The sequence below is a fragment of the Thalassococcus sp. genome, assembly GCF_982780845.1.
Map to the genome: position 1 here is coordinate 281651 of NZ_CEYADA010000001.1, position 56278 is coordinate 337928.

The 56278-nt window shown below is 59.0% G+C and carries 53 protein-coding genes and 1 tRNA gene (2 of these 54 cut by a window edge); 25 read left to right on the top strand and 29 right to left on the bottom strand.

What is annotated here, in order from left to right:
• The 3 genes in view from AC4FIA_RS01395 to AC4FIA_RS01405 are tightly spaced (at most 55 nt apart) and all read right to left on the bottom strand, a layout consistent with a single transcriptional unit that may run on beyond the window.
• Positions 1–211, bottom strand: partial view of an HNH endonuclease gene (locus tag AC4FIA_RS01395; RefSeq protein WP_490364422.1) — the 5' end (the start) only. It extends 683 nt beyond the left edge of the window; only the first 211 of its 894 coding nucleotides appear in the window; it begins with the start codon at positions 209–211; the stop codon falls past the left edge of the window.
• Between the two features lie 55 nt (positions 212–266).
• Positions 267–968: a response regulator gene (locus AC4FIA_RS01400; protein ID WP_488049433.1), complete on the bottom strand. Its 702-nt coding sequence runs from the start codon at positions 966–968 to the stop codon at positions 267–269.
• Positions 968–1477 (bottom strand): MarR family winged helix-turn-helix transcriptional regulator, encoded by a 510-nt coding sequence (locus AC4FIA_RS01405; RefSeq protein WP_103910504.1) that lies wholly within the window; start codon positions 1475–1477, stop codon positions 968–970. Before AC4FIA_RS01405 ends, AC4FIA_RS01400 begins: the two co-directional genes overlap by 1 nt.
• A gap of 160 nt (positions 1478–1637) precedes the next feature.
• Between AC4FIA_RS01405 and AC4FIA_RS01410 the strand changes: the two genes are divergently transcribed.
• A complete protein-coding gene (locus tag AC4FIA_RS01410) occupies positions 1638–2507 on the top strand; it encodes a branched-chain amino acid aminotransferase (RefSeq protein ID WP_103910505.1) in 870 nt (289 codons plus the stop codon).
• Here the strand turns inward: AC4FIA_RS01410 and AC4FIA_RS01415 are convergent.
• From AC4FIA_RS01415 to AC4FIA_RS01440, 6 genes are all read right to left on the bottom strand, one after another.
• Complete coding sequence (locus AC4FIA_RS01415; protein ID WP_490364423.1) at positions 2504–3478, bottom strand: phosphatase domain-containing protein; 975 nt, start codon at positions 3476–3478, stop codon at positions 2504–2506. The two genes, AC4FIA_RS01410 and AC4FIA_RS01415, sit on opposite strands and share 4 nt — an antisense overlap.
• A gap of 5 nt (positions 3479–3483) precedes the next feature.
• Positions 3484–4659: an ABC transporter permease gene (locus tag AC4FIA_RS01420; RefSeq protein ID WP_103910507.1), complete on the bottom strand. Its 1176-nt coding sequence runs from the start codon at positions 4657–4659 to the stop codon at positions 3484–3486.
• Between the two features lie 4 nt (positions 4660–4663).
• The gene (locus tag AC4FIA_RS01425) at positions 4664–6307 is read right to left on the bottom strand and encodes an ABC transporter permease (RefSeq protein WP_490364424.1); all 1644 of its coding nucleotides are present in this window, start codon (positions 6305–6307) and stop codon (positions 4664–4666) included.
• A 92-nt stretch (positions 6308–6399) separates the two neighbouring features.
• The gene (locus AC4FIA_RS01430; RefSeq protein WP_103910509.1) at positions 6400–7518 is read right to left on the bottom strand and encodes an extracellular solute-binding protein; all 1119 of its coding nucleotides are present in this window, start codon (positions 7516–7518) and stop codon (positions 6400–6402) included.
• 121 nt (positions 7519–7639) lie between these two features.
• The gene (locus tag AC4FIA_RS01435; RefSeq protein WP_103910510.1) at positions 7640–8743 is read right to left on the bottom strand and encodes an ABC transporter ATP-binding protein; all 1104 of its coding nucleotides are present in this window, start codon (positions 8741–8743) and stop codon (positions 7640–7642) included.
• Between the two features lie 332 nt (positions 8744–9075).
• Complete coding sequence (locus tag AC4FIA_RS01440; protein ID WP_490364425.1) at positions 9076–9858, bottom strand: MBL fold metallo-hydrolase; 783 nt, start codon at positions 9856–9858, stop codon at positions 9076–9078.
• A gap of 177 nt (positions 9859–10035) precedes the next feature.
• Between AC4FIA_RS01440 and AC4FIA_RS01445 the strand changes: the two genes are divergently transcribed.
• Together AC4FIA_RS01445 and AC4FIA_RS01450 are read left to right on the top strand one after the other, a co-directional pair.
• Complete coding sequence (locus AC4FIA_RS01445) at positions 10036–10695, top strand: ABC transporter ATP-binding protein (protein WP_103910512.1); 660 nt, start codon at positions 10036–10038, stop codon at positions 10693–10695.
• Positions 10673–12403: a KpsE/RkpR family capsule polysaccharide export protein gene (locus AC4FIA_RS01450; protein ID WP_490364426.1), complete on the top strand. Its 1731-nt coding sequence runs from the start codon at positions 10673–10675 to the stop codon at positions 12401–12403. Before AC4FIA_RS01445 ends, AC4FIA_RS01450 begins: the two co-directional genes overlap by 23 nt.
• A gap of 32 nt (positions 12404–12435) precedes the next feature.
• On the opposite strand, the gene AC4FIA_RS01455 is transcribed toward AC4FIA_RS01450, so the two are convergent.
• Positions 12436–13476 (bottom strand): NAD(P)/FAD-dependent oxidoreductase, encoded by a 1041-nt coding sequence (locus tag AC4FIA_RS01455; protein WP_490364427.1) that lies wholly within the window; start codon positions 13474–13476, stop codon positions 12436–12438.
• A gap of 50 nt (positions 13477–13526) precedes the next feature.
• On the opposite strand from AC4FIA_RS01455, the gene mnmC2 reads away from it, so the two are divergent.
• Positions 13527–14201 (top strand): tRNA (5-methylaminomethyl-2-thiouridine)(34)-methyltransferase MnmC2, encoded by a 675-nt coding sequence (gene mnmC2 / locus AC4FIA_RS01460; RefSeq protein ID WP_490364428.1) that lies wholly within the window; start codon positions 13527–13529, stop codon positions 14199–14201.
• Complete coding sequence (locus AC4FIA_RS01465; RefSeq protein ID WP_490364429.1) at positions 14198–15064, top strand: DMT family transporter; 867 nt, start codon at positions 14198–14200, stop codon at positions 15062–15064. The genes mnmC2 and AC4FIA_RS01465 overlap by 4 nt, the downstream gene beginning before the upstream one ends.
• Here the strand turns inward: AC4FIA_RS01465 and AC4FIA_RS01470 are convergent.
• Positions 15038–16993: a lytic transglycosylase domain-containing protein gene (locus tag AC4FIA_RS01470; RefSeq protein ID WP_490364541.1), complete on the bottom strand. Its 1956-nt coding sequence runs from the start codon at positions 16991–16993 to the stop codon at positions 15038–15040. The two genes, AC4FIA_RS01465 and AC4FIA_RS01470, sit on opposite strands and share 27 nt — an antisense overlap.
• A gap of 133 nt (positions 16994–17126) precedes the next feature.
• Here AC4FIA_RS01470 and dapA point away from each other — a divergent pair, with 133 nt between their 5' ends.
• Entirely contained in the window at positions 17127–18002 is an 876-nt protein-coding gene (gene dapA / locus AC4FIA_RS01475) for a 4-hydroxy-tetrahydrodipicolinate synthase (protein WP_103910517.1), read from the top strand.
• Between the two features lie 98 nt (positions 18003–18100).
• Here the strand turns inward: dapA and AC4FIA_RS01480 are convergent, their stop codons facing one another.
• From AC4FIA_RS01480 to AC4FIA_RS01490, 3 genes are read right to left on the bottom strand one after another with little or no spacing between them, the layout of a single operon-like run.
• A complete protein-coding gene (locus AC4FIA_RS01480) occupies positions 18101–19243 on the bottom strand; it encodes a saccharopine dehydrogenase family protein (protein ID WP_490364430.1) in 1143 nt (380 codons plus the stop codon).
• The gene (locus AC4FIA_RS01485; RefSeq protein WP_490364431.1) at positions 19240–20301 is read right to left on the bottom strand and encodes a saccharopine dehydrogenase; all 1062 of its coding nucleotides are present in this window, start codon (positions 20299–20301) and stop codon (positions 19240–19242) included. The genes AC4FIA_RS01480 and AC4FIA_RS01485 overlap by 4 nt, the downstream gene beginning before the upstream one ends.
• Before the next feature lie 52 nt (positions 20302–20353).
• Positions 20354–21013, bottom strand: a complete 660-nt coding sequence (locus tag AC4FIA_RS01490; RefSeq protein ID WP_490364432.1) for a histidine phosphatase family protein — start codon at positions 21011–21013, stop codon at positions 20354–20356.
• 250 nt (positions 21014–21263) lie between these two features.
• On the opposite strand from AC4FIA_RS01490, the gene fdhF reads away from it, so the two are divergent.
• From fdhF to AC4FIA_RS01510, 4 genes are all read left to right on the top strand, one after another.
• Entirely contained in the window at positions 21264–24053 is a 2790-nt protein-coding gene (fdhF, locus tag AC4FIA_RS01495) for a formate dehydrogenase subunit alpha (protein WP_490364433.1), read from the top strand.
• 399 nt (positions 24054–24452) lie between these two features.
• The gene (locus tag AC4FIA_RS01500; RefSeq protein ID WP_490364434.1) at positions 24453–26429 is read left to right on the top strand and encodes an AMP-binding protein; all 1977 of its coding nucleotides are present in this window, start codon (positions 24453–24455) and stop codon (positions 26427–26429) included.
• A 145-nt stretch (positions 26430–26574) separates the two neighbouring features.
• The gene (locus tag AC4FIA_RS01505; RefSeq protein ID WP_103909423.1) at positions 26575–27330 is read left to right on the top strand and encodes an ABC transporter ATP-binding protein; all 756 of its coding nucleotides are present in this window, start codon (positions 26575–26577) and stop codon (positions 27328–27330) included.
• Positions 27331–27347: 17 nt separating this feature from the next.
• Complete coding sequence (locus tag AC4FIA_RS01510; protein ID WP_103909235.1) at positions 27348–28298, top strand: branched-chain amino acid ABC transporter permease; 951 nt, start codon at positions 27348–27350, stop codon at positions 28296–28298.
• Between the two features lie 28 nt (positions 28299–28326).
• Here the strand turns inward: AC4FIA_RS01510 and AC4FIA_RS01515 are convergent, their stop codons facing one another.
• Positions 28327–28533: a hypothetical protein gene (locus AC4FIA_RS01515; protein ID WP_103909236.1), complete on the bottom strand. Its 207-nt coding sequence runs from the start codon at positions 28531–28533 to the stop codon at positions 28327–28329.
• A gap of 187 nt (positions 28534–28720) precedes the next feature.
• Here AC4FIA_RS01515 and AC4FIA_RS01520 point away from each other — a divergent pair, with 187 nt between their 5' ends.
• The 5 genes from AC4FIA_RS01520 to AC4FIA_RS01540 all read left to right on the top strand — a co-directional run bounded on the left by AC4FIA_RS01520 (position 28721) and on the right by AC4FIA_RS01540 (position 35048).
• The gene (locus AC4FIA_RS01520; protein ID WP_103909237.1) at positions 28721–29797 is read left to right on the top strand and encodes a branched-chain amino acid ABC transporter permease; all 1077 of its coding nucleotides are present in this window, start codon (positions 28721–28723) and stop codon (positions 29795–29797) included.
• Between the two features lie 67 nt (positions 29798–29864).
• A complete protein-coding gene (locus tag AC4FIA_RS01525; RefSeq protein WP_490364435.1) occupies positions 29865–31157 on the top strand; it encodes an ABC transporter substrate-binding protein in 1293 nt (430 codons plus the stop codon).
• 69 nt (positions 31158–31226) lie between these two features.
• Entirely contained in the window at positions 31227–32051 is an 825-nt protein-coding gene (locus AC4FIA_RS01530; RefSeq protein ID WP_490364436.1) for an ABC transporter ATP-binding protein, read from the top strand.
• Positions 32052–32168: 117 nt separating this feature from the next.
• Positions 32169–33374, top strand: a complete 1206-nt coding sequence (locus AC4FIA_RS01535) for a phenylacetate--CoA ligase family protein (RefSeq protein WP_490364437.1) — start codon at positions 32169–32171, stop codon at positions 33372–33374.
• 33 nt (positions 33375–33407) lie between these two features.
• Positions 33408–35048, top strand: coding sequence for a peptidoglycan-binding protein (locus tag AC4FIA_RS01540; RefSeq protein WP_287473836.1), 1641 nt, complete (start codon positions 33408–33410; stop codon positions 35046–35048).
• Between the two features lie 116 nt (positions 35049–35164).
• On the opposite strand, the gene ykgO is transcribed toward AC4FIA_RS01540, so the two are convergent.
• Both ykgO and AC4FIA_RS01550 read right to left on the bottom strand, forming a co-directional pair.
• Positions 35165–35290, bottom strand: coding sequence for a type B 50S ribosomal protein L36 (gene ykgO / locus AC4FIA_RS01545; RefSeq protein ID WP_008562923.1), 126 nt, complete (start codon positions 35288–35290; stop codon positions 35165–35167).
• An 86-nt stretch (positions 35291–35376) separates the two neighbouring features.
• Positions 35377–35451: transfer RNA gene (locus AC4FIA_RS01550), tRNA-Val, on the bottom strand.
• A gap of 145 nt (positions 35452–35596) precedes the next feature.
• On the opposite strand from AC4FIA_RS01550, the gene AC4FIA_RS01555 reads away from it, so the two are divergent.
• Entirely contained in the window at positions 35597–36460 is an 864-nt protein-coding gene (locus AC4FIA_RS01555) for an N-formylglutamate amidohydrolase (RefSeq protein ID WP_490364438.1), read from the top strand.
• 18 nt (positions 36461–36478) lie between these two features.
• Here the strand turns inward: AC4FIA_RS01555 and lpxK are convergent, their stop codons facing one another.
• The 8 genes from lpxK to rbfA all read right to left on the bottom strand — a co-directional run bounded on the left by lpxK (position 36479) and on the right by rbfA (position 43535).
• Positions 36479–37468 carry a tetraacyldisaccharide 4'-kinase gene (gene lpxK / locus AC4FIA_RS01560; RefSeq protein WP_490364439.1) on the bottom strand — a complete coding sequence of 330 codons (990 nt, stop codon included), beginning with the start codon at positions 37466–37468 and terminating at the stop codon, positions 36479–36481.
• Positions 37468–38682 (bottom strand): 3-deoxy-D-manno-octulosonic acid transferase, encoded by a 1215-nt coding sequence (locus AC4FIA_RS01565; RefSeq protein WP_490364440.1) that lies wholly within the window; start codon positions 38680–38682, stop codon positions 37468–37470. The genes lpxK and AC4FIA_RS01565 overlap by 1 nt, the downstream gene beginning before the upstream one ends.
• A gap of 2 nt (positions 38683–38684) precedes the next feature.
• The gene (locus AC4FIA_RS01570; RefSeq protein WP_103909242.1) at positions 38685–38924 is read right to left on the bottom strand and encodes a DUF4170 domain-containing protein; all 240 of its coding nucleotides are present in this window, start codon (positions 38922–38924) and stop codon (positions 38685–38687) included.
• Between the two features lie 237 nt (positions 38925–39161).
• Positions 39162–39932, bottom strand: a complete 771-nt coding sequence (locus AC4FIA_RS01575; RefSeq protein ID WP_490364441.1) for a 3'(2'),5'-bisphosphate nucleotidase CysQ — start codon at positions 39930–39932, stop codon at positions 39162–39164.
• Positions 39919–41265: a TldD/PmbA family protein gene (locus tag AC4FIA_RS01580; RefSeq protein WP_490364442.1), complete on the bottom strand. Its 1347-nt coding sequence runs from the start codon at positions 41263–41265 to the stop codon at positions 39919–39921. Before AC4FIA_RS01580 ends, AC4FIA_RS01575 begins: the two co-directional genes overlap by 14 nt.
• Positions 41266–41392: 127 nt before the next feature.
• Positions 41393–42253, bottom strand: a complete 861-nt coding sequence (locus AC4FIA_RS01585) for a hypothetical protein (protein ID WP_490364443.1) — start codon at positions 42251–42253, stop codon at positions 41393–41395.
• A gap of 132 nt (positions 42254–42385) precedes the next feature.
• A complete protein-coding gene (locus AC4FIA_RS01590; RefSeq protein WP_490364444.1) occupies positions 42386–43165 on the bottom strand; it encodes a phosphodiester glycosidase family protein in 780 nt (259 codons plus the stop codon).
• Positions 43140–43535, bottom strand: coding sequence for a 30S ribosome-binding factor RbfA (gene rbfA / locus AC4FIA_RS01595; protein WP_490364445.1), 396 nt, complete (start codon positions 43533–43535; stop codon positions 43140–43142). Before rbfA ends, AC4FIA_RS01590 begins: the two co-directional genes overlap by 26 nt.
• An 89-nt stretch (positions 43536–43624) precedes the next feature.
• On the opposite strand from rbfA, the gene dapB reads away from it, so the two are divergent.
• Entirely contained in the window at positions 43625–44434 is an 810-nt protein-coding gene (gene dapB, locus AC4FIA_RS01600; RefSeq protein ID WP_490364446.1) for a 4-hydroxy-tetrahydrodipicolinate reductase, read from the top strand.
• An 88-nt stretch (positions 44435–44522) separates the two neighbouring features.
• The gene (locus AC4FIA_RS01605; RefSeq protein WP_490364447.1) at positions 44523–44885 is read left to right on the top strand and encodes a dihydrodipicolinate reductase; all 363 of its coding nucleotides are present in this window, start codon (positions 44523–44525) and stop codon (positions 44883–44885) included.
• 5 nt (positions 44886–44890) lie between these two features.
• Here the strand turns inward: AC4FIA_RS01605 and AC4FIA_RS01610 are convergent, their stop codons facing one another.
• Positions 44891–45100: a DUF1674 domain-containing protein gene (locus tag AC4FIA_RS01610; RefSeq protein ID WP_490364448.1), complete on the bottom strand. Its 210-nt coding sequence runs from the start codon at positions 45098–45100 to the stop codon at positions 44891–44893.
• A gap of 82 nt (positions 45101–45182) precedes the next feature.
• On the opposite strand from AC4FIA_RS01610, the gene AC4FIA_RS01615 reads away from it, so the two are divergent.
• The 7 genes from AC4FIA_RS01615 (at position 45183) to AC4FIA_RS01645 (ending at position 53936) form a co-directional block, all read left to right on the top strand.
• A complete protein-coding gene (locus tag AC4FIA_RS01615) occupies positions 45183–46448 on the top strand; it encodes an RsmB/NOP family class I SAM-dependent RNA methyltransferase (protein WP_490364449.1) in 1266 nt (421 codons plus the stop codon).
• A gap of 117 nt (positions 46449–46565) precedes the next feature.
• Complete coding sequence (locus tag AC4FIA_RS01620; protein WP_490364450.1) at positions 46566–48314, top strand: heparinase II/III family protein; 1749 nt, start codon at positions 46566–46568, stop codon at positions 48312–48314.
• Between the two features lie 17 nt (positions 48315–48331).
• Positions 48332–49921 carry a bifunctional phosphoribosylaminoimidazolecarboxamide formyltransferase/IMP cyclohydrolase gene (gene purH, locus AC4FIA_RS01625; protein ID WP_287473800.1) on the top strand — a complete coding sequence of 530 codons (1590 nt, stop codon included), beginning with the start codon at positions 48332–48334 and terminating at the stop codon, positions 49919–49921.
• Between the two features lie 129 nt (positions 49922–50050).
• The gene (lspA, locus tag AC4FIA_RS01630) at positions 50051–50566 is read left to right on the top strand and encodes a signal peptidase II (RefSeq protein WP_490364451.1); all 516 of its coding nucleotides are present in this window, start codon (positions 50051–50053) and stop codon (positions 50564–50566) included.
• A 52-nt stretch (positions 50567–50618) separates the two neighbouring features.
• Positions 50619–51146 carry a DUF3035 domain-containing protein gene (locus AC4FIA_RS01635; protein WP_103909255.1) on the top strand — a complete coding sequence of 176 codons (528 nt, stop codon included), beginning with the start codon at positions 50619–50621 and terminating at the stop codon, positions 51144–51146.
• 106 nt (positions 51147–51252) lie between these two features.
• On the top strand, positions 51253–52599 hold the full coding sequence (locus AC4FIA_RS01640) for a M16 family metallopeptidase (protein WP_490364452.1): 1347 nt from the start codon (positions 51253–51255) through the stop codon (positions 52597–52599).
• Positions 52596–53936, top strand: coding sequence for a M16 family metallopeptidase (locus AC4FIA_RS01645; RefSeq protein WP_490364453.1), 1341 nt, complete (start codon positions 52596–52598; stop codon positions 53934–53936). Before AC4FIA_RS01640 ends, AC4FIA_RS01645 begins: the two co-directional genes overlap by 4 nt.
• 93 nt (positions 53937–54029) lie before the next feature.
• On the opposite strand, the gene AC4FIA_RS01650 is transcribed toward AC4FIA_RS01645, so the two are convergent.
• The 3 genes in view from AC4FIA_RS01650 to AC4FIA_RS01660 are tightly spaced (at most 28 nt apart) and all read right to left on the bottom strand, a layout consistent with a single transcriptional unit that may run on beyond the window.
• On the bottom strand, positions 54030–55154 hold the full coding sequence (locus tag AC4FIA_RS01650) for a CaiB/BaiF CoA transferase family protein (protein ID WP_490364454.1): 1125 nt from the start codon (positions 55152–55154) through the stop codon (positions 54030–54032).
• Positions 55151–55828: a DsbA family protein gene (locus AC4FIA_RS01655; RefSeq protein ID WP_490364455.1), complete on the bottom strand. Its 678-nt coding sequence runs from the start codon at positions 55826–55828 to the stop codon at positions 55151–55153. Before AC4FIA_RS01655 ends, AC4FIA_RS01650 begins: the two co-directional genes overlap by 4 nt.
• A 28-nt stretch (positions 55829–55856) precedes the next feature.
• Positions 55857–56278, bottom strand: the 3' portion of a protein-coding gene (locus tag AC4FIA_RS01660; RefSeq protein ID WP_287473792.1) for a DUF721 domain-containing protein. Its footprint extends 97 nt past the window's final position; the window shows 422 of its 519 coding nt (coding positions 98–519); its start codon lies beyond the right edge, outside the window; it ends in the stop codon at positions 55857–55859.

Genomic DNA, 56278 nt, shown 5'->3' on the forward strand with positions numbered 1-56278 from the left:
TATTTTCCCGCGGATCTCGAATGATTTCCTGCACTTTTGCGACAGCGAAATAGCCGCGCGTGTCTTTTACTTTCGAGGGCTCAAGATAGACGATCCAGTTTCCAACACATTGTTCGACCCTCGACAAATACTGTTTGGGGAATTGATATTGAACCGCCGGCACATCGTCGTATCGCGCGTCATGCCGATGTATGAAAACCCCAAATGCCATTTGCAAATTCCATTCAAGAACAATGCCCTGACTAGTATCCAATCGAACCGAAAAATCAATCCGGCGCGAGCATGTAGCCTGCGCCACGGACGGTTTGCAGGTAGCGCGGTTGTTTGGGGTCGTCTTCGATCTTGCGGCGAAGGCGGGTGATCTGGACGTCGACGGCGCGTTCTTGGGATTGGCCACGGTCGCGGCCCAGTTCCTCAACCAGTTTGGTACGGCTGAGCGGTTCGCCCGGCTGGGCCGAGAAGATGCGCATCAGCTGGCTCTCGGTGGCGGTCAGGCGGACAAGGTCTTCGCCGCGCCACATCTCGCCCCGTTCGGTGTCATAACGGATGGGGCCGAGCGTCATCACCTTGGGTGCGGCCTCGGCCTGCGTGGCCTCGGGCATCCGGCGCAGGATCGCATTGATGCGCAGCAGCAGTTCCTTGGGTTCGAACGGTTTGGCCAGATAGTCGTCTGCGCCCGCCTCAAGCCCCTTGATCCGGTCTTCGGTTTCGGCCCGCGCCGTCAGCAGCATCACAGGCGTCGCGCGGGTCTGGCGGATGTGGTTGCACAGTGACACGCCGTCTTCGCCGGGCATCATCACGTCCAACACGATCAGATCGAAATCCAGACCGGACAGGATGCGTCGGGCATGGGCGGCGTCGCGTGCGGCACTGACCAGAAATCCGTTGCGCATTAGAAATTTCTGCAACAGCCCGCGGATGCGTTCGTCATCATCAACGATCAGAAGGTGCGCATCGGGATCGGTCATTAGCGGGTCTCGCGCATTTTGGTGTAGATGCGACGCATTTCAGGATCCATCATCGCCTCGAGCACCCGTTTAAATCCCTGAACAGCCTCGGGCCCTGCCTGACGATAGGCGGCGCGCATGCGAACGCGCTGAGCGTTCGACAGCTCTTGTTCAAGCGCCTCTCCTTTTTCGGTCAGGTGCAAGTTCCTCTCCCGTTTGTCGGACCGTCCCACGTTGCTCTGCACAAGACCGTCCTCGATCAGGGTTCGCAACACACGATTGAGCGATTGTTTTGTAACACCAAGAATGGCCAGTAAGTTATTAACGGTCGTTCCGGGATTTGCGTTAATGAAGTGCAGCGCGCGGTGGTGGGCGCGGCCATAGGAATAGTTTTGCAGGATTCGGTCGGGATCGGCCGTAAAGCCGCGATAGGCAAAGAACATCGCTTCGATGCCCTGACGCAGCTGGTCATCCGTCAAAAACAGCAGCGTTTCGCCACCCTGAGAGCCGGGAAGATCGGACTCGGACATCGGGATATCCCTTGTTTGCTTCGTTTTTCAGCATTTTAAGTCAGCCTTGTTGACATTCCAAGCACTGACTGGTAGCGAATCTCAGTTTTTCTGCAACTTTATGTCCGAAACGGACGTAGATTGCGCAACTTTCGAAAAAATCAGTCCGAGGAGAGATGAAATGGCTGGTGCATACGATGACCGCGACGGCAAAATCTGGATGGACGGCCAGTTTGTAGACTGGCGTTCCGCGAAGGTGCACGTGCTGACGCACGCAATGCATTACGCCAGCTCTGTCTTCGAAGGCGAACGCGCCTACAACGGCAAGATTTTCAAATCGCGCGAACATTCGGAACGTTTGCACTTTTCCGCAAACGCGCTGGATTTCTCGCTGCCCTATAGCGTTGACGAAATCGAAGCCGCCAAGGCCGCAGTTCTGAAAGAAAATGGTCTGACCGACGCCTACGTTCGTGCGTTTGCATGGCGTGGTGCCGGTTCCGATATGGGTGTCGCGTCCAAAAACAACCCTGTCCGCGTTGCAATCGCGGCGTGGGAGTGGGGCAACTACTATGGCGACGCCAAGATGAAAGGCGCCAAGCTGGACATCGCGAAATGGAAGCGCCCGTCGCCCGAAACGATCCCCAGCCACGCAAAGGCCGCCGGTCTTTACATGATCTGCACCATGTCCAAGCACGCGGCCGAGGCCAAAGGCTGTTCCGACGCGATGATGTTCGACTATCGCGGCTATGTGGCCGAAGCGACCGGCGCGAACATCTTCTTTGTCAAAGACGGTGAAGTGCACACGCCCAAGCCCGACTGCTTCCTGAACGGTCTGACGCGTCAAACCGTCATCGGCATGCTGAAAGAACGCGGCATCACCGTTCACGAACGCCACATCATGCCCGAAGAGCTGGAAGGCTTTGAGCAGTGCTGGCTGACAGGCACCGCGGCCGAGGTTACTCCGGTTGGTCAGATCGGTGACTACACGTTCGAGGTTGGCGCGCTGACGCGTGACATTTCGGACAGCTACGAAAAACTGGTTCGCCTTTAATCGGCGTCTAGCACGGGCCTGAAATCGGGCCCGTGCGCCACCGGAATACCCAGCGACTGGATCGCTTCGATATCCGCCAGATCGCGTTTATCGGCCCCCTTCCCCGGTTCACGGAAAATCACCTGCCTGATACGCCCCGGATGCCGCTTGGCCGCGTCCAGATAGACACGCGTATCGTGCTGGCCGGTATCCCCGATCAGAACAAATTCCAGTTCAGGATGCGCCGCGATCAGCGTGTCGATGGCTGATCCCTTGTGGTTGCCGTGGGTGCCCGAGATGAACTGTTTGTCGCTTAGCCCCAAGTCCCGCAGAAACATCGGCGCGCGTGGCAGGCCCGCACGGGTAAAGATGCGCTGTAGAAAATGATGCAGGTTCCACGGGCTGGACGACACGAAATAGATCGGCGCTTTTTCGTCCGCGAACCGCTGCATCAGTTCAACCGCATCGGGGTAGATATGACGGCTCAGCGCGCTGCCGGTCAGCGACGTCCACAGGTTGCGGAAAATGGAATAGGCGCCGGTTTCCATCACCGTGTCGTCAATGTCTGACACCACCGCATAAGGTGCATCTTTGGGCGGCAGGAAAACCGCCAGATCGGTGTCATCGCCATTTTCGGCGCAGACGTGAACCGTCTGCCAACCCTCCCACGCCGGATCGCGCGGCAGATGCAGAGTAAAATAGCCCTCTTCGTCGGTGATGCCTGTAACGTCGCCCGCTGTGATTGTGACACCGGCGACCTCATCGGTCAGGAACAACGACACCATCTGGCGCAGGTTCGTGATCCAACTGGCGTCCAGTACGGGATTGGTGCGTTTCAGCTTTTTCAGAACCCGCCCACGTAGAACGATGTGTTCGGGCGTGGCAAAGCCCAGATAGGGATCAATGACCACACTATCGGGGCGCTTTTTACGACGCATCCCGTCGAACAGGCGTTCAACGGGATGGAAGATTTTCGCAAGGAAGGCCTTCATCAAGATCAGCTGGGCGACATGCCCCGCAGTCTTTCCGAACGACGGCGCAGCATTTCCACCGTTGCCAGCAAGCAGATCGAGATACCGACAAGGATCGTCGCCGCCGCCAGAATGGTGGGCGAGATCTGTTCACGCAGACCGGTGAACATCTGCCACGGCAGCGTTTGCAGCTTGGCCGAACCGATGAAGATGACCACAACCACTTCGTCGAACGATGTGATGAAGGCGAACAGACCGCCCGAAATCACGCCCGGCAGGATCAGCGGCATCTGCACACGGAAGAACGTCGTGATCGGACCCGCGCCCATGTTCGCCGCCGCACGTGTCAGCGACCGATCAAAGCCGACCAGCGTGGCTGTCACGGTGATAATGACGAACGGGATACCCAGAACCGCGTGGGCCAGAATGACGCCCGGCAAAGTACCGACAATGCCGATCTTCGAGTAGAAGAAATACATGCCCGTGGCCGAGATGATCAGCGGAACAATCATCGGCGAAATCAGGATCGCCATAATCGCACGACGGCCCGGAACGTGGCTCTGGCTCAGGCCGATGGCCGCCAGCGTGCCCAGCGACACCGACAGGATCGTCGCGATTGGCGCAATGATCAGCGAGTTCTTGACCGCGTTGGTCCATTCGGGGTTCGTCAGGAAGTCACGGTAGTGCTTCAGCGAATAGCCCTCGGGGTCCAGACGCAGCATTTCCGGCGTGAAGGTAAAGAAGTCTTCGGCGTTGAACGACAGCGGCATGACCACAATGATCGGCGTGATCAGGAACACCAGAATGGCGCCGACGATCACACGGAAGGTGTAGTGCCACAGAACCTGACCGCTGGTCAGATAGGGCGGCAGCGGGCCACGATAGCGACCGCGACCGATCCAGTAGATGAACCAGCCAAGGAACCAGCCGAACAGACCGGCAACGATAAGGCCGGACAGGCCCGCCACCAGAAAGCCGCCGACGGCGAACAGGATGATCGACGCCCAGCGCATTTCGCGTTCGCGCTGTTTCGGCATCACGTTCAAGGCCACATAGGCAAGAGCCGCGCAGATCAGGGCAACCAGCGGCACAGCCACGAAGGTCGTGCCAAGGCCTGCGTCGATGAAGAAGCCGAAGATGGCCCCCGCCAAAGCAAGTGTTGGCAGGGTCAGGCTTAGGGGTTTGTCATAGATAGGTGTCATTGGCTTACCCCAGCTTCACGTTATCGATGCCGACGATCTTGTCGTAGACGTAGTAGAGCAACAGAACCACACCCAAGAGGATCGTACCCAGCGCAGCCGCCAAGCCCCAGTTGAGCGAGGACGAAATGTGGTAGGCGATCCGGTTCGAGATGAACGTACCTGTCGTACCACCCACGATTTCCGGCGTGATGTAGTAACCGATGGCCAGAATGAACACGAGGATCGACCCAGCGCCGATGCCCGGCACCGACTGCGGGAAGTATACCCGCCAGAACGCTGTCCAGTTGGTTGCCCCAAGGCTTTTGGCGGCGCGCAGATAGGACGGCGGGATGGTCTGCATCACGGAATACAGCGGGAGGATCATAAACGGCAGCAGGATGTGCGTCATGGCGATGATCGTACCCAGCTGGTTGTTGATCATCACAAGGCGCGATTCATCGGCGACCAGACCCATCCAGACCAACACATCGTTGATCACACCTTGTTGCTGCAACATGACCTTCCATGCGGATGTCCGCACCAGAAGCGATGTCCAGAAAGGCAGCAGAACAAGGATCATCAAAAGGTTCGCTGTGCGCGACGGCAGGTTCGCCAACAGCCACGCCACCGGATAGCCCAGCAGGATACAGCTGAAGGTGATGACCAGCGACATGAACATGGTGCGCTTGAACAGGGTGAAGTAAATCTGTTCGTCCTCGTCGCGCATCTGCGGGCCGTCGACGGTTTTCTGCATGTCGATGGCGTTCAGGAAATAACCGTTGGTGTAGGCGGGCGAATACATCTGGATCGTGGTCCAGACCTCGCGGCTGCCCCAGTCTTCGTCGATTTCGATGAAGCCGTCTTTGAAGCTAACGGTTTCGAAACCCGCGACAGCGGCGTCAGCGGTCTTCAGCATTTCGGCCTGCGGGCCTGTGTAGCCCGACACATCCGCCGCCATCAGATCCTGATAAAGCGCGGTGTGGACAACGCCCCACGGCTCTTCTTTCAGCAGGCTCTTTTCGTCTTCGTTGATGGTGAACTTGGCAAACTCGCCATAGATCTCAGCGGTCTTCGGCAGAAGATCGGCGATACCCGGAGCAAGCTTGAACGCAGGCAGGCGATCGCCTTTTTCCCAACCTTCCATCTTGGCGACCCAATCGGGTGCGCCCATCAGTTGGGCCCAAGGCTCGGCCTCGTCCCAGTTTTTGTCCAGATCATCAAACTGGTCGAAATACACATCGGAAATGTCATCAACCTTGCGGCCAGACTGGCGCATAAGGGACGACATACCGGTCATTTCATAGTTCAGACGCGTCCCCAAACGGGTGTGCAGCTTACGCTCCTGAGCAAGGAAAAAGTCATAAAACAGCGCCTCGAACACCGGTTCATCCGGCGAGTCGCTGGTATCTGCGTCCCAATCGGCCAGCGCGTTGGTCGTGCGCGGCAGCGTTTCGGACACGATCTGGTTTTCGACCGACCGGAACAGCATGTCCGCGATCGGGGCTACGAAGCTGACCAGAACAAAGATCAACAACGGTGCGATCAGCAAGAGCGCGCGCAGTTTCTGACGACGCAGGGCACGAGCCAGTGATTTCTTCAGGGGGGTGCCGTCTGCGGCCAGCATCGGTCCGCTTTGGGCTGTCTCTGTTGGGGCGCTGGTGTCGCTCATCTTGGTCCCACCGTTTCGGTTTTTATTGGTTTGTTAGGTCACAAACTTTGGGTCGGAAGGGCCAGTATGGCCCTTCCGGAAGTCAAACCGGCTTATTGTGCCAGCCACGCCTGGAATTTGGCGTCGATGTCGTCGCGGTAGTCCGCCCAGAACTCGTAGTTATACAGGAATGTGTTCTTCGAGTTTTCGGGGTCTGTCGGCATGTGCGGCGCCATTTCGATGCCGAGTTCCGCGTGTGTGGAAACCAGCGGAGCCGAGGATGCGCGTGCCGGGCCGTACGAGATGTACTTGGCCTGGTCTGCCAGACGCTGTGTGTCTGTCGCGAATTTCACGAAGTCTTTCGCACGTGCCAGACGGTCTTCGGGCAGACCTGCCGGAATGATCCAGCCGTCAAGGTCGAACACCTGAGCGTCCCACATCATGCCGATCGGCTGCTTCTGCTCTTCGATCGCTGCGAACAGACGGCCGTTGTATGTCGAGCCGATGAAGACTTCGCCGTCAGCCAGAAGCTGCGGTGTGTCCGCGCCGGCGTTCCACCAGATGACGCTGTCTTTGATGGTGTCCAGCTTGGCCAGCGCCTGGTCCTGACCTTCGTCAGTCGCCAGAACGTCATACACGTCTGCTTTTGCTACGCCGTCACAGAGCAGCGCCCATTCCATGTTGTTGATCGGACGCTTTTCCAGGGCGCGCTTGCCCGGGTATGTTTCCAGATCGAACACATCACAGATCTGCGAAGGTGCTGCTGCGCCTTCGGGAACCATGTCTGTGCGGTAGCCGAATGTTGTGGAGTAAACGATCTGCGGGATGAAGCAGTCGGAAACCAGCAGGTCGCCGAAGTCGTCTTCTGCAGATGTGCCATCAGGTGCAGCTGCCAGATCTTCGTCCGGATCGATTTCCAGAGCCAGACCTTCGTCGCACAGACGGATCGCGTCTGCCGCAACAACGTCAACAACGTCCCATGTGACGTTGCCCGCTTCGTTCATCGCGCGCAGCTTCGCAACCGCTTCGGCCGAGCTTTCGTCCCAAGTGGATGTGACGCCTTCGTTCATTGCCAGATAGGGCTCGACATAAGCGTTCTGCTGGCTGGACTGGTAGGCACCACCCCAGGACACAAGCGTCATGCTGTCTGCCATGCCGTGGCCTGCCGCGTAGGCAGTTGCGCCAGCGGCAACCAGAGCTGTCGAAGCTAGAAGTGTCTTTGAGAGTTTCATTTCATTCTCCCTAGTACCCGTTTGAGATTTTGAGGGGTCTGCGCCACGGGTTTGACGCCGGACCCTCATCGTGACCCTTCGCGAACCGGTGGAACCGGTCGCGTCGGGATACCTGTTTATCTTAAATCGCGTCCAAGGCGCGGCAATCTTCCGGTAGCCAGCCGATCTCGATCTGCTGTCCGGGTTCCAAACGAACCTGATCCGGTGCGTTCCGCGTCTTGATGATGAAATCTTCGTTGCCAGCGACGCGCAGACGCGTGCGGAAGATGTCGCCCATATAGATGAATTCAAGCACTTCGGCCTTCAGAAGGTGTGCGCCTTCCTGCAGACGATCCTTGTTGAATTCGACACGTTCAGGACGGATCGACACGCGGGTGCGTTCGCCTTCGGCAGATACGTTCACCGGAAGGGCATCGATCAGTTCGCCGTTGTCCAGACGGACCTCGCAATGGTTGCCCGAGATCTTGGTGACAGTGCCTTCCAGCGTGTTGTTCTCACCGATGAACTGCGCAACGAAGCTGTTCTGCGGCTTTTCATACAACTCGTCTGGCGGGGCCAACTGCTGGATCCGGCCATCGTCAAACACGGCAACGCGGTCCGACATGGTCAGCGCTTCTGTCTGGTCGTGGGTCACGTAGACCACGGTGATGCCCAGTTCGTGCGCAAGGTTTGTGATTTCGAACTGCAGCGTTTCGCGCAGCTGTTTGTCCAAAGCGCCCAGCGGTTCGTCCATCAGGACCAGTTCGGGTTCGAACACCAGCGCACGAGCCAGCGCGATCCGCTGCTGCTGACCACCAGACATTTGCGCAGGGCGACGGCCGCCAAAGGCCCCCATCTGCACCATATCCAGCGCGCGTTTGACCTTGGCCTCGCGTTCGGACTTGCCGATCTTGCGCACCTCAAGCGGGAAGCTGAGGTTTTCGGCAACGGTCATGTGCGGGAAAAGCGCGTAGTTCTGGAACACCATCCCGATGCCGCGTTTGTGCGGAGGAATGTTGTTGATCGATACGCCGTCCAGTTTGATTTCGCCGTATGTCGCGGTTTCAAAGCCTGCCAGCATCATAAGACATGTCGTCTTACCGGACCCTGACGGCCCAAGCATTGTCAGAAACTCGCCCTTGGGCATCGAAAGGTTAAGATCTTTGACGACCAGATTCTCGCCGTCATAACTCTTTTGCACTCGTTCAAACGCAACGAATGCGTCGGTCTCAGCCGTATCCGCCAATCTCTTGGCTCCCTGTTTTTGTTTCGCGATTTATTCGCTCTATTGCCCAAGACTAAAGCGCGTGCCCGTCAGTGTTGCAACTATTTAGGCAAGAATTGCTGGATCATTGCGCAAACAAGGGAAATTCGAACAGAAAAGCGAAGCATCGCAGGTCAAAAACGACACTCAGCTACCAGAGGCGGCCACTTGTCCCGAGTCGGTTTTGACTGCTTTTTGATCAAAAACCACAAATGTAACCCAACCATGACGCGCATCATTCCGGAATCGAACCCCATAAAAGCGTGACGCCCCGCGAACGGAGCGCCACCTGGAGGAAAAAGATTCGGGGTGGGTTAGCCCAGACCGCCCGGATACCAGCCACCGATTTTGACCTCGGCATCGGTGACCATCTCGGCAAACGCCTTGGGGTCCTGTGTGCCGCCATCACGACCACGGAAGTGGTAGGGGTAGACGACCTTGGGCTGGAACGTGTTCACCGCATCGGCAGCAGCGGTCGCATCCATTGTGAACGGCAGGTTCATACAGACAAATGCCATGTCGATATTTTCCAGCGCGCGCATTTCGGCCGTGTCTTCGGTATCGCCGGACACGTAGATGCGGAAACCGTCGAACGTCATGACATAGCCGTTGTCACGCCCCTGCGGGTGAAATTTTTCGCGGCCTTCGGTGATGTTATACGCGGGGATCGCATCAAAAGTGACGCCTTCCCAATCCGTTGCCGCGCCATTGGCAACGCTGGTTGCACGCGATTTCAGGTTCTCGGGCAGCTTTTCATACACAGCCGGGTTCACGATGATCGGCGTCGTATCCGATGAAATCGCCGTTAACGTATCGGCATTATAGTGATCGCCATGTTCATGGGTAATCACAATCAGATCGGGATCCGGCATGTCATCATAGAGCGACGGATCACCGACGGTATCGACGTAGATAACACCTTTGGGCGTTTCCAGAACGATGGACGCATGTTCGACCGGATGCACAACAAACATTCCTGCATCGGTTTCAAAGCTGTCAGCGCCATGCGCGGCAGCACGCACTGCGTGCGGCAAAACGATGGTTCCGGCAACAGCGGCAGTACTTGTAATAACAAAGTGACGACGAGAGAGGTTCATGGATACAATCCTTTGCTATAATTCTTGGACTAGGCACAGTTAGTGCAGGTCAGCGCAGAAGCAATCGCCGCAATTCGTGGTCTTTGTTTCGAAAACCGGTCATAATCTGACCAAAATCTAACTCTAGAGACAAAGAGACTGGTCAAATGGCCAGATAAGGTAGCAGCAGGGCCTAGCATGCTTGAGTTCGAGAACGTCAGTAAGTCCTTTTGGACGGGATCACACCACAAAGTGATCTTGGATCGCGCGACTTTCCGCGTCGATCTGGGCGAGTCTTTGGGCATTCTGGCGCCGAACGGTACGGGCAAAACCACGCTTGTGCGTATGATGTGCGGCCTGGAAAAACCCGACGAAGGCGAAATTCGCCGCAATTGCCGGATCTCCTTTCCTCTGGGGTTCATGGGCGGCGTTGTGAACCGACTGTCGGCCCGCGAAAACGCCCGCTACATCGCACGGCTTTATGGTCTGGACCCTGATTACGTCGAAGCCTTCTGTCGCTGGCTTTGCGATCTGGGCGAATACTTTGACCAGCCTTTGGGCGTTTATTCGTCCGGTATGAAGGCGCGTTTCACCTTTGCGCTGCTCCTTGCGCTCGATTTCGACATGTATCTGGTGGATGAGGGCATGCCCAATTCGACAGACGTCGAGTTCAATAAAAAAGCAGGGGATCTGCTGGCGGACCGGTTGGAGAAATCCACACTGATCATCGTGTCACACCAGGCAGAAATCCTTGAGAAGTTTGTTAAAAAGGCAGCGGTCCTATCGGGCGGACACCTGCATATGTTCGATTCTCTAGAAGAGGCGAAGCAGTTATATGACTACGAAACCCAAAGCTAAGAAGTTCCGCATCCGGCGCAGCACGCCCGCGGACGCGGGTGAACCACAAGCTGCTACGCCGACCACGGCGCCCCAAACGCCCCGCAGCTCTGCGGCAAGCGCGATTGATCAGGCGAATGTCGCATCGCCCACTCAGGTCGCCTCGGAAAGCGCGATCGACGCGATCCGCGCCGAGGGTCTGACAGGCCGCCAGTTGCGCATGGCGCGCCGCGTGGCCCAACGCCACGGGCTGTCGCCCACATCCGATTTCGACGCGGTCCGCCTGCTGCGGGCCCAAGGCATTGATCCGTTCCAGCAGGGCAACGCGCTGGAACTGGTGGTGGGTGATCCGAAAAAACCCGCCCAACCGGCCGCCGCCCCCGCCGGTCAGCCGCAGGCACCGAAACGTACCAGCGTGGCAGGTGCCGCTGCAGCCGCCGTGGCCGCGAACCTGCAACATCAGCAACAGCAACCCGGCGCACAGCAGGCACAACAACCGCCGCAGGGTGCCGTCCAATTGCCGCAAAGAATCGCCACTGAAAAGCAGATGCTGCCTTCGACCGACACGATGAGCCCGTCCGAGCGACGCGCCATCGAGATCATGAAGGTACAGAAGGACATCGCGAAACGCCGCCGCACCCGCTTGATGCTGCTGCTGACGCGTCTGGCGTTCTTCGTCATGCTGCCAACGATCATTGCGGGCTACTACTTCTATGCCGTCGCGACCCCGATGTATGCGACCAAGTCCGAATTCCTGATCCTGAAGAACGACTCGGCCGGTGGCGGCATGGGTGGTCTTCTGACAGGCACCCAGTTCGCCACGAACCAGGATGCGATTGCGGTGCAGTCCTATCTGACCTCGAAGGATGCGATGCTGCGACTGGATTCCGATCTTGGCTTCCGCAGCCACTTTGCCGATCCGTCCATCGACCCGATCCAGCGTCTGGAAGAGGATTCGTCGAACGAAGAGGCCTATAAGGTTTATAAAAAGCGCGTTCAGATCGGCTATGATCCGACAGAAGGCGTCGTGAAAATGGAGGTCGCAGCCGCCGACCCCGAAATCGCCGCCGAATTCAGCCGCGTGTTGATCAGCTACGCAGAAGAGCGTGTAGACAACCTGTCGCTGCGCAAACGATCCAACGCTGTGGTCGACGCAGAAGAAGGTCTGATCGAGGCCGAAGCCGCCCGTCGCGAAGCGCAGGAAAAACTGGTTCGCCTGCAAAACGAAGGCACCATCATCGACCCCGAAGCCAAGATCGGCGCGTTGCGTGGACAGATCAACAACATCGAAATCCAGCTTCAGGAAAAAGAGCTTCAGCTGCAGGCCCTGCTGGACAACCAGCGCCCGAACCAAAGCCGTGTTGACGGTGCCCGTGGCGATATCCGTCGCCTTGAAGCTATGCTTCAGCAACTGAATAATGAAATGACGTCGGCCACAGTAGGCGAGGATTCACTGGCGGAAATAGCCGTGCGTATCCAATTGGCGCAGGCCGACCTTGCGACACGCGATATGATGCTGCAAGCCGCGCTGGAGCGTCTGGAAACGGCCCGCGCCGACGCCACAAGCCAAGCGCGCTACCTGACGACGTCGGTTGTGCCGGTTGCCTCCGAAGACCCCGCCTATCCGCGTAAGTTCGAGAATACGATTTTGTCGTTCCTGATCTTCTCGGGTCTGTATCTGCTGTTCTCGCTGACAGCATCGATCCTGCGGGAACAGGTGTCTAACTAAGGCTTATTGCCTTCGCAAAACGGGTCGTGGCCTTAGATCGAGGCTGCGACCCGAAAGCTTTCTGGAATGGCGTCGCGGCCGTCCAGCAGCAGATCGGCCATGACCTTTGACACTTTCGGCGCCATGCCAAAACCGATCTTGAACCCGCCATTCACAATGAAATGCCCGTCGCGATCCGGCCAAGCGCCCAGCATCGGCGCGCGGGATTTGGCGCGGGGCCGCACCCCTGCCCAGCGTTCGATTACAGGGGCATCAGCGAGTTCTGGCAGTGCCGCGATAGCGCGATCAATCAGCGTATCGCACTGATCGTCCGTCGCGGTTGGACTATCGAACTCCCGTTCACTGGTTGAACCGATGGCAACCGTTCCGTCGGCATGGGGCACGATGTGCAGACCATCGACAAACAACTGCGGTGCGTCGGGTGCCGCGTATTCAAAAAGCACTGCCTGCCCCTTAATCCCCGCGCCGACGTTTTTGCCGACCCATTGGTTCAGATCCAACAACCCCTGCCAGCCGGTGGCCCAGACGACCAGCCCTTCGTCCGGCGCGTCCGTGACAACCTCGCGGCCCTTGGCCTGCAAAGCCGCGACCAAAGCTGCGCAGGCGCGGCGTGGGTGCATGCGGGCGGTCAGGGTGTCGTGGATCAGCAGGCCGGACGGTGTGGCGGGCGCAAATGAGCCCGCAGCTTCCAACGGCACAACGTCCCACGCCGCACGACCTTTCCACAGGGACTGGGCATTCACGCCCCGTTGCTGCGCAAGACCTTCAGCCGCCGCATCCGCGACGGGTTGCAAACGCCCTGTCCGGCCATAGCCGGACGACACACCGCCTGCGGCCTCGACCCCGGCCCAAAAACCTTCGGCCATCAGCAGGCTCTCCAGCTGAAATTCCTTTTTGTCGTTCCAGTTTTCCGGCACGTGCGGGGCCAGTGCCCCCACGATCCCGCCGGACGATCCGGCCCCTGCGCCGAACGGATCGACCACGCGCACAGACGCCCCGCGCATCACACAGGCCCAAGCCACCGAGAGGCCGAAAATTCCTGCCCCGCGAACTGTGATGTCGATCCTTGCCATTCCCGTTTTTCCGTCGCAGTGTCCACCTGACCCAACTAAGGCTTTCAGGCATGGACGACCAGACACCTCTTGACTGGCGCGACGGACGCGTGCCGGTTTCGACCCGTTTTGATGACCCGTATTATTCGCTGGATAACGGTCTGGCGGAAACCCAGTACGTGTTTCTGGCGGGGAATGGTCTGCCTAAGCGGTTTACGGATGGTTTCCAGATTGCCGAACTGGGGTTTGGCACGGGGCTGAACCTGTTGGCCGCGCTGAAGTTGTGGCGTGACAGCGGGCAAAGCGGCCAGATGCGGTTCACGACGTTTGAACTCTATCCCCTTGCCGCCTCCGACATGATCCGCGCGCAGGCCGAATTCCCTGAGGTGGCCGATATCGCCGCTGAGCTCGCCCCGTTCTGGGAACAGGGCGCGACGGACATCGACCTGCCCGACCTGCAATTCCGGATGATCACAGGCGATGCGCGACAGACGTTGCCAAAATGGGCCGGTCAGGCCGATGCGTGGTTTCTGGACGGCTTCGCACCTGCGAAAAACCCTGAACTTTGGGAACCCGATCTGATGGCCGAGGTTGGGCAACACACCGCCCCCGATGGCACCGCTGCCACCTACTCTGCCGCAGGCGCCATCCGCCGCGCGCTTGAGGCGGGTGGCTTTACCGTTGACCGCATTCCAGGATTTGGCCGCAAACGCCATATGACCGTCGCCCGAAAGGCCCCCGCATGACACGCAACGACACACGCACCGGTATCTGGCTGATGGTCGTCACGACCTTCATTTTCGCCATGCAGGACGGCATCTCGCGCCACTTGGCCGAGGCGTATAACACCTACATGGTCATCATGATCCGTTACTGGTTCTTTGCTGCGTTCGTGATCGGCATCGCGCGGCTTCAGGCCGGGTCGATCAAAAAGGCCGCCGCCACGACCCAGCCGCTGGTTCAGGGCTTCCGCGCCGCGATCCTTGCGCTTGAGGTGTTGGTGATGGTGCAGGGCTTTGTCTATCTCGGGCTAGTGGAAAGCCACGCAGTTTTCGCCTGTTACCCGCTGTTGATCGCCGCCCTGTCGGGCCCCGTTCTGGGCGAATATGTGGGCTGGCGTAGATGGGCCGCGATTGGTGTGGGCTTCATCGGGGTGATCATCATTCTGCAACCCTCGGGCGGTGTGTTTTCACCCTACGCCGCGATTCCCCTGCTAGCAGCTTTCATGTTCGCGCTGTACGGCCTGTTGAACCGCTATGTGGCGCGGAAGGACAGCGCCGCCACCACGTTCTTTTGGACGGGCGTTGTTGGCGCGGTCGTCACCACCGCGATCGGCATCTGGCATTGGGAACCCATGAGCCAGACAGACTGGATGTGGATGGGCGTGTTGTGCCTGACCGCGTCCTTGGCCCACTGGACCCTGATCAAAGCCTATGAGGCCGCCGAGGCCAGCGCTGTTCAGCCCTTTGCGTTCCTCCAACTGGTCTTTGCCTCTGCACTGGGTGTGACTGTGTTTGGCGACACGATCCGCACGAATGTGGTTCTGGGCGCTGTCATCATTGTCAGCGCGGGCCTCTTCACGCTATGGCGCGCGCGGCAAAAGGGTTGATCCGACCAACTCTTTGGAAAACGGGATAGGCAGGGGATCACGGCCCAACCGTGCTCGGTAGATGGGCAGGCTTTCGGCAACCCGCATCACATAGTTGCGGGTTTCGTCGAACGGGATCGTTTCAATCCAGTCGATCACGTCGATCTGGCCTTTGCGCGGATCGCCATATAGCTCCATCCAACGCTCAGGCCGTGATGGGCCAGCATTATATCCCGCCGACATCATCACGACGTTTCCGTTAAAATCCTCGGCCAGTTTTGCCAGATAGGCAGAGCCCAGTTCCGCATTGTATTCTGGATCGCTCGTCAGTCTGGACAGTTCATAATCCTTGCCCAACCAGCCCGAAACGGCCTCGGCCGTGCGCGGCATCAACTGCATCAGACCACGCGCACCGGCGTGCGAGATCACCTTGGGGTCAAATTCGGATTCCCGCCGCGCGATGGCCAGCACCATTTCGGTCGGGATCGGGAAATTCCGGTCAATCAGCGGATGCAGCGCATAGTAGGAGGCATGCATTTCCATCCCCACCTGCGCCGCGCGTTTGCCCAGCATGACCTGCACATGGGGCCGTTCGAAATCCGCCAGCATCCGGCCCATTTGCCCGATCTGAGTCCGATCCAGCGACTCGGCCAGATGCGTCAGAAACCGTTCACCAAGGTCCAGTTCATCCGACGCCAACAGCAGAACCGCCGCCTGATAGACCGAAGACTTCAACCATTCCGCATCTTTCCAATCGGGAAACTCCTCATTCCCCGCCAAACGCGGATCCACGTCCATTCCCGCCTTTTCCGCAGCAAGCAGTCCGTAGAACGATGTCTGATACGCGCCACCGAATTCATAGGCCTGCTGCGCGGCCTGTACGTTGCCAGCGGCCTCTTCCGCGCGACCGATCCAATACCCCGCGCGCCCCAGTGAAATCGGCGTATCCACGGCCAACAGCTGATTGCGGAAATGCTCGACCGCCTTTTTCGGCTCTTTCAGGAACCGCAGAGCGATATAGCCCGACAGCCACTCCAACTCTGCGAAATCCGAGCCCTCGGTCAGGAAATGGGTCGAGGCAATTTTGTACGCCTCCTGATGGCGCCCGTCGCGCATGGCTTCACGCGTCAGATCGCGGCGCGGGTTGCCCCATGCCCAAGGCTCTTTCAGGCTTTCGGCGGATGTGGACCGTTCCAGCAACAGCTCAACCGCATCCGCTGTACGACGCTTGGCCAAACGCCACGCAAACCGATCACGCGCCAACCCCGCATCATCTTGCAAGGCGGCGGGAACGGCTTCGATAAAACTGTCCACCCCTGCCGCCTCGGATTGCAGGGCAAGCCGCGCCTCGGCCAAGGCCCGTTCACCGTCAGATACCAAAGGCAACATGGCCCGCGCGTTGGATGACCAGCGTTTCCAAAGCGCCATATCCAGACGCGCCGCGTGGTGCGGCTTCAGCAATGTGCTGTGATCCGCCAGAAACGCGGCGTGTTCATCCGACGACAGCGCCAGTGTCCTCCACGCCAGAACGATCTCGGCCTCAGCCTCGCCTCCACGCCCTGCGGCCTGCAACGCCCGCGCATAGCTGAGCGCGCCTGTTCCTGTCTGCGGGCCTTGTTCGGCAAAAAACGCGCGCACCGCATCATGTGATGCCTCGACAATCGCCGCTTCGCTTTTCTCACGCAGATAAGGCATCCCCGGCCAATCAGGATTACGCGTCACAAAATCGATCAACTGCCGCGCATCGCCATGACCCGCGCGCAACCAATGCCAGAGAATCAGATCAAGCCCGACCTGCCCGTCCCCCCGCGCGGTGATCATGGCTGCGGTCCAGTTGCCGTCGCGCATTTCGTCCATTGCGGTCGCAAGCGGCCTGTCCTGAGCTGCAGTCCCGAATGGCAAGGCAAACAGCACACAGCAGAGGGCGATCTTGGCAAAGACGCGATACATGATCTTGCATTTTCCCGTTTGAAACACGATAGACACGCGTTGGAACATATCCTTTGCGCCAGCCGATACAAATCAACTCGGCGGGATTATGCAAAGAGCCACCACGAACGTGTGAAAATGAAAGGAGCGTGTCATGTTCAAAGGGTCAATGCCTGCACTGGTCACGCCGTTTAAAGACGGCGCAGTGGATTTTGACACGCTTAAACGTCTGGTTGACTGGCACGTCGATCAGGGCTCGCACGGTCTGGTGCCGGTAGGAACAACGGGCGAAAGCCCGACGCTGACCCACTCCGAACACGAAGCCGTCGTTGATACCGTGGTCAAAGCCGCAGCTGGGCGCATCCCTGTCATCGCAGGCGCGGGCTCGAACAACACAGCCGAAGCGCTGCGTTTTGTGCATCACGCGCAGAACGTCGGTGCAGACGGCGCGCTGGTCGTGACACCCTACTACAACAAGCCGACGCAAGCGGGCCTGTATGAACACTTCCGCATGCTTCATGACGAAAGCAATATTCCGATCATCATCTACAACATCCCGGGTCGCTCGGCTGTGGATATGACACCGGAAACCATGGGCAAACTGGCCCAGCTGCCGCGCATCGCAGGCGTCAAGGATGCCACCGGCGATCTGGCCCGTGTCTGCGCCCAGCGCATCACCTGCGGTCTGGACTTCATTCAGGTCTCTGGCGAAGACGCCACGGCGCACGGCTTCAACGCCCAAGGCGGCACAGGCTGCATCTCGGTCACCGCAAACGTGGCCCCTGCGCTCTGCTCGCAAATGCAAGAGGCCTGCCTTGCCGGCGACTACGCCACAGCGCTCAAACTCCAAGACCGTCTGATGCCGCTGCATCAGGCCATCTTCACCGAACCGGGTGTCAGCGGCGCGAAATACGCCATGAGCCTCTTGGATCTTTGCGAAGACAGCGTGCGCCTGCCGCTGATGCCGCTGACCGATCCGACCAAGGACAAAATCCAGGCTGCCCTGCGCCACGCAGGCCTGCTGAACTAAAACAAAACGGCCCGCGGATCACCCCGGGCCGTTTTTCGTTTCAGGCTTTCATCTGTCCCGAAATACTCCGGGGGCACGGGGGCAGCGCCCCCGCCTCGTCAGCCCAGATGATCCACCTTTTCCAAATGCTGCGCCAATCCTGACACCGCCGCGATCCAGTCCGAGACCTGCTCTGATGCCTCTGGCGCGGCGTGGACGCCTGCGGCAAACCGGCCGTCCAACACGTCACGCACCGCCATTGCAACAGGCATCGACACCAGCCGCGCCATCGCCGATCCGCGTTCGTCGCCCCATGCGTCCATGACATAGGTCTGGTGCCATGTGGTCGAGTCGCCTTCTTTCGCTTCCAGCGACACGCACATCACAACCCGATCCGGTTCGCCATCGTCATAGGCGTGATCATTCCAAAGCTGCTCCGACATCTCGCGCAGGCGCGCTTCGCCTTCGGGGCCGGACAGCGTTTCAATCTCGTCGAACAGAGGCTTCCACGCATCCGCCCAGCCATCCAGACGCAGGGTGCCGCGAACGAAATCCCTGATGGTCCACGCCGGATCAAAGTTATAGGCCGCAATGAACGGCAGGCTGTCGCGGTTCGGGTAGACTTCGAACTCTTCTGCCTCTGGCAACGGCGCCTCGTAGCGGGACAGGGCATTCCATGGGCGGTCGACATTCCATTCCTCGAACGCCTTGATCGACTTGGACGGCGATTTCAGCGCACGCAGCACGCCAAGGGGCGACCAGCTGAATTTATAGCGGAAGTCGTTGGCAACCTTCGGCACCCCACCACAGTAGGAGGTGAAGCTGAGCGCCGTATCTTCGCTATGCACCCCTGACGCGCGATAGGCCGCGACCAGATCGTGGGCGAACAGGTGGTCGATACCGGGATCAAGGCCGACCTCGTTTACCAACGACAGCTCCAGTTCCTTGGCCTTGGCATCCAGCGCCTGCATCTCGGGCGAGATGTAAGAGGACGATACGAAATGCGCGCCCTTGGAAAGCGCCAGTTCGGCCAAGGGCACATGCATGTCGGCAGGCAGCATCGACACGATGACATCGCCGGCAGTCAGCTCAGCGGTCAGCGCCTCGACAGTAAACGCAGCGATCCGGTCGGTCAGATCGCCCGCGGCCTCTTGGGCCTTGGGCACGGTTCTGTTCCAGACCATCACGTCTTGGTCGTCTTCGATCAGCTTCCGCAAACCGGGGATCGCCGACAGGCCGGTTCCGCACCAATGGATTGTCATGCTGTCACCTTTCCAATGTGGTCTTCAAACAGGTCTTTCGCGCGCGCCCAAACACCTTGGTCCAGCCGGTCGAGTGTGGACAGATGCGGCAGCAACTGACCTGCGAAATCATCCGAGCTTTCGGCAGGCAGCAGCGACGGCAGGTTGTCGATGGCGGTCACATCCAGAACCGGATCATCACAAACGCGCAGCGCAGGGTCAGCCCAGCTTGTGGTGCGGTCATAGACCTTGATCGGGCTGAAATCGCTGTCGGGATCACAGGCGATATCGCCGATGACCGACAGTTTGCGATCAGCTGTCAGCGCGTCGGCGGGCACAAACACCGGTGTGCCGGGACGTGCCAGAATACAGTTCAGGAACACGTCATGTTGCAGGATTTCAGGGAACGGCCCGCCGCTGGCAGTTTCGGCCATGTCCCAACGGGTCACGTCAACACCCATCGCCGTACACAGATCAGACGCGCCCGTACCGACACGGCCCAGCGCACCGATGACGATTGCATTGGGTCGCGCAACACCGCAGGCGTCCAGACGTGCGGACAGGTCTGCTTTCAACGCATCAGAGGACGCATAAGTACTGACCGGTCCCGCGATGCCGCCCTGTTTTTGCGCAGCCCAGCACATAAGCGACACAGCCGCACCGGCATAACCCGCCCAATAGCCGAACGCCGCGACACGTCGGCCGTCGGGGTCTGTCAGATATTCCAGATCATAAAGCATGCCGCCGCCTGCCTTGAACCGCTTCAACAGACGCTGACCGGCGGGTTGGCCCTTGTAGGCGTGACCGAACAGAATGTGCCGGTGGCGCAGAGGCGTGTCCTCTTCGGGAAGTTCTTTCAGACCGAAGATGATCGCATCCTCGGGCGCGGCGGGCCAAGACGCCTCTGGCACGATGGTCGCACCAGCATCGCGATAGCCGTCAATCGGAATGGCGCGCTGGCTGCCTTCTTCGACCGTAAGGGTAAAGCCGTTATCAATCAGGCTTTTGGCACCTTCCGGTGTCAGGCCAACACGTTCTTCATTCGGGCGGGTTTCGGCGCGCAGCCAGAGATGCGTCATCGCAGCGATCCTTTCGGTCTTTTGCGGGACGCTAACGCGGTTCGTCCTGGGCTTAAAGATGTGTTCTGGACAGTCTTCGTTCGGGGCTGTCCAGATGCGGACATGCATTGAACTGAACCGGTGCCAGCGCCGAGGGGAATTTCTGCAGACGGTGCACGGACGTGTTTTCAATCGACAAACACAGATGGGCCATCGCCTCAAGATCCAGACGCATCGTGACCATCATCGCCATGCCAATCAGCCCGCCGGATGTAACGACCAGAGCTGGCCCTTCGCCTTCGGAAATCTCGGCCAATGCATCCTGCGTACGATTGCGGAAATCATCGAAACTTTCCGGCGCACCTTCGATTTTGCCATCCCGCCAATGGGCGAACATTTTCGGCAGGTGACGCACGAATTCTTCCCGCTCACCCGGCAGGGGCACATTGTGCTGTTCTTCGAAAAGCGTGGCGAGGGTAAAGTATTCGACCTCGTTCAGGCGTTCATCAACGACCGGTTCGCTGGTAAATTCCAGATCCATCGCCTGCAGCGTCTGGCGATGCCGCAGCAACGTACCGGAATAGGCACGGGCATAACGTTCGTTGGAATTGCGGAAGTAACCGCCAAGCCACGCCGCCTGCTGATGGCCAAGATCGCTCAGCCGGTCATAGCTGGCTTCGTCACGCGCAGTCGTGTTTGCCTGACCGTGGCGGACTAGGGTGATCTGGGACATGGGCCTGCTCCTGTTTTGCGGATTGGGTAGCCGCTGGGCTGACAGATGAAAAGTGAAATTGCGGTAACGCCGCGCCACGAACCCGATTTCCGCACCCCACCCCGATACGCACCCCAACCGCCCCATTTCTTGCGTTTTGACGCCTATAGGAAACACCGACGCCGTGTTTTCTAGTCAAGGAGTCGGAATTGCGCCTGAATACGAAGGCATGCGATTGTATTTCTAGCCCGAGATTTAGGGAGGCATTGCCATGTCCGACACCATCCGTTTCATCCTTGATGGAGAAGAAGTTGAAGCCCAGAAGGGCGACACCATTTGGGAAGTTGCGAACGGTCGCGGCCTGAAAATCCCGCACCTGTGCCACCGCCCCGAGCCCGGTTATCGCCCCGATGGCAACTGCCGTGCCTGCATGGTCGAGATCGAAGGCGAACGCACGCTGGCCGCGTCCTGTATCCGTGAACCGCAGGAAGGCATGGTTGTCACCACGCAGTCGAACCGCGCTAAAACCGCGCGCAAGATGGTGATGGAGCTGTTGGTCGCTGACCAGCCTGAACGCGAAGTCGCGCATGACAAATCCTCGCACTTCTGGGATATGGCCGATCTTAACGGCGTCACCGAAAGCCGTTTTCCGTCGATGGATGCCGAACGCATTCCGCTGTTGGATGACAGCCACGTCGCGATGCGCGTGAACCTCGATGCCTGTATCCAGTGTAACCTCTGCGTCCGCGCCTGCCGCGAAGTTCAGGTCAACGATGTGATCGGTATGGCGGATCGCGGCCACGATGCGTTTCCTGTGTTCGATCTGGATGACCCGATGGGGGCCTCCAGCTGTGTGGCCTGTGGCGAATGCGTTCAGGCATGCCCCACTGGCGCGCTGATGCCTGCCAGCATTCTGGACGATCAGCAGCAAGGCGACCGCAACGATTTCGACAGCGAAGTCAATTCGATCTGCCCGTTCTGCGGCGTGGGTTGTCAGGTGTCGATCAAGGTCAAGGACGACAAGGTCGCCTATGTCGAGGGCATCAACGGCCCGTCGAACGAAGGCCGCCTGTGCGTGAAAGGTCGTTTCGGCTTTGACTATATTCACCACGGCCACCGCCTGACCAAACCGCTGATCCGCCGTGACGATGCCCCGGAAAAGGGTCTGAACGTCGATCCGTCCAACCCCTGGACGCACTTCCGCGAAGCGACGTGGGAAGAGGCGCTGGATTTCGCCGCCAAAGGTCTGGTCGATCTACGCTCTTACTATGGCGGCAAATCTGTTGCCGGTTTCGGTTCGGCCAAGTGTACGAACGAAGAAGCCTATCTGTTCCAGAAACTGATCCGTCAGGGGTTCAAACACAACAACGTCGACCACTGTACACGCCTGTGCCACGCGTCGTCCGTTGCGGCGCTGATGGAAAACGTGGGCTCGGGCGCTGTGACCGCCAGCTTTAACGAGATCGAAAACGCTGACGTGGCTATCGTGATCGGGGCCAACCCGACCGAAAACCACCCCGTTGCCGCAACCTACTTCAAACAGTTCACAAAACGCGGTGGTGAGCTGATCATCATGGACCCCCGCGGCCAGAACGGTCTGAAGCGACACGCGGCCTATAACCTGCAGTTCCGTCCGGGGATGGACGTGGCGCTTTTGAACGCGATCATGAACGTGATCGTCGAAGAAAAGCTGTACGACCGTCAGTATATCGAGGGCTTCACCGAAGGCTTCTTCGAATTCCGCGAACACATCCGCGCCTTCACGCCCGAGCGTATGGCCGAGATTTGCGGCATTGACGCCGAAACGATCCGGAGCGTTGCGCGCACCTTTGCTGATGCCCGCGCTGCCATGATCTTCTGGGGCATGGGTGTGTCGCAACACGTCCACGGCACAGACAATTCGCGCTGCCTGATCTCTCTGGCGCTGCTGTGCGGTCACGTTGGCCGACCGGGCACAGGTCTGCACCCGCTACGTGGTCAGAACAACGTGCAAGGTGCGTCTGACGCAGGTCTGATCCCTCACGTGATGCCCGACTATCAGTCGGTGGCAGACCGTGAAGTCCGTGATCTGTTCCGCCACATCTGGCGCGGCACCGAGATCGAGGAAACACCGGGCCTGACCGTGGTCGAGATCATGGACCGTGTCTATCGCGGCGAAATCCGTGGCATGTATGTGCTGGGTGAAAACCCCGCCATGTCCGACCCCGATGTGGATCACGCCCGTAAGGCGCTGGCCAAGCTGGATCACCTTGTGGTGCAGGATATCTTCCTGACCGAAACCGCGAACTACGCGGATGTGATACTGCCCGCCTCGGCGCTGCCGGAAAAATCGGGCACAGTGACCAATACCAACCGTCAGGTTCAGATGGTCCGCCGTGCTGTCCCGACACCGGGCGAGGCCCGCGAGGATTGGGAAATCGTCGTCGAGCTGGCCCGCCGCATCGGTCTGGACTGGGATTACGACGATCCGCGCGAAGTGTTCGACGAAATGAAGATGTCGATGCGGTCGCTGCACCACATCACATGGAAACGTCTGGAAACCGAAAGCTCGGTCACATACCCGTGCAACGGCCCCGAAGATCCGGGTCAGGCGGTTGTGTTCGGCGATGGCTTCCCGCGTCGTGCTGGCCGCGCCAAGTTCACCCCTGCCCGCGTGACCCCGCCTGCCGAGGCACCGGACAAGGATTTCCCGATGGTTCTGACCACGGGCCGTCAACTTGAACATTGGCACACAGGGTCGATGACCCGCCGCGCCACGGTTCTGGATGCTGTCGAACCCGAGGCAAACTGTTCGATCCACCCCGCAACGCTGCGCCAGATGGGCGTCGAGGCAGGTGGCCGCGTGCGTCTGACCACACGCCGTGGCAGTGTCGAGATCATGGCCCGCGCGGATCGCAACGTGGCACCCGATATGGTGTTCCTGCCCTTCGCCTATGTCGAAGCGGCAGCCAACATCCTGACCAACGCCGCGCTAGACCCCTTCGGCAAAATTCCCGAGTTCAAATACTCGGCTGTGCGCGTAGAAGCGGCGGACCAGCCAGCACGGGTTGCGGCGGAATAAATTCTGTAAAATCAGAACACTTTAACGGCGCGACCCAGGTTGCGCCGTTTTCTTTTGCCCAACGCGGACCCGCGCAAAGACCCTGCTGCCCGCGAAACACCCCGCATCATTTCGAGGAATCAACAGCCGTGCGTTTGACGGGTCGCCGGTGAAACACGCCGCGTATGCCCCGTTTTTGAACAAATTGCCGCAGCGTCAACAATGACTTAACCACCTGATAAAAAACAATTCTGCCTTTTTTCAAAGACCAAATTTTTTAAGGCGTGAACGCAGGGCTTGACCAAAAAAGAAACGAGCGTTCATATACGTTGGCTACCATCGCAAAGATGGACCGCGCGAGGAGGGCGCGGAGCACAATAAAAATGTTCGCTCTGTAAGAGCGTCCGGGAGGAATAGATTTTGTCGACAAGCCTAAAGGGCGCAGAGGGTCTGCGCTCTATCCCTGACTTATTGCGTCGAAACAAGCAGGCCTTTGGCTCTGCTCCGGCCTATCGAGAAAAAGAATTTGGCATTTGGCAGACCTGGTCATGGTCTGAAACCGCCGATGAAATCGAAGCAGTTGCGCTGGGTTTGCTGGAATTTGGTGTCAATGAAGGTGACTTCATTGCCGTCATCGGCCGCAACCGCCCGCAACTGTACGGGGCCATGGTCGCCGCGCAGATGGTCGGCGCGATCCCAGTACCGCTGTACCAAGACGCTGTTGCCGAAGAGATGGCCTATGTGCTGGATCACTGCGGCGCGCGGTTCGTCTTTGCCGAGGATCAGGAGCAGGTCGACAAGGTCATCGACATCCAGGATCGCCTGCCCGCGTTCGAGCGGATGATCTACCTCGATCCCCGTGGCCTACGGAAATATGATCACAGCGCGCTGAACAAATACGACGATGTTGTCGCATCGGGCCGTGCTGCACGTGGCACGCTGGGTGCCGAACTGGAACGTCGCATCGCCGCGCTGGATTACGACACCACCTGCGTGATGCTGTACACCTCGGGCACAACCGGTAAGCCCAAGGGCGTTGTTCTGTCCAACCGCAACATCATCGAAACGGCCAAAGCGTCGTCTGAATTCGATGGCCTGCGTCAGACAGACTCTGTTCTGGCCTATCTGCCGATGGCATGGGTTGGTGACTTCATCTTCTCGATCGGTCAGGCCTATTGGACGGGCTTCTGCGTAAACTGCCCCGAAAGCGCCGACACAATGATGACGGACCTGCGTGAAATCGCGCCGTCCTACTATTTCGCGCCGCCGCGGGTTTTCGAAAACCAGCTGACGCAGATTATGATCCGGATGGAAGATGCGGGCCCGTTCAAAAAGCGCATGTTCAAATACTTCATGGATCACGCGCGCAAAGTCGGGCCGAAGATTCTTGATGGGGAATCTGTCGGCCTGATGGACCGGCTGAAATACGCGCTTGGCGAGTTCATGGTCTATGGCCCGCTGAAAAACGCGCTTGGCTTTTCGAACGTCCGCGTGGGTTACACAGCGGGTGAAGCCATCGGCCCCGAAATCTTTGATTTCTACCGCTCGCTCGGCATCAACCTGAAACAGCTGTACGGCCAGACCGAAGCTTCGGTGTTCATCACCCAGCAGCCGGATGGCGAGGTGCGTTCCGACACCGTGGGCGTTCCGTCCCCCGGCGTGGAAATCCGCATCAACGAAAATGGCGAGGTGTTCTACCGCTCGGCCGGTGTGTTCGTCGAATACTACAAGAACGCCGAAAGCACGGCTGACACCAAAGACGCAGAAGGTTGGGTTGCAACAGGCGACGCGGGCTTTATCGAAGAAGACACGGGTCACCTGCGCATCATCGACCGCGCAAAGGACGTTGGCAAAATGGCTTCGGGTGCCCTGTTCGCGCCGAAGTACGTTGAAAACAAGCTCAAGTTCTATCCGAACATCCTTGAAGCGGTTGTTTTCGGCGCCGGTCAGGACCGTTGCTGTGCCTTCATCAACATTGACCTGACAGCGGTTGGCAACTGGGCGGAACGCAACAACATCGCCTATGCGTCCTATCAGGAACTGGCAGGCCACCCGAAGGTGCTGGACATGATCCAGAGCCACGTGGAAGAGGTCAACGCCAGCGTCGCGCAGGATGACATGCTATCGGCCTGTCAGGTGCATCGCTTCCTTGTTCTGCACAAAGAACTGGATGCAGATGACGGCGAACTGACCCGCACCCGCAAAGTGCGCCGCAAGATCATCGGTGAAAAGTTCGAGGACCTTGTGAACGCTCTCTATGGCGGGGCGTACAGCATCTATACCGAAACCGAAGTGACCTACGAAGACGGGCGCAAAGGCAAAATCACAGCGACACTCTCGATCCGCGACGCGAACGTCGTTCCGGTCGAGATCAAACCGCTGGAGGCCGCCGAATGAGTTTCCGCACGTGCTGCGCATCTGCGCCAGCCCGCCCGTTTTACCAGTGGTCCCAGACTGAAATTCAAGAAAAGCAGGGGGTGTCTTTGTGAAGGATACCGAAGGCTATGTAACCGAAGACGGACGCCAGATCGGCGGCGTCTTGATGGAGATGCAGAACATCACGCTGCGATTTGGTGGCGTTGTTGCGATCAACGACATTTCGTTCGACATCCGTGAAGGTGAAATTCGCGCCATCATCGGCCCGAACGGCGCTGGCAAATCGTCGATGCTGAACATCATTTCGGGGTTCTACACCCCGTCCGAAGGTCAGTTGATCTACAAAGGATCGCCGCGCCCGCAGATGAAACCCTATGAGGTCGCCCGCATGGGCGTTGCGCGGACGTTCCAGAACATCGCCTTGTTCGAAGGCATGACCGTGCTGGACAACGTCATGACGGGCCGTCTGACCCATATGAAATCCGGCATCCTGTCCCAGGCCGTATGGTGGGGCAAGGCGCGGGACGAAGAGCTGGCGAACCGTGAAGTCGTTGAAAAGGTTATCGACTTTTTGGAAATTCAGAACATCCGCAAAACGCCGGTGGGCCGCCTGCCCTATGGTTTGAAAAAGCGCGTGGAACTGGCCCGCGCTTTGGCTGCGGAACCATCGCTTTTGCTGCTGGACGAACCCATGGCCGGCATGAACGTCGAAGAGAAAGAGGACATGTCCCGCTTTATCCTCGATGTGAATGACGAATTCGGCACGACCATCGCGCTGATCGAACACGACATGGGCGTGGTCATGGACCTGTCCGACCGCGTGGTCGTCATGGATTACGGCAAGAAAATCGGAGACGGCACCCCCGACGAGGTGCGCAACAACCAAGATGTGATCGACGCCTACCTTGGCGTGGCGCATTGATCGGAGGCTTTCTCGAGATGTACAAATATACGATCGAACCGTTTCAGGAAATGTTCGCAGCGCCGGACTTTCTGTTGCAGGTGCTTTGGGAAGGTCTGGTTTCAGGCATCCTTTACGCCCTGATCGCGCTGGGTTTTGTTCTGATCTTCCGCTCAAGCCGGATTTTCAACTTTGCCCAAGGTATCATGGTGGTGTTCGCCGCTCTGACACTGGTCGGCCTGCATGCCATGGGCGTGCCTGCATGGATTAGTGTGGGCCTCACGCTGGTGGTGATGCTGATCCTAGCGATCTCTATTGAACGTGTGGTTCTGCGCCCGCTTGTCGGGCAACCGGATATCATCTTGTTCATGGCCACCATCGGCATCACCCTGTTTCTGATCGGCTTTGGCGAGATCATCTTTGGTGGTGAAAACAAGGTCATGATCACCGAAGAGCTGGGCATCCCCACAGACAGCTTTGTGCTTGAACCATGGGGCGGCCTGCTGATCCTTGAACAGAAAGACATCACCGCTGTGGCCGTTGCCGCGCTGTTGGTGGCTGGACTGCTGCTGTTCCTGAACAAAACCCGTATGGGCCGCGCGATCCGCGCGTTGGGTGACGACCACCAAGCGGCGCTGTCTGTCGGCATCTCGCTTCAGACCATCTGGGTTCTGGTGTGGTTCATCGCCGGTATCATCGCGCTGGTGACAGGTATCGCATGGGGTGCCCGCGCAGGCGTGTCCTTCGCGCTTGAGGTCATTGCCTACAAGGCGCTGCCGGTTCTGATGCTGGGCGGTCTGGAATCGATCACAGGGGCCATCATTGGCGGTCTGATGATCGGGATGCTGGAAAAGCTGTTCGAGATCTACTGGGGCCAGCCATTCCTTGGCGGTAACACCGAAACGTGGTTCGCCTTTGTGCTGGCGCTGATCGTGCTGTTGTTCCGTCCGCAGGGGCTGTTCGGCGAACGTATCATCGAGAGGGTGTAGCGATGCACACCCTCGCCATTTCAAAGGGTCAGGATTTGCGATCCGCAAGAAAGGTCCCGGCGCTATTTTTGGCTGCTGCCAGAACGCCAACCATCTTGTCGCGCAAACGCACGGGACGGCGTGTGTTGGGTACCCACTGCGGCAGAACAGACGTCTGTCTGTCGCGGTCGAACCCGATGTCCGCCTCTGCCTCGGATATCAAACGTCGCATCCGTGTTTCAAACTCGTCCGACATGACCCTATCTCCTCCTGAACTCGGCAAAGTAATTATATTGCGCGAAATCAAAACTTCACACAGTATTGTTTCGCGATCAATATATCCGAATTGCTACATCCGTAATTTTGCAACAGCTGTGCCAGGCTGTCGCAGCGCAAACGCGGCTCAGCAGAGCCGGTTCCAATAAACACGGAGCGAAACGAAAATGTTTTACCGCACTGCTGGTCAGTTCAAGACAAGCTACAAGGCCGATCAGGCGCTGTTCCCTGTACGTCAGGACGCCATTCTACTGATGGTCATTCTGGCCTTTGCATGGGTTGTCTTCCCGCTGACGGCCTCGGAATTCACGTTCCAGACACTGTTGATTCCCGTTCTGATCTACGCGCTGGCGGCAATGGGCCTGAACATCCTGACAGGCTTTGCCGGTCAGCTGTCACTGGGAACCGCCGCGTTCATGGGGGTCGGGGCCTATGCCTGCTATAAGCTGATCACGATCTTCCCGTGGATGAACCCGATTGTCGCGATCATGTTGTCCGGCATCTTCTCGGCGGGGATCGGTGTAGCCTTCGGCATTCCGTCGCTACGGATCAAAGGCTTCTACCTTGCCATCGCCACGCTGGCCGCGCAGTTCTTCCTTGTCTGGCTGTTTGAAAAATGGGCCTGGCTTTATAACTACAACGCCTCGGGCGCGATTCAGGTGCCGAATATCGAAATGGCAGGCGTCTGGATTTCCGGCCCGCAGGCATCGTCCATCACGCAATATTACGTGGTTCTGGCCGTTGTCACGATCATGACGATCCTCTGCATCAACCTGACCCGCGGCACTTTGGGCCGCACGTGGAAAGCGACGCGTGACATGGACATCGCCGCCGAACTGATCGGCATCAACCTGATGAAGTCCAAACTGACCGCCTTTGCGATCTCGTCCTACATCGTGGGCGTGTCCGGTGCGCTGTTCGTCTTTATGTGGCGCGGCGCGGCGGAACCGAACCTGTTCGACATCCAGCTGTCGTTCCGCGTTCTGTTCATCGCCATCATTGGCGGTCTGGGGTCGATCATGGGCAACTATCTGGGTGCGATCCTGATCGTTGGCCTGCCGGTTGTCCTGAACATCGTGCCCTCGGCTTTGGGCATCCCGATTTCTTCTGCTACGGTCGAACACCTGAACATCATGATCGTAGGTGCTCTTATCATCTTCTTCCTGATCATCGAACCACACGGCCTGAACCAGCTGTGGCGCCTGATCCGGGAAAAGCTGACTATCTGGCCCTTCCCGCACTAACGCGGGCAGGCCCCACAAAATGAACGACCCGAAAACGGGCGACATCCTTATCCATTGGGAGGAAACCATGAAGAAACTACTGAAACTCACCTCTGCCGTGGCGTTGGGCGCGGTTCTTGGTACGGCGGCGGTCGCCCAAGAACTTTATGCTCCGAACCTCGCGTACCGGACAGGTCCGTTTGCGGCGACAGGTATCCCGCTGATGAACGGTCAGGCCGACTACCTGAATATGCTGAACGCACGTGATGGCGGCATCGGTGGCATCAAGATCAACAGCGAGGAATGCGAAACAGGCTATTCCACGGAAAAAGGCGTTGAGTGCTACGAGAAGACCAAAGCCAAAGCCATCGTGACCCAGCCGTGGTCCACAGGCATCACGCTGCAGGTTCTGCCGAAAACAAACGTCGATGAAATCCCGATCCTTGCACCGGGCTACGGCTTCTCGCCGATGGCAGACGGTAAGGTCTTCCAGTGGGCGTTCAACACACCGTCCGGTTACTGGGATGCGGCATCCATGATCCTGCAGTACCTGCAGGGACAGGGTGACCTGAACGGCAAGAAGATCGCCTTCCTGCACCTTGACCACCCCTATGGCAAAGAGCCCCTGCCGCTTCTGGAAAAGAAAGCCGGCGAAATGGGCTTTGAACTGGTTCCGATCCCGGTTGGTCTGAAAGAAATGCAGAACCAGTCTGCACAGTGGCTGCAAATCCGCCGTGAACGTCCCGACTATGTCGTGATGTGGGGCTGGGGTGCGATGAACGCCGGTGCGATCACCGAAGCGGTCAAAACCAAGTTCCCGATGGAAAACTTCATCGGCGTCTGGTGGTCCGGTCACGATGCTGACGTGAAAATCGTTGGCGAAGCAGGCAAAGGCTATAAGTCGATTTCCTGGTCGTTCCCGAACCCTGATGCGCCTGTCATGGCAGACATCAAAAAGCACGTCGTTGATGCGGGTCTGACCCAGTCCAACGAAGAAGAAATGTCCGGCGTCTTCTATAGCCGCGGCATCATCATCTCGGCCATTCTGGCAGAAGGCATCGCAACCGCTCAGGCAGAATTCGGCACAGCCGAAATCAACGCGTCGCAGCTGCGCTGGGGTCTGGAAAACATCAACATGACCGAAGAGCGTATCGCCGAATTGGGCCTGGACGGCATGGTTCCGCCCTTCTCGACATCGTGTTCGAACCACACAGGTCACTCCGGTGGCTGGATGCTGGAATGGGACGGCTCGAAGTTTGTGAAAGCATCCGATCACCTGATGCCCGACACATCCGACTATGCCGAACTGATCGCGACAAAAGCCGGCGAATATGCGGATGCGAACGCTCCGTGGCCGACAAACGACGCCTGCGAAGGCTAAGTTGATCATCCCACCGGCGGCACCCCTGTCGCCGGTGGATTTCAGGAATTTTCAGACAGAAGAAGCGCCATGCTGGATGCATCTCCGACCAAAGACACGCTGCTTGAGGTCAACAATATCGAAGTGATCTATAACCACGTCATTCTGGTTCTGAAGGGCGTCAGCCTGTCAGTTAAGGAAGGCGGCATCACAGCCCTTCTGGGCGGCAACGGTGCGGGCAAGACCACAACGCTCAAGGCGATTTCGAACCTTTTGCATTCGGAACGTGGCGAAGTGACCAAAGGCTCGATCCTGTATCGCGGCGAAAAGGTGCAGGAACTTGATCCTGCCGCGCTGGTGAAAAAGGGCGTTATTCAGGTGATGGAAGGCCGTCACTGTTTCGAACACCTGACCGTCGAAGAAAACCTGCTGACCGGCGCCTACACCCGCCGTGACGGCAAGGGCGCGATCGATGCGGATCTTGAGATGGTCTACAACTACTTCCCGCGCCTGAAAGAACGCCGCAAATCGCAGGCGGGCTATACATCGGGCGGGGAACAACAGATGTGCGCCATTGGCCGCGCGCTGATGTCACGTCCCGAAACCATCCTGCTGGATGAGCCGTCCATGGGTCTGGCCCCGCAGCTGGTGGAACAGATCTTCGAGATCGTGAAAGCCGTGAACGAAGGCGAAGGCGTGTCTTTCCTGCTGGCCGAACAGAACACCAACGTCGCGCTGCGCTATGCGCACACCGGCTACATTCTGGAATCGGGCCGCGTCGTGATGGAGGGCACCGCCGAGGCGCTGCGCGAAAACCCCGACGTGAAGGAATTCTATCTGGGCATGTCCGAGGAAGGCCGCAAATCCTTCCGCGATGTGCGCAGCTACCGCCGCCGGAAACGTTGGCTGAGCTAAGCCTGCCCGGGTGCCTTGGCGCCCTGCCGACCACATGATTGCACCAACTGAAAAGCGATATCACCACCCGTGATATCGCTTAACTTACGAAAAAAGCCCCCAATGGGAGACATGGATATGACCCAAGACCTTGAACACCGCACAGCCGATGAACGTGCCGCCGATCTGGCAAAGGCGCTGCCCGCGCAAATTGCCCGCGCGCAGGCGCTGTCCGGCTATGCAGCGCTGTCCGGCGTGGATGCGGCTTCGGTCACAACGATGGCTGATCTTGCCAAGCTGCCCGTTCTGCGGAAATCGGAACTGGTGTCGGCCCAGTCCACCACGCCGCCCTTGGGTGGACTTGCCGGCCCTGTCAGCGGCTTCAGCCATGTCTTCCAGTCCCCCGGCCCGATCTATGAACCGGGCAACATCGACGGCGACTGGTTCCGTCTGGGCCGTTTTCTGAAAGCTGCTGGCATCGGCTGCGGCGATGTGGTGCAGAACTGCTTCGGCTATCACCTGACACCTGCCGGTATGATGTTCGAAAGCGGCGCGCGGGCGGTCGGCGCGACAGTTCTTCCTGCGGGCACAGGCCAGACGGAATTGCAGGCGCGGGCCGCCAAGGATGTGGGATCAACCGCCTATGCCGGCACACCGGATTATCTGAAGGTGATTCTGGAGAAAGCCGATGAGATGGGACTCGAGCTTGCTATCAAGAAAGCCGCCGTTTCGGGTGGCGCGCTGTTCCCGTCGCTGCGCCAGTACTACGCCGATCGCGGCATCGCCTGCACCCAGTGCTATGCCACTGCTGACCTTGGCCTGATCGCTTATGAATCCGAGGCGATGGAAGGCATGATCGTTGACGAAGGTGTCATCGTCGAAATCGTCACGCCCGGCACCGGCGATCCTGTGGCCGAGGGCGAAGTAGGCGAGGTTGTCGTCACCACGCTGAACCCCGATTACCCGCTGATCCGCTTTGCCACCGGCGACATGAGCGCAATTCTGGCAGGCCAAAGCCCCTGCGGCCGCACCAACATGCGGATCAAGGGCTGGATGGGTCGTGCAGACCAGACAACCAAGATCAAAGGCATGTTTGTGCGACCCGAACAGGTCGCGCAACTGGTCGGAAGTCACGACGCCATCGACCGTGCGCGGATTGTCGCCACCCGAAATGGCGAAATGGATGAAATGATTGTGAAAATTGAAACCGGCCTCTGCGATCCAGAGGCATTTCAAGACGCAATTGTGGCCGCTTTGAAGCTGAAAGGTCAGGTCGAACTGGTAGCTCCAGGGGAACTGCCGCGCGACGGGATCGTTATTGAAGACATACGCAAATACGACTGAGGACCGCATTGGGCGGTCAGAGTTGGGGGAAATATGAGAAAGACCATTCTGTCCGCCGCTGCCCTTCTTTGGGGCACAACGGCCATCGCCGAAACCGACATGCTGATTGTCGGCAATGCCGGAACTTCCGTCATGGATCGCTTCAGAAGCGGTCAGTCGGTCGAGGATCTGACCGATCAATACAGTGCCTACGGTCAGGTGGTATCCGTCAAGGATGCCGAGGCCGAAGACATGACCCGCGCCGCGCTGCGGTTTCTGACGCAGTCGGACAGCGAAACAGACATGTCGGCTGTCATGCTGACGGGCCGTTTTGTCACCACGGGTGGCGAAACCTACCTTCTGCCGTCCACGGTCAGCAGCAATGTCGACATCACCGTCGCACTGACCGAGGCCCTGCCCCTGTCGCCGCTTTTGGCAGAACTTGCACAACATCCCGGTCAGGCGCTTCTGATGATCGGCTCCGAGGATTTCGAACTACAGGACACGCGCCTGCTGACTGTTGGCATCGGCACCCCCGATCTGCCGCAGGGCGTGACCATGGTAACTGGCACGCCAACGGATATCGCGAGCTTTGCAGCATCCCTACCCCGCCGATCAGTTGTGCGCTTGGCCGACTCGTCGGATCTAAGCCTGCGCGGCTATGTGCCTAGCGATCTGACCTTCTTCGAGGAAGAGCGCGAAACGCCGGAACCGCAGGTCATCGAAGTGACCTCGACCGACGCAGACGAAGCGCTTTGGGCCAAAGTTTCGGCACGGTCCGACCTGCAAGGCTATGAAGACTACTTGTCGGCCTTCCCTAACGGCCTTTATGCCGATCAGGCCCGCGCCCAGATTGAAGAGATCAAGGCAGAACCCATGCGCGCAGAGCGTCTGGCAGAAGAAGCCCTGAACCTGTCTCGCGATCAGCGCCGCGAAATCCAGCGTGATCTGACCCTGCTGGAATACGAACCCCGCGGAATCGACGGCATCTTTGGCCCTGGTAGTCGCGCAGCGATCCGTCGTTGGCAGGAAGCAAACGCATTCGAAGTCACCAGCTATCTGACCCGCGAACAGATCACCCGCCTTGGCGCTCAGGCCGACCGCCGTGCTGCTGAGCTTGAAGAAGAAGCCCGCCAGCGTCAGGCAGAACAGGAACGTCAGGACCGTGCATATTGGCAGGAAACCGGCGCCCTGGGCGATGCTGCAGGCTTCCGCGCGTATCTGAGCCGTTACCCTGATGGCGTCTATGCCGAGGTTGCACAAGAACGCCTTGCCGCAATTGAGGCCGAAGCACGCCAGCAGGCCGCTGCACAGGATCGGGCTGCGTGGGATACAGCCGCGAACGCCGACACGATCGAGGCTTATCAGGACTATCTTCGCGCCTTCCCGCAGGGTGCCTTCGCAGACGAGGCCGCAGCCCGAATCGAAGCGCTGCAAATCCCATCGGATGAACGCCGCGCCATCGCTCAGGCCGAAGCACAAGAAGCCGCACTGAACCTGCCGCAAAGCGCACGCCGTCTGGCCGAAGCGCGCCTGAAGGAACTTGGCCTGAAACCGGGGTCTGTGGACGGCACGTTTGATGACAAAACCCGCCGCGCCATCCGCCGCTATCAGGAAGCACGGAACATCACCGTGACCGGCTACCTCGACCAACAAACGGTCGTGCGCCTGCTGGCAGGCAGTCTGCTGCGCTAAGCAACAATTCATCACATGACAAAACGGCCCGCAGATTGCGGGCCGTTTTCCTATATCCCAAACAGCAAAAAGCCGCCCGATGGGCGGCCTTCGCTATTTCAACACTGATTTTGAAATCAGCCCTGGCGCGCTTTGAAACGACGCTGGGTTTTGTTGATCACGTATACTCGGCCCTTACGGCGCACAACGCGGCAATCGCGATGGCGGTTTTTGAGCGAGCGGAGCGAATTCTTGACCTTCATGGGTCTTCTCCTGTTTCGCGGCGCATCGCTTGCGCCCTTGGGTTGCCTAGTGCCTCAGGGCTATGGCCCGAAGCGGTGAATAATCATGGTGGGCGGTACAAGGTTCGAACTTGTGACCCCTACGATGTCAACGTAGTGCTCTACCACTGAGCTAACCGCCCTTACCGACTGGTCCGATCGTGCCCCATAACGAAATGGGGCGCGGATACCCGCGCCGGTGGACGGGTCTATAAAAGGAGTCGCGGGAGGGATCAAGGGCTTTTGGACAGAGAAAAAATCGGCTTATGTTTTGGCAGAGGAGAACGAATGCCAAAAGTCGCGTTTCATGTTTATCGTCCAGAGGTTCTGACGTCTTGTGTGGTGTTCGCATCCCCGCATTCCGGACGCGATTATCCGTGGTCTTTCATGCGCCACACGATCCTGAATGATCACGAGATTCGGACATCGGAAGATGCCTATGTCGACCGGCTTTTCGACAGTGCCCAGCAATTCGGCGCGCCGTTCATCAAAGCTGGCGCACCGCGGGCCTTTGTCGATCTGAACCGCTCGGCCGAAGAACTGGACCCCGCCCTGATCGAAGGCGTGCGCCGCGTGGGCCACAACCCGCGCGTGGCGTCTGGTTTGGGGGTCATCCCCCGTGTCGTATCGAACGGACGCGCGATTTATCGGGGTAAACTGCCCATGATTGAGGCGGAACGGCGTATCGCGCTTTATTGGCGGCCTTATCACGAACAGCTGAAAAGCCTTCTGGATCAGTCATATAAGGCATTCGGCACGGCGGTTCTAATAGATTGCCATTCGATGCCGCACGAGGCAGCAGCCGGTGCAAAACGATCCAACGGCACAAAGCCCGACATCGTGATCGGCGACCGCTTCGGCGCCTCTGCCGATCCTGATCTGGTGGATCGCATTGAAGCGGCCTTTACCTCGGCCGGATTGAACGTTGCGCGCAACACGCCATTTGCGGGGGCATATATCACCCAGCACTACGGCCGCCCGTCGCGTGGCCAGCACGCGATCCAGATCGAAATCGACCGCTCGATCTATATGGATGAAAGCAGCATCCGCCCGAACGAAAATTTCGGTGCCTTCCGGCAGTTGTTGCGTGGCGTGACCGCTGAAATCGCTGCGCTTCAGCCCCGTGGGTCGCAACGGCTTGCCGCTGAATAACAGCGCGCTGATTCGGGATCAGAACAGCGCCTGTAGCTTTTTGCGCAACATATCTGCATCGGAAATGTGCAAACGCACCGGCAGGGTCAAAACTTTCTGCCGGAAATCAGCAGGCAGACGCACCGCATCTTTTTCGGTCGTGACCAGTTGCGCACCCAGCATCCGTGCTTCGGTTTCCAGTCGCGTCATCAGGGATGTGGTCAGCGGCTGGTGATCTTCCAAAGGCTCGCTTCGCAGCAGGTTCGCGCCAAGATCGGTCAGCGTGGCAAAGAATTTTTCGGGGTGCCCGATACCGGCAAAAGCCAATGCATCCAGCCCGTCCCAATCCATGCCGGTCTGCAAAGGCTCTAACGCGCCGGTCAGATGGGGAACTGGGATTTGATCCCGCCACAACTCGGCAAAACGTGTCTGCGCCTGCGGCCTGCCAATCGACACCACAACATCGGCGCGCTTCAGACCTGCGGCGACGGGTTCGCGCAATGGCCCTGCAGGCATGCACCGCCCGTTCCCGAAGCCTTTGACGGCATCCACAACGATGATCGAGAAATCCTTGGCCAGACCGGGGTTCTGGAACCCGTCATCCATGACAATCGCCTGCGCACCAGCGGCTTCGGCGGCTTTGGCCCCCTCTGCGCGATTGCGCGACACCCAAACAGGGGCGAACGCGGCCAACAGCAAAGGTTCGTCACCAACCTGATCGGCGGTGTGGGTACGGGGATCAACCGCAACAGGGCCAGTCAGCGACCCGCCATAGCCGCGCGACACCACATGCGCTGTGATGCCCATGTCGGACAGCAGTTGCAAAACGGCGATCACAGTCGGTGTTTTGCCCGTCCCCCCTGCGTTCAGGTTGCCCACGCAAATCACAGGGATGGAGGCCGTATAGTCGGCGGGCTTGGCAACCCGTCGCGCCGTGGCCATGGCCGTCAGCCTGCCCAAAGGGGCCAACAGACGTGCGCGCAGGGCCGGTGCATCGGGGGCGCTATCCCAGAACCTTGGCGCACGCATCACGCGTGATCCTTTTGCACAAAGTGGTCGATACAGTCCTGCACGGTTTCCACAATCTCGTCTGCCACCATTGCGCTGGACGATACGATATCCCATCCCGCATGCGCCATGGCCGCCGCCCGATCCGGAGCAAGCAGTTGCGTCACCGCACCGGACAGTGATTCCGTATCACGCACGATCCGCGCCGCGCCAGCATCGACAAGACGGCTATACGCCGCCAGATGCCTGCCGACGTTCGGCCCGTAAATGATGGCGGTGCCCAAGGCTGCGGCCTCTAACGGTTCGCTGCCGCCATGGCCTGCCGAAATTGACCCACCCAAGAACACCAACGGCGCAAGCCGGTACCACAACCCAAGCTCATCCGAACTTTCGCACAGCAGAACCTGGGTATTTTCATCCAAGTCATCGCCCTGATCCCAGCGACACACCCGAAGGCCGCTTTCCTGTGCGACCTGATCGCAGATCACGCCGTCTTCCTCGGTTTCAGGGACAAGAAGCAACAACAAGCGATGCGCAAGGCGCGTGGCCTTATCATGCGCCGCCAGAACAGTGGCGCATTCATCACCGCGCACACGGGCCGCCAGCCACACGGGCCGCCCGTGGATCAGGCCGGTAAGTTCATCTAGTTGCGCCTCGTCGTATTCCAACGGCGCTGGCGTTTCCGTCAAACGCGATCCCCGTCTGATCCTTTCGGGGTCAACACCGGCACGGATCAAACCGTGTTCGCCGGCCTTGCCGATGCAAAACAGGCGATCAAACAGCTGCAACACCGCCCCGCTGCTGTCGGACAACCAGCGATGAACCGGCGTGTGGAACTCGGTCTCTTCGACATTGAACAACACAAGACTGCATTGCCGCGCATGCGCTTCTGTCAGCAAGGCGGGCGGCAGAACATCGCCGGACCAGACGCAGACTGCGGGCTTCCAATACGACAGGAAGGCTTCGACATCGGCTGCATTTTCCGAGGGAAGGGGTTCAACCTGCTCTGTGCAATTGCGCCAGACGCCGGTGCGAATGATCTGCAGGTCAGGCTGTAGCTGCTGCAAACGCGCGCCGATTGTGTTCAGCGCGCGCATATCTGTATCGACAGTCGCATGAAGCCAGACAACCGGACCCGACCGGCGAACGCCGATGCTGTGCCAGCTGGGTTGGCCCGACAACCTGCCGCGTGTCAGCGCCAGATAGGCCTTAAGCGTCAGCGACCGCTTGGGCAAAGTTAGCCCAGTTCCTCGGTCGAAGAGGCGGCTGCTTCTTCGTCACGCAGGCGATGCAGGTGGGCGATGTAGTAACGCATGTGCGCATTATCGACGGTGCGGTGCGCTTCGGCTTTCCACGCGTCATAGGCCGTATCGTAGTCGGGATAAATTCCGACGATGTGGATGTTATCGACATCCTTGAAAACGTTTTTTTCCGGAGTGACCAGTTCACCGCCAAATACAAGGTGAAGTCGTTGCATATCCTGTCCTTTTCGGAGGGTAGAGAGGCAGGCGCGACCCTAGTGATCACAACCGGAAGGTCAAGCTGGCAACGCAAAAAGCCGTCAGAAGGGCGATTCGGAAAATTGAACAAAAAGTCAGGAATTCCGGAATTGCCGAACTATCCTTTCGGATAGTATTTTGGTTTCAGTACTTAAAGATTCTCTATGACCTAAAAATTTTCATTAAGTTTTTCTTTGGATGTTCGCCCATAGAATTTATCGTCTTTGAGTAACCTCTCCCCAAATCTGATCCGGTGCTGCAACGATCCCGTCGGTGTGGGCGCCTGCACTGTTGAAACGTAAGGTCTGACCGGACTGATCGCTGACTTTTGCACCGGCTTCGGCGCAGATGATTGCACCGGCGGCGATGTCCCATTCCCAGCTTTTGCGGAAGGTGAACATCGCATCGAACCGGCCCTCTGCCACCAGACACAGCCGATAAGCAATGGATGGGCGGTGATGGCGTTTGAACGTCGGAATGCCCTGCGGCCAGTGATCAGGCTCCATGTTTTGCTTGGTCGCCAGAATGTCCGCACCCTGAAGCGAGGTCGCATTCGCAACAGATATCACCTGCCCGTTCAAGTGCGCACCCGCCCCTTGCGACGCTGAATAAAGCTGATCGCGCATAGGCACGATCACCGCGCCCGCGACGACCTCGCCGTTTTTGGCAACGGCCATCGAATGCGACCACGTCTTTTCGCCGTTGATAAAGCTGCGCGTGCCGTCGATCGGATCGACAATAAAACAATATTCGGACGTCAGCCTGTTGGGGTCTTCGGCGCTTTCCTCAGACAGCCATCCATAGTCGGGACGGGCAGAGCGAAGGATGTCTTCCAGCACCTCGTTCACCGCCAGATCGGCGGCGGTGACAGGCCCCTGCCCGTCATCCTTTTCTCGCACATCCAAAGGCCCGCCGACAAACCCGAGGGATGTTTCGGCAGCAGCGCGGGACGCACGGATCAGCAGTTCAAGATCATTCTCCGGCAAGCGTCATGCCTTCGACTAGCAGAGACGGCACCACGCGGCTTAGCCACGGACGCGCATCATTCGCGGGGATCAGGGTTTTCAACATAGCAGGAAGCGACCCTGCAATTGTCACGCCAGACACCGGATAGGCCAGTTCGCCGTTTTCAACCCAATAGCCAGCAGCACCCCGCGAATAATCACCTGTGTTGGGGTTGATCGTGGCGCCGATCATCGAGGTTACCAACAAGCCGGTACCCATATCGCGCATCAGATCTTCGCGGGTTTTGTCGCCTTGGGTCAACGCGATATTCCAAGGGCTGGGCGACGGTGCGCTGGATGTGCCGCGTGTCGCGTTTGCCGTGCTTTCCATGCCCAGTTTGCGCCCAGTGGCCAGATCCAGCGTCCATCCCTGCAGCACGCCATCTTTGACAATCGCGCGTTTCTGCGTTGCCAGACCTTCGGCATCAAAGGGGCGCGAGGCCATTTTGCGCGGCGCATGCGGATCTTCCAACAGGTCGATGCCTTCCGGCAGTACCTGACTGCCCATCGCATCCAGCAGCCAAGACGACCCGCGCGCAATGGCACCGCCGTTCACCGCCGACAACAGATGGCCGATCAAGCTGGACGAAATGCGTTCGTCGTACAGCACCGGATAGGCTCCGGTTTTCGGGCGGCGGGGGTTCATTCGTTCCAGCGTGCGTTTCGCGGCAGTTTGCCCGATCTCTTCGGGACTACGAAGATCAGACTGGAAGATGCGGCTGTCACCGTCGTAATCGCGCTCCATCTCCGTTCCTGTGCCCGCGATCGCGATGCAGGAAATCGAACGGGACGACCGTTTGTAGCCACCGGAAAACCCGTTGCTGGCTGCCAGATGCACATTCGACGACCCGTACCCCGCAGAACATCCGTCGATCTGAGTAATCCCGTCGACGGCCAGCGCCGCTGCTTCGGCGCGGATGGCGTCCTGTTCCAGGTCGGCAGGGGCCGGTTCGGCAGATGCATCGAACAGCTCCAGTGCCTCGACGTCGAAATCCTTGATGATCTGGTCGGCGTCCGCCAGCCCGATATAGGGATCGTCGGGGGCTTCTTGCGCCATGGCAACCGCGCGTTCCGCCATCATCGCCATGGTTTCAGGGCGCACATCAGATGCGGAAATCGTGGCGCTCCGCTGACCCAGAATAACACGCAGGCCGATTTCCACGCCATCCGAGCGTTCCGCCTGTTCCAGCTTGCCGTTACGCACATCAATACTGATCGACGTGCCATCCACGGCCAGCGCATCAGCCGCGTCAGCACCGGCCTTTTTCGCGGCCTCAAGCAGTTGCTGTGTCAGGTCGGAGAGATTGTGCGCCATCGCGGTTTTGCCTTTTTGCTGCCTGTCCGAGACCTAGGGCCATGGCAGCATTGGCGCAAGTCTATTGACCCAATCGGATCAACGCCAGCGGCCCATGGGCGGCCTAAACCGCCCATAGGACTGATATTTATTCGCAGAGATAACCCAAGCTGACCGCACCCGCGCTGACGGCTTCGACCGTCGCAACGCAATCGCTGCCGTCCAGTTCAATCTTGCTGCCACCGGTATAGGACGCAACCGTCAGTCCGTTCACGGCAAGGCGGGCAGTGTTGGCTTCTGTATCAACGCCCGAGACGTAAATACGTGCTGCGCCGTCGCCCAGAATGGCGGTTTTGCCGATACCATAGCTGTCGGCATTGCCGCTAAGCGCAACTTTCTCGTCCGTCGCGCCTTCACCGCAGGCTGCGGACAGAACGGCATGGCCGCGATCTACTGCGTCCAGCGTAATCTGGCAGTCATCAACCTTTGTAGACCCGCCAACGGCCAGCGTTTTAGCAGCGCCATTCAGCGAAAGCGCCACGGCGTTGTCATCAACCCGCGACACGAATGCGCGCACGGCACCATTGTTGAAGACAGCGGTCATACCCGGCGTGATGCCTTCCGGTGCGGCCTCAACAGGCGACGATCCCGCAACAGACAGCGCGCTAAGCTGTTCGCCAAGGCTGGCTGCGGTGCTTTCCAAGGATGTGGCTACATCTGACGACAGGGTTTCGATTTTGTAACCAAGCTCGGACACAGCATCTTTGGCAGAGCTGGTGCTGACCGTTTCTTCAAGCCCGTCCAGACGCGCCGACAGCCCGTCCATCTTGGCATCCAGATCACCCACCAGCTTGGCCAGCGATTCATTTGCTTCTGCGCTCGGGGCCAGCTTTTCGCTGATGGTGTCGCCGATTTCGCTGAGTTTCGGGGCAGAGGGTGCCGCCACAATTCCCAGACCGAAGCCGATCAATGCAGATACCAACCCCGTGGCAATTACTTTCTGATCCAATGTCTCCTCCTTAAACAAAGACGATCATACTGCGGCAGATACCGCTTGGGTCCTAGCAGACCCGATTCTGAACGGGGGAGAAACACAAAAATACGGCATCGGGGTCAGATGACGCATCTTGCAAGGGGTCGCCTAGTTTTTAGGTTCGACCACACCGACAATCGGCCCAAGATACCAGCCACGATCAGAGCGATCCAGCGAAGGCGCATGGAAACGGGACACATTGCCATCAAGGAAAAGCGCGTTGGGCAGCTTCAGTTCGTCGCGAAACAGACGCCCGAATTCATGGAACGTCACAGAGCGGTCTGAAATGGCGAACACAGCCTTTTTGCCGTCCTCGGTCGTGCCCACCCCGTTCCGGATATAGCGCGACGTGCTGTCGACCAGAAACCGCGGGTGTAGTTTGCCATCAATCACCAGCATCGGACCGGACTGGGTCGCATAGCGGCACTCGGGGCGGTTTTCGTTGTATTCCAGCGTTTCGATCACGCGCACGCTTTCGCTCTGGATGCACAGTACGCCATTTGGCAGCATACCGAAATTACCCGGCCCCGCATTGGGGATCACGCGCATCTGCTCTTTGCCGTTTTCGATGTAATGACCGACGGGGCTGCGATCGTCGTGGTACATGCCCGCGTTCATCGCAAAGCCAAGCTTTTGGTCCTTGTCTGACAAGGCCGCGTCAATCGAACTGAAATGGCCGTAGCGTTCGCCATCTTTGTCGTTCAAAAACAGGCGCAAATCGTCCGCCTCAATATCGACCTCACACAAGGTGAACGGCAATTTTTCGAACGTGATCTCGCGACACTCCAGCGCCAGAGCCGCCCCTGCCGTCAGGCACAGCGTCGCGAGTGTAGCGATGAAAGCCGTCAGGTTGCGAAGCACGTCAATCGTCCAGATCGCGACGCACATTTTCCTGCGAAAACAGCCGGCGCGTTTCGTCGAGGCGGTCAAAGGTTTCGTCCAGACGGAAGCGCAGATCAGGCGAATACTTCAGCGTCATTTCCTTGGCAATCGCACGGCGCAGTTCGGCCTTGTTGCGGGCCAGCAGCTGACACACGTCTTCCTGTCCCTTGCCGCCCAAGGGGACAACATAGGCGGTTGCCACCTTCAGATCAGGCGACACTGTCACTTCGCCCACGGTGATGGACATGCGGTTCAGATCGGGGTCGTGGATATCGCCGCGCATCAGCACATCGGAAAGCGTCCGGCGAATAAGTTCGCCGACCCGAAGCTGTCGTTGGCTGGGCCCAGGCCCGTCGTGGAATTTGTTTTTTGCCATGTGACCCACTTATGCCGTTACCAGTGCTTTGCCAAGCGCCCCGTCCCGCGATATGAGGGCGGAACCTTGCCGATGAAGGAGTGCCCAGAATGAGCGATTTGCCAGGTGTTGTCATTACAGGTGTATCCGGCCGTATGGGCCAGATGCTGGTACGCGAGGTTCTGGCCAGCGAAAAGCTGCGTCTTGTGGGGGCCGTCGAACGTTCGGGCCACGATTGGGTCGGCAAGGATCTGGGCGCAATGATGGGCGGTGCCGATCTGGGCGTCACCGTCAGTGATGATGCTGCCTCCGCCTTTGAAGGGGCGAATGCCGTCATCGACTTTACTGCGCCCGCTGCAACCATCGCCTTTGCCAAAGCTGCTGCCGCCGCGAAAGCCGTGCATGTGATCGGCACAACCGGCTTTTCCGACGAAGAACTGGCAGAACTGTCCAAAGCCGCGCAGTGTGGCGTCCAGATTCGCGCAGGCAACATGAGCCTTGGAGTGAACCTGCTGACGCAACTGACCAAAAAGGTCGCCGCCGCGCTAGACGAAGACTGGGACATCGAAGTGATCGAAGCCCACCACAACCGCAAGGTCGACGCACCTTCCGGTACCGCATTGATGCTAGGCGAAGCCGCCGCCGAGGGCCGTGGCGTCAAGCTGGCTGACGTATCCGACCGTGGCCGCGATGGCATCACGGGCGCGCGGAAACAGGGCGACATCGGCTTTACCGCGATCCGCGGTGGCGACATCGTGGGCGAACATGACGTGCTGTTTGCTGCCGCTGGCGAACGCATCGTCCTGCGCCATCTGGCAACCGATCGCGGAATTTTTGCCCGTGGCGCACTGAAGGCGGCGCTTTGGGGTCAGAACCGCGAACCGGGTGAATATGACATGCTGGACGTGCTGGGGCTGTAATTAAGCGAATCTCAAGTTTTTGTGATAAAATGAACCAATCGGGGGTGGGAAACGTTCACAGCACAAGTATGTGTTGAGGAGGATCGCCATGACGCCCCCGAAGTTGTTTCAAATCACAACCTTGATTGCCGCCATTTTCGGCAGCGCTGCCTACGCGGAACGATCAACCGTTCAGGACAAGCAGCAATTTCTGAATCTTGTGTCCGGCAAAACCCTGCAGCGCCCCTTGGTGTCGCTGGTCGTCACGCCGTCCGGCACCATCACCGGCAAAGGCGCGATGCGCGAGGTCAAAGGCCAGTGGACGTGGAAAGACGGCTATTTCTGCCGGACGCTGTACTGGGGTGGCGATGATCTGGGGTATAACTGCCAGCTTGTCACCTTTGATGGGCGTAAGCTGACCTTCACAGCCGATCAGGGCGCGGGCCAGTCAGCTGCATTCTCGCTCCGCTAATCGGATCAGAAATCGACAGCGATTCCCTTTTTCTCCCAATCGCCATAGCGCACGGGTTCAGGGCCTTTGCGGCCACCGAGTTCTGTAGGGCGGGGATTCGCGGCCTCTGCGGCCTCGGCCTGCGCACGGCGTTCTGCGGCTTCGGCCAGCGCACGCTGCGCGGCTGGCGGCAAATCTTCGATCTTACGGTCGTCCGAGGATGTCTCGTCACTCATGTCAGGCGTTTCCTTGTCTGATGACCCTTGATATACGCGCCACTTGTCGCGGGGCAAGGACCCCGCCAGACCGGAGTGCGCAATGACCAAAACCCCTTCCCCCCGTGAAGTCGCGGTGAACCTGCTGGATCAGGTGCTGGGCGAAGAACGTTTGCTGTCGGAATTGACCGGCGCACCCCGCTTTCAAAAGCTTCCCCCCGCCGATCGCGCCGCCGCCCAGCGCCTTGCATTGGACACCTTGCGGGGCTTGGAACGTGCGGACCGCATCCTGAAGCCGTTCCTGCGCAAACAGCCGCCCTTGCGGGTGTTGAACACATTGCGTCTGGCGACTGTGGAACTGTGCCAGGGCGGTGCGGCCCATGGTGTAGTGAACGACGCCGTCGATATCGTCGCGAAGGGCAAGAAGACCGCCGGTCTGAAAGGGCTGGTGAACGCCGTCCTGCGTAAGGTCGTGACCAAAGGCCCCGAAGAATGGGAAAAGCTGCGCATCCCGCGCCTTCCGAAATGGCTGCGCGAACCGCTTGTCATGGCGTGGGGCCGTGATGCCGTTGCCGACATCGAAGCCGCACATTTCACAGGCGCGCCTTTGGATCTGTCTGCACGTGGCGATGCCGAACGTCTGGCCGAAAAGGTTGGTGGTGAATTGCTGCCCACAGGGTCGGTGCGCATCCAAGGCCAAGTGCAGGTCAGCGCGCTTGCCGGTTACGACACAGGCGCGTTCTGGGTGCAGGACGCTGCTGCGGCGCTGCCGGTCAAACTGTTGGGCGAAGTGAAGGACCTGCGCGTTCTGGACATGTGCGCAGCGCCGGGCGGCAAAACGCTGCAACTGGCTTCTGCCGGTGCGCATGTCACCGCTTTGGACATTTCCGAAAACCGCATGGCGCGGGTGAAGGAAAACCTGACGCGAATGGGCCTTGCTGCAGAAATCGTTGTGTCCGATGCGCTGGACTATTCGGCCAAACCCTATGACGCGATCCTATTGGATGCGCCCTGTTCCGCCACCGGCACCATTCGCCGCCACCCTGATCTGCCGCACGCCAAAACCGGCGACGGCATCATGGAACTGATCGGCCTTCAATCAGCGATGATCGACAAGGCGCTGGACCTGCTGAAACCCGGTGGCACGCTGATTTTCTGTACCTGTTCGCTGATCCCCGACGAAGGCGAGGTTCAGATCGAAGAGGCGCTGGAGCGGCATCCGAACCTGACCGTCGATACGCCCCTGCCCCAAGGCATCCCTGCGGAATGGAAAAGCAGCGAAGGCGGCATTCGTCTGCGACCCGATTACTGGGCAGATCGTGGCGGCATGGACGGGTTCTATATGGCCCGCCTGATCAAAGCGGCGTAATCGCGCGCCATCCCGCCAAGACTGTCAAATCGACACGCATTCAAAGGTGACTTTGAAGGTCAACGCAGGTATCTTCTGCCGCAATCACACGCCGAAGTGCGGGGTAAGAGGCAGGGTATGTCGATTTTGGAACGCTGGACCGACAGGCGCACGCGTCTGATGAACCGCTTTCACGCGCGTCGTGCGGCGCGCGCAGCGGCTGCGACCGGCTTTCAATCCAATCCCGAACCACGCACCGTCGGCAGTTTCGCCCGTGGCCGTCAGTTGGCGGCTGGCAACCTGATGTTCGCAGGCCACCTGATCGAAGCACCCAAAACAGTGCTGTGGGATATCATCCCCCCCGATCAGGCGTTCGAGGAAGAAACGCACAGCTTTGCATGGCTGGACGACATGGCCGCCGTGAGCGAACTGCACACCCGCAAAGCCGCGCAGGAATGGGTCTGGGGATGGATCGAACGCTATGGCGATGGGTCTGGCCCCGGCTGGTTGCCCGAACTGACAGGCCGCCGCATGATCCGCCTAGTCCACCACGCGCTGATGTTGCTGCGCGGGCGGAATGCGGAACAAACCGAAGAATTCTACCGCGCCCTAGCGGCACATGCGCATTTCCTGTCGCGCCGCTGGCACGCGACACCGGCCTGCCTGCCGCGGATCGAGGCACTGACCGGTCTTTTGTATGCGGGCCTGTCACTTCAGGGCATGGACCGTTTTGTTGAACCCGCGCGCAAAGCACTGGCACAGGAATGCGCCCGCGAAATCGATGCGGACGGCGGGATCATCACGCGAAACCCCGAAGAACTGCTTGAGGTGTTCACCCTTCTGACATGGGCGGCTGCCGCCTTGGAAGAAGCGGGCAAGACCGTCGACGACGATCTGCGCAACGCCATCCAGCGGATTGCCCCCATCTTGCGTGCGCTGCGCCATTCGGACGGCGCGTTGGCCCGTTTCCATGGCGGCGGTCGCGGGATCGAAGGCCGTCTGGAACAGGCATTGGCCGCATCCGGAGTGCGCAAACGCAAAACGGACGGGCTGGCGATGGGATTTGCCCGTTTGTCTGCAGGCCGCACCAGCCTGATCATCGATGCGGCGCCCCCGCCGGTGAAAGAGGCATCTTACAATGCCCATGCCTCGACCCTTGCATTCGAACTGACATCGGGGCGGCGACCGCTGATCGTGAACTGCGGTTCCGGCGCGATTTTCGGTGAAGAGTGGCGCCGTGCAGGGCGCGCCACGCCGTCCCATTCCACGCTCTGTCTGGACGGCTATTCCAGCGCGCGTCTTGGCAAGCAAAGCAACGTGCGCGGTGCCACCCGCGAAATGCTGGAAGACGCGCCTAAGACAACGCCGACACAGCTTAGCCTAGCCAGCGATGGCGTGCGGTTTGAAGGCGGGCATGACGGCTACGTCAGCACCCACGGTCTGACCCACGCCCGCATTCTGGAAATGACGTCCGACGGGCGCGGCGTGGCGGGCGAAGACATGTTACTGGCCATCGATCCGCCGCACAAAGCGACGTTCGACACCCGCATGAACGCCACTTTGCTTGAGGGAATCCCCTTTCAGATTCGTTTTCACCTACACCCCGAGGTCGATGCAGAACTGGATTTGGGGGGGACTGCAGTCTCGATGGTGCTCAAATCCGGTGAAATCTGGGTCTTCCGGCAAGATTCAAAGGCCGAATTGACCATCGAACCGTCAGTTTATTTGGAAAAAGGCCGTTTGCGGCCCCGTGGCGCACAACAGATCGTTTTATCCGGCCGCGCAATGGAGTATGCGACCAGCATCCGCTGGTCCCTTGCCAAAGCGCATGACACCGCGATCGCGATACGTGACGTTGGAGAGGTAGAGGCGGAAGAACCGATCTGAACCACAGTGGAATCCGAATGTCCGATCTTCATCCCGTCCGCCGCGCCCTCCTTTCCGTTTCTGATAAAACCGGTCTGATCGACCTCGCCAAGGCTCTGTCCGAGCGCGGCGTCGAACTGCTGTCCACAGGGGGCTCTGCCAAGACCCTTCGCGACGCGGGCCTGACCGTAAAAGACGTGTCCGAGGTCACCGGTTTCCCCGAGATGATGGACGGTCGCGTAAAAACGCTTCACCCGATGGTTCACGGCGGCCTGCTGGCGCTGCGCGATGACGAAGGTCACGTGGCATCGATGAACGAACACGGCATCGGCGCGATCGACCTGCTGGTTGTGAACCTTTATCCGTTTGAAGCAACCGTCGCCAAAGGCGCGGACTATGCCACAGCGATTGAAAACATCGACATCGGCGGGCCCGCGATGATCCGCGCCGCAGCCAAGAACCACAAGTTCGTCAACGTGGTTGTAGACGTCGAAGACTATGACGCGCTGCTGGCCGAACTGGATGCCAACGATGGCCAGACATCTTACGAATTCCGCCAGAAACTGGCCCTGACCGCCTATGCCCGAACCGGTGCCTATGACGCGGCAGTGTCCACATGGATGGCAAACGCGCTGGGCGAAACATCGCCGCGCCGCCGTGTGTTTGCAGGCACTCTGGCACAGACGCTTCGCTATGGTGAAAACCCCCACCAGTCCGCATCGTTCTATGTGGATGGCTCGACCCGTCCGGGCGTCGCCCATGCGGAACAGCTTCAGGGCAAGGAACTGAGCTACAACAACATCAACGACACTGACGCGGCCTTTGAACTGGTCAGCGAATTCCGCCCCGAAGACGGCCCCGCCTGCGCGATCATCAAGCACGCGAACCCCTGTGGCGTGGCCCGCGGCGCGACACTGGCCGAAGCCTACAGCCGCGCATTCGACTGTGACCGCACATCGGCCTTCGGTGGCATCATCGCCCTGAACCAGACGCTGGACGTGGAAACCGCCAAGCAGATCACCGAGATTTTCACCGAAGTCGTCATCGCCCCCGGCGCGGACGAAGCGGCGCGCGAAATCTTTGCGGCCAAGAAAAACCTGCGCCTTCTGCTGACCGAAGGCCTGAGCGATCCGGCAGCAGCCGGCCTTGCGATCAAGCAGGTGACAGGTGGCTATCTGGTACAAGACCGTGACAACGGCCGCGTTGATCAATGGGAGCTGAAAACAGTGACCAAGCGCCAGCCCACACCGGAAGAGCTGAAAGACCTGCTGTTTGCATGGAAGGTCGCCAAGCACGTCAAATCCAACGCCATCGTTTACGTCAAAGACGGCGCAACCGTCGGCGTCGGCGCGGGCCAGATGAGCCGCGTTGATTCCACGCGCATCGCCGCGCGCAAATCGCAGGACATGGCCGAAGTCATGGGTCTGGATACACCGCTGACACGCGGTTCGGTCGTCGCCTCTGACGCGTTCTTCCCCTTCCCCGACGGTCTGCTGACCGCCGCCGAAGCGGGCGCCACAGCTGTGATCCAGCCGGGCGGCTCGATGCGCGACGACAAGGTGATCGAAGCAGCGGATGAGGCAGGCCTTGCCATGGTCTTCACCGGCATGCGCCACTTCCGTCACTGATTTCAGTGACCATTCTACAGACGGGCCGAGGAGCGATCCTTGGCCCGTTTTGTTTTGTGACAGTTGATGTGACTTTCGCTTATTCCACGGATTCGCTAGACAGTGGGCAAACAAAGAACAGGACACCTCATGTCAGAGGCGCGCAAGAGCAGGCCCTTTAAAACCGTCGCCATCGTGGCGCTGATCGTATTTGTGCTGGACCAGCTGTCTAAGTGGCTGGTGGTGCATGTCTTGGGCCTTGCGCAAAAGGGCGCGATCGAGGTGTTTCCGCCGTTCCTGAATTTCCGCATGGCGTGGAACTACGGCATCAATTTCGGCCTGTTTTCCGGCCAGCAGGATATGACCCGCTGGATTCTGATCGCCGTGGCCATAGGCATCGTTCTGTTCGTGCTGGTCTGGCTGCGCCGTGATCCCCCCGGATTCTGGGGTCTGGTCTCGGGCGGTATGCTTGTGGGCGGCGCTATCGGCAATGTGATCGACCGTCTGGCCTATGGCGCAGTTGCGGATTTCCTGAACATGTCCTGCTGCGGGATCAACAATCCCTTTGCTTTCAACGTGGCCGACATTGCGATTTTTGCAGGTGCGCTCGGCCTTGTGTTGTTCCCTGCCTCAAATAGCACGCGCCAAGGGAAAAACGCATCGTGACCTTGCATTCGAGTTCGGATACTGCTGTCTTTGACGGAACTGGAGGGTGGCAATGATCAAGTCACAGGTTTTGATCGCGGTTGCGCTTGTGGCACTTGGTGCCTGCAGCAAACGCGGCGACGGAGAAACGAACCTACGGGATCTGCGGCTGAACCGCGGAGCCCCCGAAGAGTTTGCTATTGTTCCGCCGAAACCGCTTGAAACACCGCCCAGCTACGCTGAACTGCCCCAGCCGACCCCCGGTCAGGCAAACCGCACCGATGCGACACCGCTGAAAGACGCCGTTGCAGCGCTTGGCGGCAATCCGGCAAGTCTGGATGCGTCGGGCGTTCCGGCCTCTGACACCGCACTTCTGAGTTCGGCTGCACGCTTTGGCACACAGGCGAACATCCGTGGCGTATTGGCTGAAGAAGACCTTGCCTTCCGCAAGCGCAAGTCGATCTTCAACTGGAAACTGGTCAAGGACGACGAATACAACAAAGCGTATCGTGGTCAGGCGCTTGATCCGTATCTGTGGCTGCGTCAGGTGCGCAAACCGGGCAGCAATGTCCGCACGCCGTCCGCTCCGCCTCAGCAGTAAGCGTATTGGCAGTCATGCCATCCGGAAATCATACAAATCAGTAACGTTGCTTGAAGTCTCGGGCAGCCGCCGTAATTTCTTTGTTTAAAGGACTTCAGGGAGAACAATGATGCGTAGACTGGCCACCGCTTGCGTTGCCTTGGTCACATGGGCCCTGCCTGCCCATGCCCAAACCATCGACGACTACGTAACGACCTTCACCTTGGACAACGGAATGGATGTGGTCGTGATCGAAGATCACCGCGCGCCCGTCGTCACCAACATGGTGTGGTACAAAGCTGGTTCCGCCGACGAACCACCCGGATCGTCTGGCGTCGCGCATTTTCTGGAACACCTGCTGTTCAAAGGCACTGAAACGCTGGCACCCGGCGAGTTTTCGAAAACCGTCGCGGCAAACGGCGGCACAGACAACGCCTTCACCAGCTACGATTACACCGGCTATTACCAGCGCATCGCTGCAGACCGCCTAGAGCTTGTCATGAAGATGGAGGCGGACCGCATGGTCAACCTGCAGCTGGACGAGGCAGACATCCTGACGGAACGCGATGTCATCATCGAAGAACGCAACACGCGCACCGAAAACGATCCCGGCGCGTTGTTCGGCGAACAGCGCAACGCGGCATTGTATCTGAACCATCCCTACGGCACCCCGATCATCGGCTGGCGCCACGAGATGGAGACGCTGAACCTGCAACAGGCGCTGGCCTATTACGAAAAGTTCTATGCCCCCAACAACGCGATCCTGATCGTCGCGGGCGACGTGCTGCCCGAAGATGTGCGTGCACTGGCCGAAAAGTACTTTGGCCCCATCCCCGCCAACCCCGAACTTGGCGAACGCATCCGTCCGCAGGAACCGCCACAAACAGCCGAACGTCGCCTACAGTTCAAAGACCCCCGAGTGGCGCAACCTTATGTGATCCGCTCGTACCTTGCGCCGGAACGTGACCCGGGTGCGCAGGAAAAGGCCGCCGCGCTGTCGCTGCTGTCCGAGGTTCTGGGCGGTGGCCAGACATCGGTCCTTAGCAAAAAGCTTCAGTTCGACACGCAGACCGCCGTTTATGCCGGCGCGTTCTATCGTGGTCTGTCCTATGACGACACGTCCTTTGGCCTGATCATCGTTCCGTCCGAAGGTGTAACCCTGCAAGAGGCCGAAGATGCGCTTGATCAGGCGGTTGCCGAGTTTCTTGAAGAAGGCATCGACGACGAACAACTGGAACGCATCAAGTTCCAGCTGAAAGCCCAGCAGATCTACGCGCTGGACAACATCGAAGGCATCGCACGCCGCTATGGCTCTTCCCTGACGGCTGGTCTGACTGTGGAAGACGTTCAGGCATGGCCCGACATCCTTCAGGCCACAACCGAAGAAGACATCCTTGCCGCCGCGCGCGAGGTATTCAACCGTGATGCATCCGTCACCGGCTGGCTGATGTCCGACACAGAGGTGACGCAATGAAACATCTGATCACCCGCACCCTCACAGGCGCGCTGGCCGGCATCGCAACTTGTTTGCTGCCCGTCGTTGCCGTGGCCGACGTGGACATTCAGGAAATCACCACCGAGGCCGGTTTTCAGGCGTGGCTGGTCGAAGAACCCACCATTCCCTTCGTTTCGCTCGAACTGCGGTTCGAAGGCGGCGCATCTCTTGATCCTGAAGGAAAGCGCGGCGTGACCAACCTGATGGTCGGCCTGCTGGAAGAAGGCTCTGGCGATCTGGACGCACGCGGTTTTGCCCAAGCACAAGAGGCGCTTGCTGCCTCCTTCGGCTATGACGTCAGCGATGACAGCATCTCTGTCTCGGCCCGTTTCCTGACCGAAAACCAGACCGAGGCGATGGCGCTTTTGCGCGAAAGCCTGATCAACCCGCGCTTTGACCAAGACGCCATCGACCGCGTCCGGGCGCAGGTGATCTCGTCAATCCGATCAGACGCCACGGACCCCGACACCATCGCCCGCGAAACGGCTTCGGCCAAACTCTATGGCGACCACCCCTACGCCACGATGATCGACGGCACAGAAGACAGCGTCACGGCCCTGACCCGCGATGACCTGATCGCAGCGCACAAAGCCACCATCGCCAAAGACCGCATCTACATCGGGGCCGCAGGCGACATCACGGCCGAAGAACTGTCCAAACTGATCGATGCGCTGCTTGCAGACCTGCCGGAAACCGGCCTTCCCCTGCCCCAAGACGTTGATATCACGACAACAGCAGGCATCACCGTTGTTCCCTTTGACGTGCCACAGTCCGTGGCGCTTTTCGGACATCGTGGCATTCCGCGCGACGATCCGGATTTCTTTCCGGCCTTTGTCCTGAATCACGCGTTCGGCGGCGGCGGCTTTGAATCGCGCCTGATGACGGAAGTGCGCGAAAAGCGTGGCCTAACCTACGGCATCTATTCCTACATCCTGAACAAACGCCACGCCGATCTGATGATGGGCCGTGTGGCATCCGCCAACGACCGCATCGCCGAAGCCATTGACGTCATCAAGGCAGAATGGGCCGAGGTCGCGGAAAACGGCATATCCGAGGAAGCGCTGGAAGAGGCGAAGACCTACCTGACAGGTGCCTACCCGCTGCGCTTTGACAGCAACGCGGCGATTGCCGACATCATGGTCGGCATGCAGTTCATGGGCCTGACACCTGAATACATCACCAGCCGCAATGACCGCGTCGACGCTGTTACGATGGATGACATCAAACGCGTCGCCAAACGACTGCTGCTGACGGATGAGCTGCACTTTGTGGTGGTCGGCCAGCCCGAAGGGCTGGAAAGCACCCCGTCCCAGTAACGCCAAAACCTGCGTCCAAGGGCACCCACCCGAGGACGCAGGCCAACGGCCTAAGGACGAGATAAACCTGCGCGGCGCAGCCGCACAATCGGATCAGGAGTTGTCCAGTTTCGGCGACGCGTGATCCAGCACCAGTTCCGCATCCGAAAACTTGAACGGTGACCGGACACCGGGCACACCATCAGGCGAAATCTGCATGCCCCTCGCCTGAACCTGCGGATCGGAAAAGACTTCGGCCATGTCGTTGATCGGACCGGCGGGAACGCCCTGTTCCTCACAAGCGGCCAACAACTCGGCCTTGCTCATCTGCAGGGTCGCACCGTTCAACCGCTCGGTCATCGCTTCGCGGTTCGCAATCCGGTCCTGATTGGTTAGAAACTCAGGCGCTTCGGCCATGTCATCCAAACCCAGCAAACGGCACAGACGCTGGTACTGGGGATCGTTGCCTGTGGCGATAATGATGTGGCCATCCGCGCAATCGAACACCTGATAGGGTGTCAGATTGGGGTGATAATTGCCCGTCCGCACCGGCGGCGTGCCCGTCGCCAGATAGTTCAGCGCCTGATTGGCCGTGACGCTCACACCGGTATCCAACAGCGACATATCAATGTGCTGACCACGCCCTGTGCGACTGCGCTGATGCACCGCCGCCAGAATGGCTGTGACCGAGTAGATACCCGTGAAAATATCGGTGGTCGCGACGCCCGCGCGCTGTGGCTGACCGTCGGGTTCTCCGGTGATCGACATCAAACCGCACATGCCCTGAATGATATAGTCGTAGCCCGCGCGATGGGCATAGGGGCCGTCCTGACCGAAACCGGTGATCGAACAATAGATCAGGCGCGGATTGACCTTGCTCAGGCTGTCATAGTCCATGCCGTATTTGGCCAGACCGCCCACCTTGAAGTTCTCGATCAGGATATCGGCATCACGCACCAGTTCGCGCATGTGCTCCTGACCTTCCTCGGACGACAGATCAACCGTGACCGAGGTTTTGCCGCGATTACACGAATGGAAATACGCCGCCGAGGTCTGGCCGTCGTGTTCAATGAACGGAGGGCCCCAGCGGCGCGTGTCGTCGCCGCGCGGAGCCTCGACCTTGATCACTTCCGCGCCCAGATCCGACAGCGTCTGACCGGCCCAGGGGCCGGCCAGAATGCGTGCCAGTTCGATAACCTTCAGCCCTTCAAGCGGGCCCTTCGGTGCCGAAACGCTCATTCTTTGGCAGCGATCTTTTCGTCCAGAGTTTCTGCAAACTCGGCATAGCTCATGTTGGAATAGGGTTCGCCGTCGATCAGGAAGGACGGCGTCGACTGGATGTTATCGCGCTCGGCGTTCGCCTGATACCATTCCACCAACGATCGAATGTAGTTGGCGTCTGTCAGACAGGCTTCGACCTCGTCCTGCCCAATACCTGCCAGCTTACCGATTTTGCGCAGCTCATCCGCAATCGCGCCGTCGCTACCTGCACGGGCCCATTCTTTCTGACCCTTATAGATCAGGTCGGTGATACCAAAGAATTTCTCTTCGCCACCGCAGCGCGCAACCAGCGAAGCCCAGATGCCGTATTTGTCAAAGTACACTTCGCGGTACACGAACTTAACCTTGCCGGTTTCGATGTAGTTCTTTTTGATGTCACCGAACACGTTGGTGTGGAAGTTCGCGCAATGTGGACAAGTGTAGGAAGCGTATTCGATGATCTCGACCGGCGCATCTTCGGCGCCCAGCACCATTTCCACGATTTCTTTCGTCTCGGCATTGGCCTCTTGTGCCATGGCCGCGCCCGGCACCGCGTATTGAGCTGTGTTCGTGCCGCCGCCCTGCGTCAGCAGAAAACCACCGCCCAGGACCAAACCCGCCGTCAATAGGGCGATCGGGAAGATGCGTTTCATAGTCAAACCTCTTTCATAGAAGCAGGGCTTAGCCCTGTTGTTGTGTTCTGGATAAAACGTTCGTGGCCAACCTTTCAAGCGCTGCCCGCAAATCGTCGTTAGTGACACCCATGGCGGCGGCTTGGGCTTTGGCGCGCGTGGCCTCATCGGGCACTGGCGCAGGTGGCTCTTTCGGGGCGCGGTGCTGGAACGAAACACGGCCCTCGGAAAATCCTGTCGCAGCGGTTTGCGTCACACGGATACGTGCGATGGCGTTGTAGCCGTAGATCGCATTCACCCGTTCGCGCAGCTTTTCCTTCTGCATTTCAAGCAGCGGGGCATTCGCGCCTGTGGTCAGCAACGTCAGCGTCGCGCCCATACCATTGCGCGCATAGCTGACATCGACGGGGCGGCTGATTGCGGCCATATCCTCGCCCGCGATTTCGGGCCAATGGGTCAACACACGTGTCT

Excerpts from the sequence above, each read along its gene's own strand:
- AC4FIA_RS01400 (WP_488049433.1), bottom strand. The coding sequence starts at position 968 with ATGACCGATCCCGATGCGCACCTTCTGATCGTTGATGATGACGAACGC.
- AC4FIA_RS01405 (WP_103910504.1), bottom strand. The coding sequence starts at position 1,477 with ATGTCCGAGTCCGATCTTCCCGGCTCTCAGGGTGGCGAAACGCTGCTG.
- AC4FIA_RS01410 (WP_103910505.1), top strand. The coding sequence starts at position 1,638 with ATGGCTGGTGCATACGATGACCGCGACGGCAAAATCTGGATGGACGGC.
- AC4FIA_RS01415 (WP_490364423.1), bottom strand. The coding sequence starts at position 3,478 with ATGAAGGCCTTCCTTGCGAAAATCTTCCATCCCGTTGAACGCCTGTTC.
- AC4FIA_RS01420 (WP_103910507.1), bottom strand. The coding sequence starts at position 4,659 with ATGACACCTATCTATGACAAACCCCTAAGCCTGACCCTGCCAACACTT.
- AC4FIA_RS01425 (WP_490364424.1), bottom strand. The coding sequence starts at position 6,307 with ATGAGCGACACCAGCGCCCCAACAGAGACAGCCCAAAGCGGACCGATG.
- AC4FIA_RS01430 (WP_103910509.1), bottom strand. The coding sequence starts at position 7,518 with ATGAAACTCTCAAAGACACTTCTAGCTTCGACAGCTCTGGTTGCCGCT.
- AC4FIA_RS01440 (WP_490364425.1), bottom strand. The coding sequence starts at position 9,858 with ATGAACCTCTCTCGTCGTCACTTTGTTATTACAAGTACTGCCGCTGTT.
- AC4FIA_RS01445 (WP_103910512.1), top strand. The coding sequence starts at position 10,036 with ATGCTTGAGTTCGAGAACGTCAGTAAGTCCTTTTGGACGGGATCACAC.
- AC4FIA_RS01450 (WP_490364426.1), top strand. The coding sequence starts at position 10,673 with ATGACTACGAAACCCAAAGCTAAGAAGTTCCGCATCCGGCGCAGCACG.
- AC4FIA_RS01455 (WP_490364427.1), bottom strand. The coding sequence starts at position 13,476 with ATGGCAAGGATCGACATCACAGTTCGCGGGGCAGGAATTTTCGGCCTC.
- mnmC2 (WP_490364428.1), top strand. The coding sequence starts at position 13,527 with ATGGACGACCAGACACCTCTTGACTGGCGCGACGGACGCGTGCCGGTT.
- AC4FIA_RS01465 (WP_490364429.1), top strand. The coding sequence starts at position 14,198 with ATGACACGCAACGACACACGCACCGGTATCTGGCTGATGGTCGTCACG.
- AC4FIA_RS01470 (WP_490364541.1), bottom strand. The coding sequence starts at position 16,993 with ATGTATCGCGTCTTTGCCAAGATCGCCCTCTGCTGTGTGCTGTTTGCC.
- dapA (WP_103910517.1), top strand. The coding sequence starts at position 17,127 with ATGTTCAAAGGGTCAATGCCTGCACTGGTCACGCCGTTTAAAGACGGC.
- AC4FIA_RS01480 (WP_490364430.1), bottom strand. The coding sequence starts at position 19,243 with ATGACAATCCATTGGTGCGGAACCGGCCTGTCGGCGATCCCCGGTTTG.
- AC4FIA_RS01485 (WP_490364431.1), bottom strand. The coding sequence starts at position 20,301 with ATGACGCATCTCTGGCTGCGCGCCGAAACCCGCCCGAATGAAGAACGT.
- AC4FIA_RS01490 (WP_490364432.1), bottom strand. The coding sequence starts at position 21,013 with ATGTCCCAGATCACCCTAGTCCGCCACGGTCAGGCAAACACGACTGCG.
- fdhF (WP_490364433.1), top strand. The coding sequence starts at position 21,264 with ATGTCCGACACCATCCGTTTCATCCTTGATGGAGAAGAAGTTGAAGCC.
- AC4FIA_RS01505 (WP_103909423.1), top strand. The coding sequence starts at position 26,575 with ATGGAGATGCAGAACATCACGCTGCGATTTGGTGGCGTTGTTGCGATC.
- AC4FIA_RS01510 (WP_103909235.1), top strand. The coding sequence starts at position 27,348 with ATGTACAAATATACGATCGAACCGTTTCAGGAAATGTTCGCAGCGCCG.
- AC4FIA_RS01515 (WP_103909236.1), bottom strand. The coding sequence starts at position 28,533 with ATGTCGGACGAGTTTGAAACACGGATGCGACGTTTGATATCCGAGGCA.
- AC4FIA_RS01520 (WP_103909237.1), top strand. The coding sequence starts at position 28,721 with ATGTTTTACCGCACTGCTGGTCAGTTCAAGACAAGCTACAAGGCCGAT.
- AC4FIA_RS01525 (WP_490364435.1), top strand. The coding sequence starts at position 29,865 with ATGAAGAAACTACTGAAACTCACCTCTGCCGTGGCGTTGGGCGCGGTT.
- AC4FIA_RS01530 (WP_490364436.1), top strand. The coding sequence starts at position 31,227 with ATGCTGGATGCATCTCCGACCAAAGACACGCTGCTTGAGGTCAACAAT.
- AC4FIA_RS01535 (WP_490364437.1), top strand. The coding sequence starts at position 32,169 with ATGACCCAAGACCTTGAACACCGCACAGCCGATGAACGTGCCGCCGAT.
- AC4FIA_RS01540 (WP_287473836.1), top strand. The coding sequence starts at position 33,408 with ATGAGAAAGACCATTCTGTCCGCCGCTGCCCTTCTTTGGGGCACAACG.
- ykgO (WP_008562923.1), bottom strand. The coding sequence starts at position 35,290 with ATGAAGGTCAAGAATTCGCTCCGCTCGCTCAAAAACCGCCATCGCGAT.
- AC4FIA_RS01555 (WP_490364438.1), top strand. The coding sequence starts at position 35,597 with ATGCCAAAAGTCGCGTTTCATGTTTATCGTCCAGAGGTTCTGACGTCT.
- lpxK (WP_490364439.1), bottom strand. The coding sequence starts at position 37,468 with ATGCGTGCGCCAAGGTTCTGGGATAGCGCCCCCGATGCACCGGCCCTG.
- AC4FIA_RS01570 (WP_103909242.1), bottom strand. The coding sequence starts at position 38,924 with ATGCAACGACTTCACCTTGTATTTGGCGGTGAACTGGTCACTCCGGAA.
- AC4FIA_RS01580 (WP_490364442.1), bottom strand. The coding sequence starts at position 41,265 with ATGGCGCACAATCTCTCCGACCTGACACAGCAACTGCTTGAGGCCGCG.
- AC4FIA_RS01590 (WP_490364444.1), bottom strand. The coding sequence starts at position 43,165 with ATGTGCGTCGCGATCTGGACGATTGACGTGCTTCGCAACCTGACGGCT.
- rbfA (WP_490364445.1), bottom strand. The coding sequence starts at position 43,535 with ATGGCAAAAAACAAATTCCACGACGGGCCTGGGCCCAGCCAACGACAG.
- dapB (WP_490364446.1), top strand. The coding sequence starts at position 43,625 with ATGAGCGATTTGCCAGGTGTTGTCATTACAGGTGTATCCGGCCGTATG.
- AC4FIA_RS01605 (WP_490364447.1), top strand. The coding sequence starts at position 44,523 with ATGACGCCCCCGAAGTTGTTTCAAATCACAACCTTGATTGCCGCCATT.
- AC4FIA_RS01610 (WP_490364448.1), bottom strand. The coding sequence starts at position 45,100 with ATGAGTGACGAGACATCCTCGGACGACCGTAAGATCGAAGATTTGCCG.
- AC4FIA_RS01615 (WP_490364449.1), top strand. The coding sequence starts at position 45,183 with ATGACCAAAACCCCTTCCCCCCGTGAAGTCGCGGTGAACCTGCTGGAT.
- AC4FIA_RS01620 (WP_490364450.1), top strand. The coding sequence starts at position 46,566 with ATGTCGATTTTGGAACGCTGGACCGACAGGCGCACGCGTCTGATGAAC.
- purH (WP_287473800.1), top strand. The coding sequence starts at position 48,332 with ATGTCCGATCTTCATCCCGTCCGCCGCGCCCTCCTTTCCGTTTCTGAT.
- lspA (WP_490364451.1), top strand. The coding sequence starts at position 50,051 with ATGTCAGAGGCGCGCAAGAGCAGGCCCTTTAAAACCGTCGCCATCGTG.
- AC4FIA_RS01635 (WP_103909255.1), top strand. The coding sequence starts at position 50,619 with ATGATCAAGTCACAGGTTTTGATCGCGGTTGCGCTTGTGGCACTTGGT.
- AC4FIA_RS01640 (WP_490364452.1), top strand. The coding sequence starts at position 51,253 with ATGATGCGTAGACTGGCCACCGCTTGCGTTGCCTTGGTCACATGGGCC.
- AC4FIA_RS01645 (WP_490364453.1), top strand. The coding sequence starts at position 52,596 with ATGAAACATCTGATCACCCGCACCCTCACAGGCGCGCTGGCCGGCATC.
- AC4FIA_RS01650 (WP_490364454.1), bottom strand. The coding sequence starts at position 55,154 with ATGAGCGTTTCGGCACCGAAGGGCCCGCTTGAAGGGCTGAAGGTTATC.
- AC4FIA_RS01655 (WP_490364455.1), bottom strand. The coding sequence starts at position 55,828 with ATGAAACGCATCTTCCCGATCGCCCTATTGACGGCGGGTTTGGTCCTG.